The organism is Cellulosimicrobium sp. Marseille-Q4280 (assembly GCF_943181405.1).
Taxonomy (GTDB): domain Bacteria; phylum Actinomycetota; class Actinomycetes; order Actinomycetales; family Cellulomonadaceae; genus Cellulosimicrobium.
Window position 1 is genome coordinate 1 of sequence record NZ_CALPBY010000004.1, and the last position, 54,751, is coordinate 54,751.

A 54,751-nucleotide genomic window follows, 5' to 3' on the forward strand; every position below is an offset into this window, starting at 1 on the left:
ATGACTGAATTGTTCACGAAGCAAAATGACGAGGACAGAGACTAGCTAAAGATATTTTTTTTAAGAAGAAGAAGGCAGAAGAGGAGAAGTACGGTAGTGTGGGGGGGGAGATGTGTTTAATAAAAACCCGCCCCCCAACCCCCCCACCACCCCCCGCCCCGATGAACAGCACGTTCGACGTGTCCACCTGGATGAACTCCTGGTGCGGATGCTTACGACCACCCTGCGGCGGCACCGACGCGCTCGTGCCCTCGATGATCTTCAACAACGCCTGCTGCACACCCTCACCCGACACATCACGCGTGATCGACGGGTTCTCCGCCTTGCGGGCCACCTTGTCGATCTCGTCGATGTAGATGATCCCCTGCTCAGCCTTCTTCACGTCGAAGTCCGCCGCCTGCACCAGCTTCAGCAGGATGTTCTCCACGTCCTCACCGACATACCCCGCCTCGGTGAGCGCCGTCGCGTCCGCGATCGCGAACGGCACGTTCAACATCCGCGCCAACGTCTGCGCCAGATACGTCTTACCCGTCCCCGTCGGACCGATCAACAAGATGTTCGACTTCGCCAGCTCCACGTCGTCGAGGCCGTCGCCCGGACCGGGGGCTGCGTCACCAGCGGCCTCGGCGGCCTCCGCCGCCTCGGCTGCGGCCGCGGCTGCGCGGACGCGCTTGTAGTGGTTGTGGACGGCGACGGCGAGCGCGCGCTTGGCGCCGTCCTGCCCGACGACGTAGGTGCTCAGGTGCGCGAAGATCTCGTGCGGCGTCGGCAGGCGCCCGTCGCCCGTGGCGACGTCGGTGCTCTCGGGCTCGCGGTCCTCGTCGACCATCTCGAGGCACAGCGCGACGCACTCGTCGCAGATGAAGACCCCTGCGGGCCCGGCGATCAGGCGCTTGACCTGCTTCTGCGACTTCCCGCAGAACGAGCAGGTCAGGGTGTCGGCCGAGCGGGGACGGCGCGAGCGGTCGTCGCCCGTGCCGTTGCCGTCAGTGGGTGCCACGAGAACCTCCGGTCGGGGTGGGTGCCGCGTCGGGGCCGATCGTAGCCCTCGCCGCCCTCATGTCGGTGCACGCGTCGAGGAGGTGGAGGCGGCTCGCCGTGCGGAACGCGTCGGGGCGGTCGGTCCGTGCCGCGAGGAACGTCGCGCGGTCGTGGGGCGAGGTGACCACGAGCTCGACGTCCGCGTCGCACAGCACGTCGACGACCGCGACGAACCGCTGCTGCGCCTCCCGGTCGACCGCCGTGAGGAGCGGGACGTCGGTGACCACCCACCGGGGGAACCGGGCGGCCCAGTCGAGGTACTCGAGGGTCGACGTCGACCGGGCCGCCAGGTCCTCGAAGGTCACCCAGAGCTCGGCCGGCGCGCGTGGATCGCGGCGTGCAGCTCGCGGAAGAGGTCGTACACGTGGACGCGCTGGGTCGCGCCGTCGGCGAGCTCGGCGGAGAGCGCCGTGAAGAACGACCCGGCGAGCCACGACTTGCCCCGTCCCGGTGGTCCCCACACGTACAGGCCGCGCCGGTCGGGGCGAGGTGCTGTGCGGTGTCGGGAACCGGGGCCGAGGAGCCCGGCGGCGACCTGGAGGAGCCGCGCCAGGACGTCGCGCTGGCCGGGGTCGAGCGCGAAGCCGTCGTGCGCGGACGCCGCCTCGATCCCGTCGCGGACGCGGTCGAGGCGGCGTGAGCTCACCGGGTCAGCCTAGGCGGGCACGCGAGGCCGGCGTCGCCGTGTGGGTGCGTGGCCCTACGGTCGCTCCCAGCCGCTTTCCCAGGGGCTCGCTCGACGACCGGACGGAGATGCCCGATGACCGTGACCGCGGACGACCTCGACGCCGCGACGGAGAGCGTCGCTCACGCGCTGCGGCCGGCCACCGCCCTGGCCTGGACCGCAGCGGCGGGCACCGGGACGTGGGACGCCTGGCACACGGCCGAGCACCTCGGCGACACCCTCGTCTCCTTCGCCGCGCAGCTCGTCGCTCGCCCGGTCTCGCGCTTCGTGCGCTTCGTGGCGGTGGCCGACCAGGGGGCGAGCGCGGACGACGTCCTCGAGATGGCCCTCACGGGCTCCGGTCTCCTCGGCGCCGCGCTGCGAACCGCGGGACCCGACGTGCGCGCGTTCCACCCGGCCGGCGTCGCGGACCCGGAGGGCTTCGCGGCGATGGGCTGCCTCGAGGTGCTCGTGCACGGCGAGGACGTCGCGCGAGGGCTGGGCGCGGCGGTCGACCCGCCGCGTGACGTGTGCGAGCGGGTCCTCTCGCGGCTCTTCCCCCACGTGGCGGACCTCGTCACGGGAGTCGACCCCTGGGACGGGCTCCGGTGGGCGACGGACCGCCTGGAGCTGCCAGGCCTGCCCTCGCAGGCAGGCTGGCAGCTGCGCCCCGCTCCGTGACCACGCCCCGGGGGCCGTCGGACGGACGCTAGGCGCGGCGCGCGCGGAGGGCCTTCACCCAGCCGTCCAGGACGTCCCACCCGCAGATCACCACGACGCTCGCGACGATCACGGGCGTGAGCCAGGTGAGCGAGTCGCCCCCCGACGCCTCGAGGAACGCCGGGTTGACGAGTCGGTCGTTCGTCGCGAGCCAGACCGTCGGGACGGCGAACACGACGGCGGACACGGTGTTGAGCGTCGCGAGCCCCACGGTCCACCGGCCACGTGCGTACGTGACGATCGCGATGACCGCGTCGACCGCGACGACGCCGAGGAACAGGGCCACCCATCCCGGCCACAGGCCCGGGTCGAGCACCGGGATCGCGGCGCCGTCGGCGGTGTGGAACCACGAGACCGACCGCTGGAGGAACAGCGCGGCGACGACGAGGGCGAGGAGGCCGACGGAGGCGACCGTGTCGGCGAGGCTCACGTCGCGACGCTCGCGCACGTCGGGCAGGCGGTCGACCGTCCACGGACCGGTGAAGTCGTCGGTGCGGCCGTGGCCGGTGCGCTCGAGGATCGCGAAGACGAGGGTCGTCCAGAACGCGATCTGCAGCGCGACGGACGCGGCCGTCCAGATCCCCGACCAGATCGCGGTCCCGACGGGGTCGCCGTCGAGCAGCCCGACCGTGAGGACGATCGCGCCAGGGATCGGCGCGACCCACAGGAGCGTCGTGAGCAGGCGCCACCAGGTGAGGTAGAGACCCGGCCCGATGAGCTGGAGGGGGCGGCCCGCGAGGCCGGCCGCGAGCCGGTCGGGGTCGCCGAGGTCGGTGAGTACCGCGGTCTCGGCGGACTCCGGGTCGGATCCCGACTCGACCTGTGCGTCGACGGCGTCCGCGATGGACGCGCGCAGCTCGTCCTCGATGTCGCCGTGCTGCTCGGCGGGGATGCGGCGCAGGGTCGCCGCGACGTAGCGGTCGGTGAGCGTCATGACCGGCCTTTCCGGGTGTCGATGGTCTGGAGGTTGCGGGCGACGGTCGTCCACTCGTCGAGCAGCGTGAGCGCGAGCCGCTCGCCGTCGGGGGAGGTCCGGTAGAACTTGCGCGGCCGGGCCTCGTCGGTGTTCCACTCGCTGACGAGCAGGCCCTGCTTCTCGAGGCGGCGCAGGAGGGGGTACAGCGTGTTGGCGTCGACGGGCAGGTCGGCCGCGGCGAGCGACTCGAGCAGCCCGTACCCGTAGCCCGGTGTGCGCAGCATCAGCAGGCTCGCGACGACGACGGAGCCGCGCCGCACCTCCTGGCTGTGTCCTGCGGAGATCTCGGGATCGATCATGTGTCACACCATAGTGTGTGACACACAGTATGCGCAATAGACACAACATCGTGTTTGCACCAGACCGCTAGACTGGAACGGTTCCAGAGAAGAGTTTTCTTCGAACCCTGCGCGCCGCCCGGGAGGCCTCGTGACCGACCTGATCGACACCACCGAGATGTACCTGAAGTCGATCTACGAGCTGCAGGAAGAGGGGATCCCGCCGCTGCGCGCCCGGATCGCCGAGCGGCTCGGTCACTCGGGCCCCACGGTGTCGCAGACGGTCGCCCGCATGGAGCGCGACGGCCTCGTCGTCGTGGGCGGCGACCGCCAGCTCGAGCTCACGACGCTCGGTCACCAGACCGCGGTGCGGGTCATGCGCAAGCACCGCCTCGCCGAGCGGCTGCTCACCGACGTCATCAAGCTCGACTGGGAGCAGGTGCACACCGAGGCCTGCCGCTGGGAGCACGTCATGAGCGACCTCGTCGAGAAGCGTCTCATCGGGTTGCTCGACCACCCCGCGCACGACCCCTACGGCAACCCCATCCCGGGTCTGCGCGAGCTGGGCGAGGACCTGCCGGAGGTCGAGTACCTCGACGGCGTCTCGTCGCTGCCCGCGCACCTCTCCGCGCACGGCGTGCGGCCGGGCCAGCAGGCGCGCGTCGTCCTGCAGCGCATCGCCGAGCCGATCCAGGTCGACGTCGAGCTGCTCGCGCGGTTCGCCGAGGCCGGGGTCTTCCCGCGGCGGACGCTCGTCGTCGAGCCCGCGGCCGGTGGCGTGACCGTGTCGGGTGACGGCGCGGACGTCGTGCTCGACCTGCCCGACGACGTCGCACGCCACCTCTTCGTCACGGCGGACTGACCGCCGCGCCCGGCGGGCCGACCGACCGCCGCCGGCCGCGCGTCAGCGGACCCAGGCGCCGAGCTTCTCCGGGTTCAGCACCAGCCAGACGTCCGAGACGACACCGTCGGCGACGCCGAGGTTCGCCACCCCGACGACGACGCCGTCCCGCTCCAGCGCAAGCGCGGTCCCGTCGCCGGTCGCGCGCTCCGTGACGGTCGTCCCGTGGCTCTTCGCGATCGCGCCGAGCAGGAAGCGCGCGACCGGGTCGGCGCCGAGCACCGGGCGACGCGCGGCGCTGACCAGGCCGCCGCCGTCGGACCGCAGCGCCACCGCGGGGTCGAGCACCGTGAGCAGGGCCGCCAGGTCGCCCCCGCGGCACGCGGCGACGAAGGCGCGCACGACCTCGTCGTGCCGGTCCCGCGGCGTGGGTACGGCCCGCCCCTCCTCGCGGATGCGCCGACGCGCCGACGCGGCGAGCTGCCGGCACGCGTCCGGCGAGCGGCCCACGACCTCGGCGATCTGCGCGTAAGGCACCGCGAAGACCTCGTGCAGGACGTAGGCGACGCGCTCCGCGGGTGTCAGCGTGTCGAGCACGACCAGCAGCGCGGTGCTCACGGACTCGTCGAGGCTGACCTGCTCGAGCGGGTCCGGGGAGCCGGGCTCGTGGGCGGGGAGCGGCTCGGGCAGCCACTCGCCCACGTAGCGCTCGCGACGCCGGCGCGCGGAGCCGAGCGCGTCGAGGCAGACCCGGCCGGCGACGCGCGTGAGCCACGCCCGCGGTTCGCGGATCGCGGCGCGCTCGTCGTCGCTCAGCCGGTAGTAGCGGAGGTAGGTCTCCTGGACGGCGTCCTCGGCGTCGGCGGCCGTGCCGAGCATGCGGTACGCCAGGCCGAAGAGGTGCCGGCGCTCGGAGGGGTCCACCCCGACATCCTCTCCTGCCGTGCCGACCTCACGTTCGCGGGCGCTGTCTCGTCAGACGTGCATGACTCTCACCACCCGCCGCGTCCTGCTGCTGGCGACCGCGCTCATCGGTGCCGTCGTCGGAGCGTGGGCGGCCTTCCTGCCCGTCTCCTTCTACGACTCGTTCCCAGGACTCGGTCGCATCTGGATCTCGGTCGACGGCCCCTTCAACGAGCACCTCGTCCGCGACGTCGGCGCCCTCTACCTCGGCCTGGCCGCGGCGAGCGTGGCCGCGACGTTCTCCCGCACGCACGATGCGGGGCGCGTCGTCGGCGTCGCGTGGGCCGTGTTCGGGCTCCCGCACCTCGTCTACCACCTGGGGGAGCTGGGCTCGTTCGGGCCCGTCGACGCGATCGGCAACGTGGTGACGCTCGGCGGGAGCCTCCTGCTGGGCGTGCTGCTCATGCTCCCCGGGCGCCCGGCCCGCACGCGGGAGGTGGCGGCATGACCACGGTCGCGGTCGCCGGCGGGACCGGCACGGTCGGGCGGCCCGTCGTGGCCCGGCTGCAGGCGCTCGGGCACGACGCGCGGGTGCTCAGCCGCGCGGAGGGCGTCGACCTGGTCGCAGGCCCGGGCGTGGACCTGCGCGGCGTCGACGCGGTGATCGACGTCAGCAACGTCACGACGCTCTCCGCGCGCCGCTCCACGGCGTTCTTCGAGACCGCCACCCGGACGCTGCTCGACGCAGGGCGGCGCGACGGGGTGCGGCACCACGTCGCGCTCTCGATCGTCGGCATCGAGGCGGCGCCCGGCGGGTACTACGCGGGCAAGCTCGCGCAGGAGCGCGCCGTGCGCGCGGGCTCGGTGCCGTGGAGCATCCTGCGGGCGACGCAGTTCCACGAGTTCGCCGCGCAGACCGTCCGGCAGACGGCGATCGGGCCGGTCGTGCTCGTACCGCGGATGCGCACGCAGCCGGTCTCGACGCGCGAGCTCGCCGTGGCGCTCGTCGACCTCGCGCTCGGGGATCCCGTGGGTGACGACGGCGAGCTCGCCGGCCCGCGCGAGGAGCGGCTCGCCGACATGGTGCGGGCGTACGTCGGCGCGACGCGACGCGGTGGCCGCGTGCTGGAGGTCCCGTTCCCCGGTCGCTTCGGCCGGGCGATGGCGCGCGGCGAGCTGCTCCCCGACCCCGGCGCGAGGCTCGGAAGGCAGACGTTCACGGAGTGGCTCGAGCACCCGGACACGTGACGCGGAACGGTCGCGGGATCGTCCGACACGGAACGCCCGGACTGACCCCGCCCGGACTGGCCCTGCGCCCGGGTCGGGGTGACCAGGGTGCCGAGAACGTCCTGGGGGCCGCTATCCGATGGATAACGACCCCCAGTGCGTTCTCGGCGTTGTCGGGCGGTCTCACGGCAGGTCCCGCAGCGTCCGCCTGGCGGTGTTGTCAGGCGGGGACGATGAGTCCGGCGGTCTGGGTCTTGGCGCGCTGGAGGCGGGCTTCGGCGTCGGACCAGTTGACGAGGTTCCACCAGGCGGTGACGTAGTCGGCGCGCACGTTCTGGTAGTCGAGGTAGTAGGCGTGCTCCCAGACGTCGAGCAGGACGATGGGGGTCAGGCCGAGGGCGATGTTGCCCTGCTGGTCGTAGAGCTGGACGGTGATGAGCTTCTGGCCGATGGAGTCCCAGGCGAGGATGGCCCAGCCGGAGCCCTGGACGCCCGCGGCGACGGCGGCGAACTGCTTCTTGAAGGCGTCGAAGGAGCCGAAGTTCTCGTCGATCGCGGCGCCGATCTCGCCGGTGGGCTCGCCGCCGCCCTCGGGGGAGAGGTTGGTCCAGAAGGCGGAGTGGTTGACGTGGCCGCCGAGGTTGAACGCGAGGTTCTTCTCGTGGAGGTTGATCGCGGCGAAGTCGCCGGACTCGCGGGCGTCGGCGAGCTTCTCCAGGGCGGTGTTGGCGCCGGTGACGTAGGCCTGGTGGTGCTTGGAGTGGTGCAGCTCCATGATCCGCCCGGAGATGTGCGGCTCCAGCGCACCGTAGTCGTAGGACAGCTCGGGCAGCGTGTAGACAGGCATGGTTCCTCAGGTTCCTTCCGTCGGTGTCCTGCCACGCTAGGACCTCGACCACGGTTGAGGTCAAGCGGGACACGGTGTGATCTCGCAGGTCGGGCGCCGTGCGAGCCTTGCGCGCTCGACGCGCGGACCGGGAGACGTCGCGCGAGCATGGCGGCATGGGGACTGTCACCGACTACCTGGCCGACCTCGCCGAACCGGAGCGCGGCGCCCTCGCGCACGTCGTCGCCGTCGCCCGCGAGGTCGCGCCCGACGCCCAGGAGGGCACGGGGTACGGCATGCCCGCGCTGACCTACCGCGGCAGGCCGCTGCTCAGCGCCGTGCGCGCGGCGAAGCACCTCGCCGTGTACCCGTTCAGCCCGGGCGCCGTCGCCGCCGTCGTCCCCCGGCTCGAGGGCTGGTCGCACGCCAAGGGCACGATCCGGTTCACCGCGGACCATCCACTCCCGGACGACGTCGTCCGCGACCTCGTCGCAGCGCGCGCCGCCGAGATCGACGCGGCGCTCGGTCCGCCGTCGGGCTGATCCTCGTCGGGCGGCCCGGCGCCGGGCGATCATGCCGCGGTCCACGACCACGCTGGCGTGGGTGCACGGGCATGATGGTCGCGTGCCCGACGACGCCCGCCCCGGTCTGCGCGTGACGCCCGCCCTGGTCGTCCCGGACGCAGAGCTGTCCTGGCGCTTCTCGCGCTCGTCCGGCCCGGGCGGTCAGGGGGTCAACACCGCGGACTCGCGCGTCGAGCTGTCGTGGGACGTCGCGGGCTCGGCTGTGCTGTCCGCTGCGCAGCGCGCGCGGATCGAGGAGCGCCTCGGCCGCCGGATGGCCGGGGGAGTGCTGACCGTCGCGGCGTCGGAGCACCGCGCGCAACTGCGGAACCGGGACGCCGCGCGCGTCCGGCTGGCAGCGCTCGTCGCCGACGCGCTCGCGCCGCCCGGACCGCGCCGGCGCGCGACGCGACCGACCCGCGGCTCGGTCGAGCGGCGCATCGACGCGAAGAAGCGCCGTGCGGGGGTCAAGCGGATGCGGCGACCGCCCGCCGACTGAGCCGCGGCTCAGATCCTCCGCGCGAGCTGCGGGTAGTCGACGACGATCCCGTCGTCGTCGACGGTGAGGTCGGCCGTGAAGTCCCGCGTCGCGCTCGTGTACGTCACCGCGCAGCGGCCGGTCGCCGGGTCGAGCGGCGAGCCCGCGGTGTAGAGCTGGTCGCTGCGCAGCACCTGGAGCGACGGGACGTCGACCCACGCCATGACGAAGGGCGTCTCGCGCGGCGGTGCGTCGTCCCCGAGGAGGCCGAGCCGCAGGATCGGCATCGTGTTCGTCACCGGGCACAGCGCGATGTCGCAGTCGACCGCGCCGTCCAGCTCGCCCGGGTCGGCGATGCCCGGCGGGGCGAGGTCGGCGGGCGCCCGGCCGGACGCCTGCACGTCGGCCTGCCACGCGCCGTCGGGCGACCGGCTCAGGGCCAGGTGGCGCGACCACCCGACGCCGCGCGAAGAGATCTCGAGGCGCTCCGTGACCCAGCCGGGACCGGTCGTCAGCGCCCATGCCGTCACGTGGCCCGTGGCGCGCGACGTGCCGAGCGCGTCCAGGCGGTTCTCGTGCAGCCTGACCGTCGCCGCCTCGAGCCGATCCGGGTCGTCGTCCCAGCCGGTCCAGGCGACGTGCCGCGTGGTGGTCGTCATCAGGCCCTCCCCGTTCGTCGTCCGTGCCGCTGCCAGTCTCTGCCGTGGAGGCCGTCGTCGCGAGCACGACGTGGCTCGCGGTCGAGCAGGACATCGCGGCCGGAATGCGGCCGTAGACGACCGTCAGGTCGTGCTCGGCGCCGAGCCGGTGTCGCCGGTGTCAGACGAGGGCGGCGCGCGCGGCCCGGGCGATCGCTGCGGCGAGACGGTCGAGCGAGGACGAGTGCAGGCGCCACTGCTGCCAGTGCTGCGGCACGTCGACGGCGCTCGCGTCGTCGAACCCGACGAGCCGTCCGGCGCGCTCGCCCGGCGCGCTCTGCAGGTCCGGGAGCATGCCCCAGCCCATGCCGTGCTCGATCGCGCGGAGGAACTCGTGCGACGCGGGGACGTAGTGGCGCGGCGGCCCGGGCTCGCCGTGGCCGAGCCGCGAGCGCAGGTACCGCTCCTGCAGGTCGTCCTTGCGGTCGAACGCGAGCACCGGCGCGCCGGCGAGCGCGGCGCGCGTGGGGCCGTCCGGGAACCAGCGCTCGACGAAGGCGGGGCTCGCCGTCGGGCGGTACCGCATGCTGCCGAGCAGCGTCGAGCGGCACCCCGGGACCGCCTCGGCGACGGACGACACCGCGGCGACGGCCGTCCCGTCGCGCAGGAGACCGATCGAGTGCTCCTCGTCCTCGCGCAGCACCTGGAGCCGTGCCCAGGCGGACGCCTCGACGAGCGCCGGGAGGGCCCACGTCGTCAGCGCGTCGCCCGAGACGACGAGCGTGATCTCGGGGAGCGCCGGGGCGTCCGGTCCGGCGGCCCGGTCGACCGCAGGTCCGGCGATCCCCAGCTCTGCGAGGACGTCCGCCTGCTGGAGCGCGAGGTGCCGGGCGTGCCGCACGAGCACCTGACCAGGCGGCGTGAGCTCCGCCGGTCGGCCGCGGCGCACGAGCACCTGCCCGACGGTGGACTCCAGCGCGCGCATGCGCTGGCTCACCGCGGAGGGCGTGACGCCGAGCTCGCGCGCGGCGGCGTCGAACGTGCCCGTCGCGGCGATGGCCTCGAGCGCGCGGAGCTGGTCCGGCTGAAGGTCCACCATGAGCGGATCTTATGATCCTGCAGAATCTTTCGCTGTACTGAAGGCCCGGGAGCGGCCTAGCGTCGGACCGTGACCGTCCTCTCTCTCGCCCCGCCCCTCGCCGCCGGACTGGGTGCCGGGCTCTCGCTCATCGTCGCGATCGGCGCGCAGAACGCGTTCGTGCTGCGGCAGGGTCTGCGTCGCGAGCACGTCCTGCCGGTCGTGGTGGTGTGCGCGGTCTCCGACGTCGTCCTCATCGCCGCCGGCACCGCCGGCCTCGGAGCGCTCGTCACCGGCGCGCCCGCGCTGCTCACGGGCGTGCGCTGGGCGGGCGGCCTCTTCCTCCTGGTGCTCGCGGCGCTCGCCGCTCGGCGTGCTCTGCGGCCGGGTGGGCTCGACCCCGCGGCGGAGGGCGGAGCGACGACGGCGCGGTCCGCGGTCGGCACGTCCCTCGCCCTCACGTGGCTCAACCCGCACGTCTACCTCGACACCGTGCTCCTGCTCGGCACGCTAGCGGCGGGCTACGCCGCGGCGCACGGCGGCGGTGCGGAGGCTGCGGGGCCCGACGCCTTCCGCTGGCTGTTCGGCGCGGGCGCCGCCGTCGCGAGCCTCGTCTGGTTCACGGCGCTCGGGTTCGGGGCGCGGCTGCTCGCCCCGGTCTTCGCCCGGCCTGTGGCGTGGCGCGTGCTCGACGGCGGCATCGCCGTCGTCATGGCGACCATCGGCCTCACGCTCCTCGTGGGCGCCTGACGGCCCGCGAGGCGCGTCGTCCGGCCGCCGCGTCGTCCGGCTGCCCGTGTCGTCCGGCCGCCGGCAGGACCCTCAGGTCAGGTGGTCGAAGTCGCCGCGCACCCACGCGGCGTGGCGCTCGGCCGAGCGCAGCACGACCTCGCGCGCGTCCGCCGGGACGACCTCCTCGAAGTTGTTGTAGAGCCGCTCGAAGGGCCGTCGGGCGACGCGCTCGGCGACCCGCTGCGCGACCGCGCCGGACAGCGGGATGCGGTTGGGGTAGGAGCGCATGAAGCTCACCGACACGCGGTCGGGGTTCGCCATGATCGTGTCGCCGCTCAGGAGGACGCCGCGCCCGTCGGCGCCGTCGGCCCAGTGCACGACGGCGCTCCCGGGGAAGTGGCCGCCCGGCTGCGACAGCACGACGCCAGGCAGCACCTCGCGCTCGCCGGACCACGTCTCGATCACGGGGTCCGGGCGCGCGACCCACCCGGCGTCGGCCTCCGCGACGAGCACCGGCGCGCCCCCGAGCCGCCGGCTCCACTCGACCTGGACGCCGAACATGTGCGGGTGGCTCGCGGCGATCGCGACGACCGGCCCGAGCGCGAGGACCGCGGCCGCCGCGTCGTCGTCCACGAAGCCCAGCGGGTCCCACAGGAGGTTGCCCGCGGAGGTCTGGACGAGCTTGGACTGCTGGCCGATCCCGACCCTCGGCGTGTTCGACAGGCCCAGGAGGCCGGGCTCCAGCTCGGTCACGGTGACCTCCTCGCCCGCCGCCGCGAGCTCCGCGAGCGTCGTCCACGCCTGCCCGGTCGCGGGCACCCACTGACGCTCGTCCGCGCAGATCGCGCAGACGTCAGGACGGTCGGCGTGCTCGACCGCGCACGTGCGGCAGATCCACCAGCCGGCCCCGGCGGTCTCGTCGGACGTGCGAGCGGTCTTGCTCTGGTCAGGCGTCGTCGGCATGGGTCGTTCCTACCCCCGTCCACCCACAGGCTGCTGCCCGGACGCCCGTGTGGTTGGCTCGGCGCGTGACTCTCGGCCACGACCCGAACTTCCTCGTCGTCCCCGTGCCCCTGCCCCGGGCCGCGCGCCCGCTGCGCGAGCTGCCCTCCACGCACTTCACCGTGCAGCTCGACCCCGCGCGACGCCTCGCGGCCGCCACGGTGGTCGACGTCGACGGCGCGCGGCTGCTCGACCTCCCGCGCGACGACGACTGGCACCTCGACCCGCGCGTGCCCGCGTCGGAGCAGGCCGGGCCGGAGCTGTACGTGGACAACGACCTGGATCGCGGCCACCTCGTCCGGCGCCGCGACCCCGTGTGGGGCGACGAGGACGTGGCGCGGCGCGCGAACGCCGAGACGTTCGCCTACCCCAACGCGGCGCCGCAGGCCGCGCAGTTCAACCAGTCCAAGGAGCTGTGGAACGGGCTCGAGGACCACGTGCTCGACCACGCGGAGGCCCTGCGGCAGCGGCTCGTCGTCCTCACCGGGCCCGTCCTCGCCCCGGAGGACCCGGTGTACCGCGGCGTCGGCATCCCGCGGCTGTTCTGGAAGGTCGCGGCGTGGGCGAGCGGTCCGGCGGACGCGCCGGCGCTGGCGGCGGCCGCGTTCGTGCTCGACCAGACGCCGCAGCTCGGCGAGATCGACCTGCGCACCGCGGACGCGAGGGCGCTCGCGGCCGGTGACGTCCCGCCCCTCGGCCCGTTCCGGACGTTCCAGGTGCCGGTGTCCGACGTCGAGGTGCTCACCGGCCTCGACCTCGGCCCGCTGGCCGCCGCCGACGTGCTGGTCGCGGCAGGACCCGCGCCGACCGAGCCCTTGGCTCTCGACCGGGAGCGGTGGACCGAGCTCCACGGCCCGGCCGACGTCGTCGTGGGCTGACCGGGGCCGGGTCGGCACGGGGTCGTCCACAGGTCGGCCGCGTTCGGCGTGGGAACGCTTCCACGACCGGGCGGTAGGCGTTAGCGTGGATCCTGCGGGTACCGCCCGTCACCGCCGACCGGGCCGAGGAGTCCCCATGTTGCCGTCGCCGACGACCCTCGAGGACGTCGCCGCCGCCGCGCGCGTGTCCCGCTCGACGGCGTCCCGCGTCCTGCGCGGGAACGGTCCCGTCTCCGGCCGGGCCCGCCAGGCCGTGCTCGACGCCGTCGAGCGGCTCGGGTACGTCCCGCACCCGGGCGCGCGCTCGCTCGCCAGCGGGCAGGGCGAGCGCGTCGTCGTGGCGGTCGGGTCGCCGTCGTCGGAGCTCCTGGCCGACCCGTACGTGGCGCGCGTCGTCGCGGCCGCGAGCCGCACCGCGGACACCGAGGGCGTCGGCGTCGCGCTGCGCTGGCTGGGCCGCGACCCCCGGGCCGAGCTCGAACGCCTCGCCCGCGACCCGGGCGTCGGCGGCGTGCTGCTCGTCGACTACTCCGCCGACGTCCTCGCGCTCGTCCCGTCGTCGCTCGTGCCGCGCGTCGCGGCGATCGGACCGGCGGACGGCCGCGTGCCGTCCTACGACGTCGACGCGGCCGCCGGCATCGCCGCGCTCGTCGAGCACGTCGTCACGAGCGGCCGTCGCGACGTCCTCATGCTCTCCGGCCCGCGCTGGCTCCCCGGCACCCGCCGCGCGGTCGCCGCGTACGCGGCCACGATGGGCGACGCAGGTCTGCCCCGGCGGGTCGTCGCGGCCGACCTCACGGCGTCCGCCGGCGCGGGAGCCGTGCGCCGGGCGCGGCTGCGCTGGCCCGCGACGGACGCGGTGGTCGCCATGAGCGACCTGCTCGCCTTCGGCGCGGTGCGGGCGCTCGCGGAGGACGGCGTCCGCGTGCCCGACGACGTCGCCGTCACCGGGTTCGACGACCACCCGCTCGCGCGCGAGCTCGGCGTGGCGCTCACGACCGCGACGCACCCCGTCGAGCAGATCGCCGCCGCCGCGACGGCCGACCTCCTCGGGCGGCGGCGCGACGGCCGGACCTTCCCGTCCGTCGTCGTCGTGCGCGCGACGGCGTAGCGCGGGCCTCGCGACCGGTCGCCGCCCTCCGGACGTCGGTGAGACGTGCCGGCCGACCCGCTACCGCGTGGCGGCCGCGTGCTCCGCGAAGGGCTGGAGGACCAGCTTCCAGCCCGTGCCGTAGCGCGTCCGGGCGGCCCCGCCGTCGGCCCGCGCCTCCCAGCCGGAGTGCGTGAGGGCGACGACGGTCGCGTCACCGTCGGGCGTGAACGTCACCTCGACGCGTGTCGCGGCGTCGGCCTGCTCGCCCGGGTGCCACGTGAACGCGAGCGAGTGAGGCGGGTCCCACCGCGTCACGGTGCCCCAGTCGGCGCTCCCGCCGTCGGCGAGGGTCTCGACCAGACGGGTCGCGCGACCGTCGGGGTCGCGCTCGAACGCGACCGACGACGACGCGCCGCCGACCGAGAACCCGGCGAGCGGCCACCACGCGCCGACCTCGTCGACGAAGACCGCGAACGCGCGGTCGGGGCGGGCCGGGACGCTGACGGTCGTGACGAGGTCAGGGAGCGGTGCGGTGCTCATGGCGTCCTCCTCGGGGCGTCGGTGGCGGGTTCGGGACCCTGCGCGGCAGACTCCGTGGCGGGGTTCTCCGTCGGGACGGTCGGTTCGGTCGCGGCGACGTGGCGCGCGTACGCGCCGAGCGCCGTCGTCCACAGGTCGTCGAGCCAGCGCCGCACGTCCTCGGCGCCGGTCGGGTCGAGGCGGTAGACGCGGCGCGTGCCCACCGCGTCGTGGCGGACGAGCCGCGCGTCCTCGAGCACGCGCAGGTGCTGCGAGACGGCGGGGCGGCTCACGGGGAGGCGGTCCGCGATCTGGCCCACGGACGCGGGCCCGGAACGCAGGTGCTCGAGAATCGCCCGACGGCGCGCGTCGCCGAGGGCGTCCAACGTTCGGTAAGTCAGCACTTACCGAACGCTACGCCGACGCCGCTGCGGGGGCAAGGGTGAGGCGCGCCCGGGTGAGGTTCCCCAGAGCCGTGGCGGTGCGCGGGGTGCCGCACTATCGTCGGACTCGCACCTTCCGCCCGCGCCGACCCACGCGCGCCATCGCGGTCCGACGCCGTCGTCGGGTCGCCACTCGACGCACGCCACGCGGTGTGCGCCGACCGCCTCGCGCACGGGCCGGCGTCGGCCCGCCACGGAAGGACCGGAGCCTTGACCGATCAGCAGCACGTCCTGCGACCGACGTACACCCGCGACGGCGTGCGCCATGTCGCCCCACGCCTCACGATGCCCGACGCCGAGATGGAGCCCACGTCCGCCTATCAGCTCGTGCACGACGAGGTGATGCTCGACGGCAACTCGCGCCTCAACCTCGCGACGTTCGTCGCGACGTGGATGGGCGACGAGGCGGACCGCCTGTACGCCGAGGTCTACGACAAGAACATGGTCGACAAGGACGAGTACCCGCGCACGGCCGCGATCGAGGAGAACTGCTGGCGCATCCTCGGGTCGCTGTGGAACGTGCCCGACGTCGCCGACTGCATCGGCACGTCGACGGTCGGGTCCTCGGAGGCGTGCATGCTGGGCGGCCTCGCCCTCAAGCGCCGGTGGCAGCTCGCGCGCCGCGCGGCGGGGAAGTCCACCGAGCGGCCGAACCTCGTGATGAGCTCGGCCGTGCAGGTGTGCTGGGAGAAGTTCTGCAACTACTTCGAGGTCGAGGCGCGGTACGTTCCGATCACCGCGGAGCACCCGTGTCTCGACGGGAGCAACGTCGAGCAGTACGTCGACGAGAACACGATCGGCGTGGTCGCGATCATGGGCGTGACGTACACGGGCATGTACGAGCCCGTGAAGGAGATCGCCGCGACGCTCGACGCGCTCCAGGCGCGCACGGGCCACGACGTGCCGATCCACGTGGACGGCGCGTCGGGCGCGATGATCGCGCCGTTCCTCCAGGCGGAGATCGAGTGGGACTTCCGGCTCGAGCGCGTGCACTCGATCAGCACGTCGGGGCACAAGTACGGCCTCGTCTACCCCGGCGTCGGGTGGGTCGTGTGGCGCACGCTCGACGCGCTGCCCGAGGAGCTGATCTTTCGCGTGAGCTACCTCGGCGGGAACATGCCGACCCTCGCCCTGAACTTCTCGCGCCCCGGCGCGCAGGTGCTGCTGCAGTACTACCAGTTCCTGCGGCTGGGCCGGGAGGGGTACACGGCGATCCAGCAGGAGTGCCAGGACGTCGCGAAGTACCTCGCGCAGGGCATCGCGGACGTCGGGGCGTTCGACCTGTGGAACGACGGGTCGGACATCCCCGTGTTCGCCTGGCAGCTCAAGGCGGGCCACACGGAGAACTGGAACCTCTACCATCTCTCCGACCGGCTGCGGATGAAGGGATGGCTCGTCCCCGCGTACCCGATGCCCGACGACCTCGCGGACGTCACCGTGCAGCGGATCGTCGTGCGCAACGGCGTGAGCCGCGACCTCGCCGACGACCTCCTCGCCGACATCCGGACCGAGACCGCGTGGCTCGACGGCCTGACGTCGCCAATGCCCGCGGAGGGGCAGCGCTCCGGGTTCCACCACTGACGGGCGGCGGTTCCTGGGCACGAGCACGGAGGCAGGTGCGGACGCCGTGGCGAACGCGGGAGCGGGCACAGGGACGGACACCGGAGGGACGGCCGGCGTGACGCCGGCCGGGCCCGGGGTGAGCCGGCGCCTGCGTCGCGAGGCGTGGGGGTTCGCCGTCGGTTCGCTGTGCTTCCTCGTCGGCGCCCTGCCCCCCTACGCCGACGCCGTCGGCGCGGTGGCCGTCGGGGTGACGTTCTTCGTCGGCTCGTTGTTCTTCACCGCGGCCGCGTTCGTCCAGCTCAGCCTCAGTGGCCGCCGGCCGCCGCGCGGCGGCACCCACCCCGCCGACCGGTGGGACTGGTGGGCGGCGGCGGTCCAGCTCGTCGGCACGCTGTGCTTCAACGTGAGCACAGCGGTCGCGCTCGCCGCCGCCGTCGCCGACCCGGCCCTGCTGGGTGCCGGGTGGAAGCCCGACGCGTACGGCTCGGTGGCGTTCCTCGTCTCGTCCTCGTTCGCCGTCGTCGCGACGCGCGACCGCGGTCACCTGTGGGATCGCGACGCCCGGACCTGGCACGGCACGTGGCTCAACCTGGTCGGGTCCGTCGCGTTCGGTGCGTCGGCCGTCGGGGCATACGTCTCGCCCACGACCGGGGAGTACGTCAGCTCGTGGTGGGACGACGCCGGCACGCTCGTCGGCGCGGTCTGCTTCCTCGTCGCGGCGCTGCTGTCGCGCCGGTCGGTGGGTGCGCCGCCGCCGAGGGATGCACGTCCGACCGAGTGACGCACTCCTGCGTACATCTCTCGGACGGGAGTGCGTCACCCGGCAGGAGGTGGGTCAGGGTCAGGCACGGCCGGTGCGCTCCAGGACACCCCGGACGTACGCGGCCTGCCCGGCGTGCTCCAGCGCGTCGACGGCGACGCTCACGAGCCGAGCGCCGAGCGTCACCGGCGGGTCCCACGACTCGTCGACGACGCGGTCGAGGTCGTCGTCCGCGAGGGACGCGAGCACGTCGTGCGACTCGACCTGGACGGCGTGCACGTACCCGAGCAGCAGGTCGCCGGAGGCGCGGACCTGCCCCACCTCCTCGGGCGACTGCCCGTACCCCGACGCGTCGTCGCCGAACGGGAGGTCGAACCGCCGGGCCCAGCCGTCGCGCGTCCACACCTCGTCGCGCCCGACGGCGGCCGCCACCTGGGCGTCCTGCCCGCGAGCGAGGTGCCACGCGAGCCACGCGATCGTGTTGGCCTCGGGGTCGACGCGCGCCGTGAGCGCGTCGTCGTCGAGCCCGTCCACGACGCGGGTCGCCGTCGGTCCGATGCGTCCGTACAGGTCTTCCAGGAGTGCGCGCGCGTGCACAGGGTCCGCCTCTCTCGGTGGGTACGGGTGTCCTCGAAGCCTCCCCGGCGCGGCGCGCCCTCGCGACCCGAGCGCGCTCCGCTCCCTGCCCGTCGACTCTGCCGCGTGGCGGACTGCGCCGCGAGTCCACCGGCCTGCCGAACCCCGGGTTGCGCGGCAGAGAACGCTCCGATCGACGCACAACCCCGGGTTCGGCACGATGCCGTGACGCTCAGCCCGGGGTTCGAGGCGACAGGGTGCGGCGCGGCGAGGGTTCACCTGCGGTCAGTCGATCAGGACGACGACGGTCCCCGCCTTGTGGTCGTGCTCGACGTGCCGGTGCGCGTCGGCGATCTTGTCGAGCGGGTAGGCCGCGTCGACGACGGGCCGCAGCTCCCCGGTCCTGCCGAGCTCGAGCGCGGTGCGCAGCGTGTCGAGCTGCTGCTCGACGGACCGCAGGCCGGTGAACGCGACGACGCCTCGGCGCCCGCGCGTGCGCCGCCCTGTCCACAGGTTTCTCCACAGGATCGGCACCGAGGGGACGGTAGACAGGTACGCGCCGTCGTCGGTCAGCAGAGGGCGGCAGCGGCGGTAGGAGCTCGCGCCGGCGGCGTCGAGGACCACGTCGTACCGATCGCCCGCGGCCGTGACGTCCTGGGTCGTCCGGTCCACCACCTTCTCCGCGCCGAGCTCGCGAGCCAGGTCGAGGCCCCGTGGTCCGCACACGGCCGTGACGCGGGCCCCGGCGTGCACCGCGATCTGGACCGCGGCCGTCCCGACGCACCCAGAGGCCCCGATCACGAGCACCGCCTGCCCGGCGCGGACCCGCGCGTGCACCGTGAGGAAGGGCAGGGCGGTCAGCGGCCCGGCGGCCAGGACGGCGGCGTCGACCTCGGTCAGGCCGTCGGGGAGCGGCTCCACCACGCCGTCCTCGCGCAGGAGGACCAGCTCGGCGTGCGCCCCCGCGCCCATCTTCGTGAGGCCGACGACGCGGTCCCCGACCGCGAACCGGCTCACCGCGGACCCGACCGCCACGACGTCCCCGGCGACCTCGCCGCCGAGCACCGGGTAGCGCGGACGGCGCAGGCCGAACGCGAGCCGGGCGAACCACGGCGTGCCCGAGCGTGCGGCGACGAGCGCCGCCGCGACCGTGCTCGCACGGTTCCGCACCAGGATCTCGCGCGGTCCGGGCGCCGGAGCGGGGAGCTGCTCGACGTGCAGGACCTCGGGCGCTCCGTAGGTGGCTGAGACTGCTGCGCGCATCGTGCTGTCCTCTCGTGGGGACGGCGGCGTCAGGCGTCGTCGTCCAGGGTGTCCTCGGGGAAGCCGAAGACCTCGTCCAGCGGTGCCCGCAGCGCGCGGGCGATGAGGAACGCCGTCTCGAGCGACGGCGAGTAGCGGCCCTGCTCGATCGCGATGACGGTCTGACGCGTGACGCCGACGCGTTCCGCCAGCTCGGCCTGCGTCATCTCGCCGCGCGCGAACCGCAGCGCCCGGATGCTGTTCGTGACCCGCGTCGGCCTGCCCCCCACGTCAGGCTCCCCGGCGGTAGGCGACGATCGTCGTCACGGACGACAGGACCGCCGAGAGCACGAAGCCGAGGTAGACGGCGTTCGCGATCCAGAAGTAGTCGGCCTCGACGAGCGCCAGGGCGAGGGCCGCGAGCGACCCGCCGACCACGCCCCACCACCCCACCACGACGCCCTGCCGCGCGAGCTCGCGGTCGCGCTCGTCGCTGCGGTAGCTCTCGCTCGGGCGCACGATCTCGACCGCGATGCGCACGACGATGCCCGCGACGATCGACGCGGCGATCGTCCAGAGGAGCGGGGCGACGTACACGACGTCGGCGAGCGGGCCGCCGTCGGCCCGGGACAGGATCACGCCGACGTACGCCGCGTAGACCACGACACTCACGACGAGGTAGACCCACGTGCCCTTCTCCTCGTACGACATCTCGCGCTCCCTCGATCTGGGATGTCAAAGATTTCTGACATGGCTAACGTAAAGCGGTGCGGACATCGTGTCAAGAGTCTTTGACATGGGATCGCCCGGCGGGACCGCTGCGGCCGCGGGGTCGGTCAGCGCACGAGACCTGATTCATAGGCGGCGACGACGAGCTGCACGCGGTCCCGGCACCCTGTCTTGCGCAGCGCCTCGGACACGTGCGACTTCACGGTCTGCTCGGTGATGAACAGCTCGGCCCCGATCTCCGCGTTCGACAGCCCGCGTGCGACGCACAGCAGCACCTCGTGCTCGCGGGGCGTGAGGTCGTCGAGGCCGGAGCGCGGGCGTGGCTCCACGACGCGAGCCGCGAAGTCTCCGACGAGGCGTCGCGTGACGTTCGGGCCGAGCAGCATCGAGCCGTCCGCGACCAGGCGCACGCCTTCCACGAGCCGCGGCGCCGGGACGTCCTTGAGCAGGAACCCGCTCGCGCCGGCCCGCAGGGCGTCGTAGACGTACTCGTCGAGGTCGAACGTCGTGAGCACGAGCACGCGCGTGCCGGGGTGGTCCGCGACGATCCGCCGCGTCGCCGCGATGCCGTCGAGCACCGGCATGCGTACGTCGACGACCGCGACGTCGGGGGACCGCTCGGCCACGACGTCGAGCAGCTCCCGCCCGTCGCCCGCGGACCCCACGACCTCGAGCCCGTCCGCGGCATCGAGGATCGCGGCGAACCCGTGCCGCACCACCGGCTGGTCGTCCGCGACGACCAGCCGTGTCACCGGGCTCACGCGTCGCCGTCCGCGACGTGGTGGGTGGCGGCGTGGACAGGGACGGCGCGCCCGGTGACTCTCCCGGCCCTCCCCGACCCCGCTCCTCCGCGCAGTACGGAGAAGGGGAGCCGGGCCTCGACGACGAACGTGACGCCGTCGCCCGCGGTCCCCGAGCACAGGGTGCCGCCGAGCGCCTCGACGCGTTCGCGCATCCCGGTGAGGCCGCGGCCCGGCTCGCCGGGTCCCGTACCGTTCGCGAGCGGGTTCGCGACGCGCAGCACGACCGACCCGTCCACCCCCGTCTCGTCGGCCCCCGCCCCGACGACGTCGAGATCGACGCGGGCAGGCGACGCCGGTGCGTGCCGCCGTGCGTTCGTCAGCGCCTCCTGCGCCGCGCGGTACACCGCGTAGCCGACCGTGGCGGGCACGCGCGCCAACAGGTCCGGTGCGCCGACGAACGTGACGTCCTGCCCCGCCGCACGCGCCGCGTCCACGAGCCCGACGACGTCGCTCGCCGCCGGCTGCGGCGCCAGGTCGGGCGCGGCGTCCTCGCTGCGCTGCAGCACGGCGAGCACCTGCCGCAGCTCGCCGAGCGCGGCGCGAGCGTCCCCGGCGATGTCGGTGAGCACCCCGCGGGCCGCGTCGTCGAGCCCCGGGTGCACGTACGGCGCGGACTCCGCGCGCACCGCGACGAGGGACACGTGGTGCGCGACGACGTCGTGCAGGTCGTGCGCGACCCGCGCCCTCTCTGCCGTGACGGCCTGGGAGTCGGCGGCACGTCGGCCCGCGGCGGCGGCCTCGCGGGACGCGTCGCGGGATCGCCCGACAGCGCCGACGGCGGCCGCGACCGTGACGGCGGCGACGGTCCAGAAGGCGTAGAGCGCCGTGACGAGCACGTGGTCGCCGATCGCCGGGTCGACCGGGACGTCGTGGTCGGCGTAGCGCGGGATGTCCGACGACACCGCCCACACCGGACCGGTCGGCAGCATCGCGGGGATCCCGGTCCAGACGTAGACGGCGGCCAGCCCGATCGCGGTCAGCGTCGGCAGGACTGCTCGGCGCCACCCGTCGAACGCCCCGACGACGGCGACCGCGAGGACGCCGAGCCACCATCCCCACACCAGGGCGCCGGTCGCGGCAGCGGTGGCGAAGGGCAGCACGGTGAGAACGAGCCCCCACAGCGGCGACCGGCGCGAGAGGCACACCCCGACGACGACGAGCGCGTCGAGAGCCCACGCGACGGCCATGGGCAGCGCCGTCGACTCACCGTTCCAGAGGCCGACCGTACCGGTCCACATGCCGTGGCTGCCGTCGGCCTCAGCGCTGATCACGGCGCCGTCGGGGGTCGTGAGGAGGAAGAGCCCGACGACGACGGCGAGGAACCCCGGCAGCGCCCACGGCTGGAGGCGGGTCCACACGTCGGGGCGGGCGGCGCCGTCGCGCACCGCATGACCTGCCGAACCCCGGGTTGTCGCTCCATCAGGCGCTCGATCGGGGAACAACCCGGGGTTCGGCAGGTCGCGGCGGTGCGTCGTGTCCATGCGGCCGATCCTTCCGTGCGCTCCGCACCCCGGAACACCACCCTGCGGGGGAGTCGGGCGCCCGGACCGTCCGGGCGCCGTCGGGCAAGCGGCTCGGTAGGTTGGACGCGGCGTGTCCGGCGGACCCGACCGCCGCACACCCTGCCCGGAGGTACGGATGGACTTTCCCTTCCAGCTCACCGAGGACCAGATCCTCGGGCTCATCGCGCTCGGGGCGTCCGTCGTCGTCGCGATCGTCGCGGTGAACGTGCTCGCGCCGAAGGCCGGGGTCGCTGCGCCGCTCGTCCTGGTGCTCGTCGGGATCGGCATCAGCTTCGTCCCCGTGGTCCCCGCGATCGAGGTCGAGCCGGAGTGGATCCTCGCGGGCGTGCTCCCGCCGTTGCTCTACTCGTCGGCGGTGAGCCTGCCGACGATGGACTTCCGTCGCGACTTCACGGCCATCGGCGGGCTCTCGGTCGCTCTCGTCGTCGTGAGCTCGGTCGCGCTCGGATTCCTCTTCACCGCGCTGGTCCCGGGCATCCCGCTGTCCGTCGGGATCGCGCTCGGCGCGATCGTCAGCCCGACCGACGCCGTCGCGACGTCGATCGTCAAGCGCCTCGGCGCGTCACCGCGCGTCGTGACCGTCCTCGAGGGCGAGAGCCTGCTCAACGACGCGTCCGCCCTCGTGCTGCTGCGCTCGGCGATCGCCGCGACGGCCGCGAGCGTGTCGCTGTGGTCCGTCGCGGGGGACTTCGTGCTCGCGGTGGTGGTCGCCGTCGCGGTGGGCTTCGTCGTCGGGCTCGTCGGGCTGTTCGTCCGGGCGCGGCTCGGCCGCCCGTCGCTGAGCGTCGCGGTGTCCTTCGTCGTCCCGTTCGTCGCGTACCTGCCGTCGGAGCTCCTGGGAGCGTCGGGGCTCGTCGCCGTCGTGACGGCCGGCCTCGTCACGGGCAACGGCGCGGCGAAGTACCTGCGGCCGCAGGACCGGATCTCCGAGGAGTCGAACTGGCGCACCATCGAGCTGCTGCTCGAGGGCGGCGTCTTCCTGCTCATGGGGCTCGAGCTGTTCGCGCTCGTCGAGGACGTCGTCGACACGCACGGCAACCTCTGGCAGGCCGTCGGGATCGCCGCGCTGACGATCGTCGCGGTCCTCCTCGTGCGCGCCGTGTACGTGCTGCCGCTCGTGCACGGCGCCGGGCGCCGGGCGAGACGCGGGGAGAAGGTGCGCGGCGTCATCGCGGGGATGCAGGAGACGCTCGACGCGAAGTTCGCCCCGGACGGGACGCCGCTCCACCCCGGCGCGCCGGGCGCCACCGAGTCGGCGACCGGCGTGACCGCGCAGCTCGAGGCGATCCGGGGCCCGCACCTGAACCCCCCGCACGTCCCGCACGTCCCGCACGTCCCGCACGTCCCGCACGGGTTGCGCGGGTCGGACGCCGCGGAGGGGTCGGACGGGCCGGACGCCGCGGGCAGGTCGGACGCCGCGCACGGGTCGCGGGCCCCCGCCCGGCGGGGCCGCTCGGGCGGTCCGGCCGCCGGGACACCGGAGCGCGTCGGCCGGGTCCGCGACACGCTGCGACGTCGCGTCGCGGACATCGACTACCTGCGCGCGCAGCCGCTCGGCCCGCGCGAGGGCGTGCTCCTCGTCTGGGCGGGGATGCGCGGCGTCGTGACCGTGGCGGCGGCGCAGACGCTCCCGCTCGACACGCCGCACCGGTCGTTCCTCGTCCTCGTCGCGTTCGGGGTCGCCGTCGGGAGCCTCCTGCTCCAGGGCAGCACGCTCCCGTGGGTCGTGAAGAGGCTCGGTCTCACCGGGGGCGTCTCGCCCGCGGACAACGACCGCGGGGCCGTCCGGGCCGAGCTCGACGTCGCCGCGGCGCGGGTCGTCGACGCCCCCGACCTCCGGCGTCCCGACGGCCGCTCGTACGACCCGGGGGTCGTGGCCCGCGTGCGCCGCGACGTCGTCCGCGAGCTCGAGACGCGGGACGTGGACGCCGCGACCTCCGCCGACGTGTTCACGCAGTACAAGGAGCTGCGCCTCCGGGCGATCGCAGCGCAGCGCACCGCGCTGCTCGCCGCCCGGTCGTCGGGCGTCTACAGCTCGCAGGCTCTGCGGCACGCGCTCGATCTGCTCGACGCCGAGCAGATCGACCTCGAGCTGCGTCGCGGCCCGGTCGTCGACGACGACGACGACTGACCTGACCGCCTGCCGCTCGCGAGGTCACGTGACAGGGGTGACGTCCGCCGCCGCCAGCGGCCGGTCGAGGCCCGTGACGCCGAGCTCGAGCCTCGAGATGCCCTCGACCGGGACGGCCGACGACGCGCCCAGCCCGTCCGAGCGGCCCGCGTCGGTCGCCGACCACGTCGCCACGACCTCCCGCCTGCCGGCGTCGTCGACGAGGACGAGCTCGTACGTCGCGCCGCTCTCGGCCGCGCCCGTCGGGTAGGAGCACGACCAGTCGAGCCGCGTGCCCCACGCCGCCGGCGTCAGCACGAGCTCCGCGCGCACGTCCGTGCCGTCGACGGGGAGCAGCTCGACCGTCGTCGTCTGCGGCGGGCTCGACGGCGCGCTCGAAGGCTGTGTCGACGTCGGTGCCGCGCCGGACGGTGCCTCGCGCGCCGGGCCGGTCAGCGCGACGCCCGCCGCCCCGCCCGCGACGACCAGGGCGACGCCTGCCGCGACGAGCAGCCCGCGGCGTCGGGCACGGCGGTGACGCGCCCCCGAGGCGAGCTCCGTGATCGGCACAGCACCCCCGTGGTCTCGCTCGGTGCGACCATGCGGCGCATGACGCGCCCCCGGCGTCGCGACGGCGTCGTCGACCGGACCCTCGACCGAGCCGTCGACCGAGCCGTCGACGAGCGCCGCGGCGTGCTCGGGCGTGAGCATCCCGAGGAGCCCGGGCATCCCGGCGAGCTCGGTGACGGACCCGCGGCACGCCTCGCACGTCGCGAGGTGAGCCTCGAACGCGCGGCGGTCGCGCGGACCGAGAGCGCCGAGCACGTAGGCGGCGTCCCACTCGCGGAACGGGTCCGTGCCGAACGTGCCGAACGTGCCGGAGGTGCCGGGTGTGCCGGTCATGGCGTGACTCCCTTCTCCTGCAGCGTCAGCCGCAGCGCGCGCAGCGCGTAGTGCATGCGGGACTTCACCGTCCCGGGTGGCACCCCCTGCTCGTCCGCCATCTCGGCGACCGACCGACCGCGGTAGTAGGCCCCCACGACGACGGCCCGGTGCTCCGGCGAGAGCGCCACGAGCGCGTCGGCGACGAGCCACGCGTCGAGCACGGCCTGCGTCGCGTCCGCCTCGCCGTGGTCGGGCAGGTGCGCGCTCGCCAGCTCGCGCCGGTGGTGCGCCCGCCGCAGGTCGTCGACGACGAGGTTGCGCGCGACCGTGAACAGCCACGCCCGGACCGAGCCCTCCGGCCGTTCGAGCACCTCCGGGTGGCTCCACGCGCGCAGGAGCGTCTCCTGTACGACGTCCTGGGCACGGGCGTCGTCGTCGGTCATGCGTGCGACGTACCGGTGCAGCGCAGTGCCGTGGGTGTCGTGCACGGCGCGCAGCAGCTCGTCCGCGACCGGACCCGTGGGCCCGGTCGCGGTGCCGGTCGCGTCGTCGGTGACCACCGCGGCTCAGGACGCCTGGGTCAGGGCCAGGCTGAACTCGATGCTCCCGGTCTCCTCGACCTCGACGAACCCGAGGCTCGGCGCCTCGACGCCGAAGTCCGCGAACGTGATCGGCACCTCGCCGACGACCTGGACGTCGTCGCCCTCCGCGCCGATCTGCGCGTCGACCGTGACGGGCCGCGTGACGCCCCGGACCGTGAGGTCTCCCGCGAGCTCGACCGCGCCGGCCGCGTCGGGCACCTCGACGGGCTCCGTGAGCGCGAAGGTTGCGGTCGGGTGCTCCGCGACCTGGATCGCCGTGTCGCGGAAGTACGCGTCGCGGTTGGCGACGTCCGTCGCGACCGTCGTCATGTCGACGACGACCTCGGCGTCCGTGAGCGAACCGTCCGCGAGCGTCACGGAACCCGTGACGTCCTCCGTGCGGCCCGTGACCGTCACGTCCTCGCCGCGCAGGATCTCGTCGAGCCGGTACCCGGCGAACGACCCGGTGCCCACGTCCCACGTCCCGTCGAGCCCGGCGGCGTCGAGCGTGGACCCCGTGCCGGCATCGAGCGTGGGAGCGTCCGCAGCGCGGTCCTCCGACCAGTCGGCGTACAGGCCCGGACCGAACGCGACCGCGGCTCCTCCCAGCACGACCACCGCCGCGCCGACCCCCAGCAGGACCGTCGTCCTCGTGCGCACGTGAATCTCCCCTCCGTCGTGGCGCGTCGCGTCGGAGCGCGACGTCCTGTCACCCGGTAGACGGAACGGGGGGCCGTCCGGTTCGATCCGGGCGCGAGGAGATCCTCAGCCGAGCGGCCCGGTGAGGCAGAAGGGGTGGCCCTCCGGGTCGGCGTAGACCCGGAACGGGTCGTCCGGGTGGCCCTCCTCGGCAGGCGTCCCCGTGAGGGGCGTGGCGCCGCACGCGAGGGCGTGCTCGTGCGCGGCGTCCAGGTCGGGGACGTCGAGGTCGACGTGGACGCGTGCGCCGCCGGGCCACGGCCGGACCTCGGCGTCGGAGCGCTGGAACGCGAGCCGCGTCCCGTCCGTCCCGGGGACCGCGAGGGTCAGCCAGTCCTCGCCGTCGGGGTCGGGCGTCTCCTGGCCGGGCGTGTACTCCCAACCCGTGAGGCGGCGGTAGAAGTCGGCGAGGGCACGCGGGTCCCGTGCGTCGACCGTCACGTTGCGCAGAGGCATCGGCACCGGAGGGGTGGGCGTCATGTCGCTCATCGTGACTCAGCCCAGCTGCTCGCGCAGCCATGCGACGTCGGCGGGGACGTCGGCGTGCGTCTCGCACACGACGGACGTGCCCGCCGCCCGCACGACGCCGAGCAGGAGCTCGGGGTCGATCGTCCCGGTCGTGAGGCTCGCGTGGCGGTCGGCGCCCGATCCCGCCGTGTCGCGGCTGTTGTTGAGGTGCACGAGATCGACGCGACCCGTGATCGCGCGGACGTCGTCGACCGCGGACGCGAGGTCGATCCCGCCGGCCCACGCGTGGCACGTGTCGAGGCAGAAACCGACCTTCTCCGCGCCGTCGGCCTGCTGGACCGCGGCCCACAGGCCCTCGATGCGCTCGAGCCGGCGCGCCATCGAGAAGTCGCCGCCGGCGGTGTTCTCGATGTACACGGTGACGTCGGTCTGCAGCGCGTCGATCGCCTTGCGCCAGTTGTCGAACCCCTTCGCGGGGTCCTCCGCCGCGGTGACGTGGCCGCCGTGCACCACGACGCCCGTCGCACCGACCGCCGCCGCGCCCGTGACGATCTGCTGCAGCAGCTTGCGGCTCGGGATGCGGATCCGGTTGTTGGGGCTCGCGACGTTGATGACGTACGGCGCGTGGACCACGAGCTCGAGGTCGGCGGCCGCGGCGTCGGCCTTGAGGGCCTCCGCACCACCGGGATATGTGAACTCCGGTCCCTTCCACGACTGGGGGTCGCCGAGGAAGATCTGCGCGACGTCCGCGCCGATCCCGGCGGCCTGCGCGACGACGTCCGACTGGTCGAGGTGGGCTCCGATCCGCATGGGGACAACCTACGCGGCGGCGCCCACGTGGGCAGTGCTCAGCCGCGCGCCCCGCGGCGGATCATGTCACGACGGAGGTCGAGCAGCGCGGCGCGGGCCCGGCGACGGCGGTCGGCCGGGTCGACGGTCAGCTCGTCGCCGGGATTCGCCTGCCGGCGCGGCTCTCCCTGGACGTTGAGGCCGAGGTCGGGGAGCACCGTGCCCGACGCGCGGGTGCGGTGCACGGTGCGGGTCGTCACGGGGGCGTCGGTGGCGCCGGGTGAGGAGAAGAGCGGGCTGTGGTCGGGCACGAGGCCTCCCGGGGCCGTCGGGACGGGGAAGCCGCCACCGGGCGGCGCTGGTGCGCCGCCCGGCCGTGGCTGGTGCGCCGGACTCGAGGTCCGGCGCACCTCCATCGTGCGACCGCGACATTTCACCCGGTCGTCCGCCGCGTTTCGTGCGTGTTGCGATGCATCGTCCGCGACGAGAGACGGTCAGGACGGCCCGCGTCCGCCGCACGAGGCGACGGTCGCGCCGTCGATCCGGAGCGACGCGTCCCAGCGCCACGCCGGCTCGAGCGCGGCGACGGTCGACGCCGCCACGCGCACGGTCTCGAGGTCGCCCCCGTCCGGCGACCCGGACACCAGCACGTCGGTGACCGTGCCGTCGGCCTCGGGAGTCACCCGCACCGACGATGACCGTTCGAGGACCAGGACGCCGTCCCAGGTCGACAGCGTGAGCACGAGCTCGGCGTCGACGGGGACGCCCGTGGGCGCGCCGGGCGCCGGGGTGACGACGTACGTCGCCTCCAGCCCGTCGGCGTCGGCCGGTGCGAATGCCGGAGTGCCGGTCGGCGCTGCCGTCCGCGTCACGCCCCAGCGGGTCTCGGTCACGGGGACGGTCCACGACACGATCCCGACGTGCTCGAACCGGAGGGGCGCCGTCGAGGCACCCGGTTCCACCAGGGGCGTGCACTCGGACTGCCAGACGTCACCTCCCACGATGGTCGCCGGGGTGAGCGCGAACGCTGACGCCGTGACGCACACGAGCGTCGCGCTCGCCGTGACGACGGTCGAGGCGCGCCGACCGCGCCGGCCGGGTGCGCCGTCGGGCCCGCGAGTTCCCCAGCGCGCCCGGAGCGCCGCGACCCAGGGATGGGGCGACGGTGCGTCGGCCGACAGCACCACGACCGTGTGCAGCAGCGAGTCGGCGAACGTCTTGCGCTGCGCGTTCCACAGCGGCCGGAGGAAGCCGATGAGCAGGATGGCGTCGAGGACGTGCGCGACCCAGCGCAGCACCGTGGCGAGCAGCCCCGCCGGGCGGCCGGTCTCGTCGCGGACCACGACGATCCCGACCGTGCGCTTGCCCGGTGTCCATCCGGCGTACGCCTGGAGAAGGGCGAACGCGATGGCCGTGGCGACGAGCCAACCGCTGTCGGTGACAGTGACACCCGGGTCGTCGCTCGACGGGACGCTGATCCCCGGCAGTATCGACGGGACCCCCACCGGACCGACCGCCAGGAACGTCACCGCGGACACGACCGCCGCGTCCAGCAGGTAGGCGAAGACCCGTCGCCCCCAGCTCGCGTACGGCGGCTGCGCGGGGTCCGGCCCCAGGCCCGGCAGCGTCGTCTCGATCTGCCCGGTCCCGGCGTCGTGCGCCGGCCCCCTGCCGGTGGGAACGTCGATGGTCACGCGCCGATCCTGGCAGACGGGCAGGCGCGCGTCACCCGTCCTGGGACGGTGAGCGGGGCGCTGCGACCGCAGGACCGCGCGCCGGCGACGGTCACGCAGGCCGCGGTGCGTACATGATCATCCCGACGCCCACCAGGCACACGAGCGCGCCCGCGACGTCCCAGCGGTCGGGGCGGAACCCGTCGACGACCATGCCCCAGACGAGCGACCCGGCGACGAACACGCCGCCGTACGCCGCGAGGATCCGGCCGAAGCTCGCGTCCGGCTGGAGCGTCGCGACGACGCCGTAGAGTCCCAGCGCCACTACGCCGGCCCCGATCCACAGCCAGCCCCGGTGCTCCCGCACGCCCTGCCACACGAGCCATGCGCCACCGATCTCGAGCAGCGCGGCGAGGACGAACAGCGGGATCGAGCGCGCGAGGTCCATGGGGGTCAGCGTAGGGACCGGCGCGGGGGTCAGCGCAGCGGGTCGAACGGGCGGATCTCGTCGGGCACACGGCCGGTGACGACCTGCTCGGCGAGCGCTCTGCCCGTCGCCGGACCGAGCACGATCCCCCACATGCCGTGCCCGCCTGCGACGAAGACGCCGGGTGCACGCGTCGCCCCCACGAGCGGCAGGCCGTCGGGCGTCACGGGCCGCGACCCCACCCACTCGTCGTGGCGCTCGTCCAGGTCGACGCCCTGGAACAGGTGCCGGACGGACGCGAGGATCGCCTCGACGCGCCGTGGCTGGAACGGCTCGTCGGGTCCGCGGAACTCCATGGTCCCGGCGACGCGGAGCCGCCCCTGGTACGGCGTGCACGCGACGCGGCGCGCGGGCAGGTAGAGCGGCTGCTCCACGGCCTCGTCGGTCTTCACGGTGAACGAGTACCCACGCCCCGCCTGCACGCGCGTGCGCACGCCGAGCGGGGCCGCGAGCCGGGGCAGCCACGCTCCCGTCGCGAGGACGACGGCGTCCGCGTCGACCACGGACTCGCCGTCGGGCCCGACGACGCGCAGCGACACCCCGGACCGGTCGCCGCCGCCGGTGGCCCGGCGCGGGCGGACGGCGCGCACGTCGGCGCCCGTGACGACGCGACCGCCGCGCGCCCGGACGGAGTCGGCGAGCGCGTGGACGAACGGTCCCGGCTCGAGGAAGCGCTGGCCCTCCAGGGCGAGCACGGTCGTCACGCGGTCGGTGAGCTGCGGCGCTCGCTCGCCCGCCTCGACACGACGGACCGGGACGTGCTGTCCTGCGGCGGCGACGTGCTCGAGCTCGCGCAGGAACGGGCGCGCCTCCCGCTCGTGCTCGAACGCGATGGTGAACGGCCCCGGCGTCGTGCGAGCACCGACGGCACCGACGGCACCGACGGCATGGTCGGCGCGGCCGGCCGCACCGCCCGCGGCGAGCTCGTCGAACGCGTCGAGCGCGACGCGGTCGATCGGCGTGAGCGCCGCCATCGCCCGGTCCCAGCGACGCTGCGTCGCGTGGGACATGAATCGGGCGAGGAAGGCCCACAGGCGCGGGTCGAACCGCAGCGGCACGTGCAGCGGGGCGGCGGGGTCGAGGAGGGCGCGCGGACCGTACGTCCACAGCGACGGGTCGGCGAGCGGCATCGCCATGCCGGGCGTGAGCCAGCCCGCGTTGCCCCACGACGACCCCGCGGCGACGCCCTCGCGGTCGAGGACGGTCACCTCGACGCCCCGCTCCTGGAGGTGCCAGGCCGTCGCGAGGCCGACCATCCCGGCGCCGACGACGACGGCGGTCCGCGAGGCGGGCGTGTGGCTGGTGCGCGACGGGGTGGTGTCGCACGGACTCAGCGTGGTCGATCGTTCGGTGCCGGACAAGATCTGCCGAAGGGTGTTCGGTAGAGTCGGCCTGCGAGGCGCCGACGTTCTGGAGGGTGCGATGAGGGGCACGGTAGGACCGAAGGATCTTCGACCCGTCCGCGGACCGGCCGAGCTGGACGAGACCGACCTCCGCATCCTCGACGTCCTCACGACGGACGCTCGCGTGACGAACGCCGCGATCGCCGCGCAGGTCGGCATCGCGCCGTCGACGTGCCACGCGCGCGTGCGCTCGCTCGTGGAGCGCGGCGTCGTCCGCGGGTTCCGCGCCGACGTCGACCCGGCAGCGCTCGGGCGCGGGCTCCAGGCCCTCATCGCGATCCGCCTCCAGGCCGGTGCGCGCAAGGGTCTCGAGGCGTTCCGGGACTACCTGCTCACGCTGCCGGACGTCGAGGGCGTCTTCTTCGTCACGGGCGACCGCGACTTCCTCCTGCACGTCGCGGTCGCCGACTCCGACGCCCTGCGGGACCTCGTGTCGAGGACGCTGAGCGTCCGGCCGGAGGTCGCCGGCACGAGCACGACGGTGATCTTCGAGCACGCCCGTCCCTGAGCGGCGTCGCGAGGTGTGGGTGCCCCGCACTACCTTCCCCGCCATGGACCACGACACGTTCTGGGCGCTCGTCGACGAGGCCCGCAGCCGTGCCGGCGCAGGCGCGGACGACCGCGGCGCCGACGACGACCCGCTCCCCGACGCCCTGACCGGCCTGCTCGTCGAGAGGCTCGGCGCGGACGGGATCCTCGCGTTCGCCGCCGCCGCCGACGACGTGACGGACGCCGCTTACGGGTGGACGGTGTGGGGCGCCGCGTACCTCGTCGAGGGCGGGTGCAGCGACGACGGCTTCATGGACTTCCGAGACGGGTTGATCCTCGCGGGTCGCGGGACGTTCGAGCGGGTGGTCGCCGACCCGGACTCCCTTGCCGACCACCCGACGGTCGCCGCGATGGCGGGCGGCGGGCCGGCATGGTTCGGGTTCGAGTCGCTCGACGGGCTGGTCGGCGACGCGTGGTCCCGGGCGACGGGGGAGGACGACGAGGCGTACTACGCCGCGCGCGACGCCTCGTCCCACGAGGGCTCCAGCTCGGAACCGTGGGGCGAGAGCTGGGACTTCGACGACGACGGCGAGAACGCCCGTCGGTTGCCCCGGCTCACCGCGCTCTTCCAGGCCTGAGCGTCGAGCGTCACGAGCCGAACGGGAACCTCCCCGCCGGGTCGTACGCAGCGCGCACCGACCGCAGCCGCGCGGCCGTCTCCGGTGACCACGCGCGGGACAGGGTCTCGTCCGTCCACGGCCCGGGGAGGAAGTTGACGTTCGTCTCGGTCGCCGCCCACGGCGCCGACCACTGCGCGAGAGCGGCGGCGCTCGCCACCATGTCCGGCACGCGCGGAGGGTTCACACCGACGAGGCCCAGCAGGTACCCGGCGGTCCGGCCGCCGGCGGCCGACCCGCCCTCGACGTCGCGCGTCGCCGCGCCGCCGAGATGGCGCACCTCCGCGGCGAGGAACGGCGACGAGCTCGACGGCCCGTACTCGGCGAGGAAGCGCGCCACGAACGCGTCGTCGAGCGTCCGCAGCGCCGCGCCGGAGACCCACGACGGCCCGGCGTCCTCCGGGTCGGCATGGATCGACGCGACGGCGGTCGTCGGGATCGTCGTGATCGTGTCGGCCAGCGCGGGTGCGAGTGCGCGCAACGGCGCGGCGAGCCGCTCGCCCTCCGCGGCGTCGCCCGGGAAGGCGAAGCGGAGCGTGAGGACGTTCTTCCCGCGCAGCGGCTCCGGGATGAACGGCAGGTCCGGCAGGGCGAGCAGGACCACGGACGTCGAGACGTCGTCGGGGGCCGTCGCCGTCCAGGCCGCCCAGCCGCGGAACACGTCCTCGACGTGCTCGACGTCGAACGTCAGCGAGCCCGCGTAGAGGGACGCGAGCGGCGCGAGCTCGAGGTCGAGCCGGGTGACGACCCCGAGACCGCCCTTGCCACCACGCAGCGCCCAGAAGAGATCGGGCTCGGAGCCGGCGTCCGTGTCGACGACCGATCCGTCGGCGAGGACGACCCGGAAACCGCGCACCCAGTCCGTCGTGAGGCCGTGGCTGCGCACGAGCGGCCCGAACCCACCGCCGAGCGTGTAGCCGACGACGCCCACGTGCGTCGACGAGCCGGTGACCGGCGCGAGGCCGTGCTCGCCCGCCGCGTCGACCACGGCCTGCCAGCGCGTGCCGGCGCCGATCCGGGCGACGCGGGTCGCCGGGTCCACCTCGACGCCGGCCAGGCCCTCGGTCGCGACGACGACGCCGTCGGTCACGGGCCACGCGGCACCGTGCCCGGTCGCGTGCAGTCGGACCGGCAGGTCGTGGGCGGACGCGAACCGGACCGCCTCGACGACGTCGGCCTCCGTGTCCGCGACGACCACGACGGCCGGGTCGTGCACGACGAGCGTGCTGTGCGCGGCGACGGCCTCCGCCGCGGACGGGCCGCCGTCGGCCTCGCCCCGGACGAGGACCACGCCGGTGACGCGCGTGCGGAGGTCCGCGACGGCGTCGGGCGACGGGGTGGTCGTGGTGGCGGTCTCGGTGGGCGTGCTCTCGGGCATGGTGTTCCCCTCGGCTCCTGGCGGATCTCGTGGCGCCGGGTCGGCGTCACCCCCCTCTGACGTGCGGGAGGCGCAGGATGTGACACGCGGCCGCACGAGGTAGAGGGAGGGGGGACGAGGGCGTTCGTGCCACGTCCGAGGGATGAAGTGTCCCGAGGTCAGCGTGCGGCGACCGGGTGCGTGGTGTCCCGGCTCGGTATGTCCTGCCGGACCCCGGCGAGGCGGGCGAGACGCCGCCCGAGCTGCGGGCGGTGACCTGTGACCGCCACGGCGAAGAGGAAGGTGACGACCAGGCTCATGACGACGAGCTCGCCCCCGTCCTCGATCGTCGTGAGCACGAGGTCGAGCGTCACGATGCCCAGGAGCGCGCTGTGCACGGCGTCGATCACGACGCCGAACAGGACGAGCACACCGAAGAGCACCATGAGCATCGCCGAGACCGCGCGCCACTCCGACGACGCCCGGGCGTGCGCCACGCCCACGACGACGACGGCGACGACGCCGACCGCGGCCATCCACACCATCTCGCCGACATGGGTGCTCATCGCTCCGAGCTCCGGCAACCTGCTCCCGATGACCACGCCGTAGTGCTCGTGCAGCTGGAGCCAGTCGTCGGCGAGGAAGTACCCGCACACGAGGGCCCACGCGCCGAGCACCGCCGTGCGGGCTCGAACGGCCAGCAGCAGCGCGAGGGCGCCCGCCCACAGGGTGTGCACGTACTGGAAGAACTCGCCGTAACCGCGGTCGATGCCGAGGTCGAACGTGTACCCGGACGGCTCTCCCACCGTCTTGAGGGAGACATGGAGCGCGATGAGCGTCAGGTCGGCCAGCAGCAGCAGGCCGAGCAGACCCGCTGCCGAACGGTCCCGAAGACCGAGTGCGCTCGTGACGGGACGGTCATTCTCACGGTGGGCCATCGGGTCGTCCTCACGTCGCGTACGTCGGTCGCGGGCCGGCCTGGTTCCCCAGGGCGTCGAGCACGCGCTGCACGGACGACCCCAGGCCCCAGCGCTCGGTGAGGGTCTCGAGCGCCCCGGGGTCGGCGGGCGTGGCGGGGAGCGCGTCGTCGACGTCGCCCACGGGGGCGTCGCGCGCGACCTGGACCACCAGGGGGGCGACGGCGAGGTAGTCGGCCGCCTCGGTGAGCCGACGGCGCTGGGTCGCGGTGAGCCCGCCGTCGCCCGCGTCGCGCGCGGCGAGCACCCCGGCGAGGTCGCCGAACCGGTCGAGCAGCGCGACGGCGGTCTTCTCGCCGATGCCCGGGACGCCCGGGAGCCCGTCGCTCGGGTCGCCGCGCAGCACGGCCATGTCCGCGTACGCCGCCCCCGACGGCAGCCCGTAGCGCTCGGCGAGCCGCGCCTGGTCGACGACGTCGAGGTTCCGCACGCCCTTCGTCGGGTAGAGGATGCGCACGCCCGCGGCGTCGTCGACGAGCTGGAACAGGTCCCGGTCGCCCGTGACCACCTCGACGCGGGCGCGGTCGGTGCGGCCGACGGGCGCCGTCGGGGTCCCGCCCGACGCGGCGGCGCGCGCGACCTCGCGTGCGGTGAGCGTGCCGATGACGTCGTCCGCCTCGTAGCCGGGGGAGCCGACGCGCGCGATCCCCAGCGCGGCGAGCACCTCGACGATCACGGGGACCTGGGCGAGCAGCTTCTCGGGGACCTCCTCGACGCCCGTCGTGCCCGGCTCCTCGCGCGCGACCCGGTGCGCCTTGTACGACGGGATCGCCTCGACGCGGAACGCCGGCCGCCAGTCGTCGTCCCAGCACGCGACGAGCCGCGAGGGGCGCCGGTCGGCGACGAGCGTCGCGATCATGTCGAGCAGGCCCCGGACCGCGTTGACGGGCGTGCCGTCGGGCGCCTTGATCGAGTCGGGCACGCCGAAGAACGCCCGGAAGTACAGGCTCGCGGTGTCCAGGAGGAGGAGGTCCGTGCCTGGCGGTGTCGGCTCCGCGGTGCTCTCCGTGCTCTCGGTCATGCGGCCATCCTGCCGCACTCCACCGACGCCGCGCCGATGAGCGAGCGGCGTCCCGGCGGTCGACCCTGGGAGAGCCGGCACCCGAGCCGGCCCGTGCACCAGGAGGCACCATGCTCGACAAGGCGTTCAGCGGGTTCTCGGTCGACGACGTCGGCGCGGCCCAGGGCTTCTACGGCGACGTGCTCGGGCTGCCCGTCCGGGGTGACGACATGCTCTGGCTCGACGTGCCCGGCACGACGGGGGTCCTCGTGTACCCGAAGGGCGAGGCGCACGAGCCGGCGTCGTACACAGTCCTCAACTTCCCCGTGCGCGACGTGCCCGCCACGGTCGCGGCGCTGCGCGAGCGCGGTGTCGCGTTCGAGCGGTACGAGGGCACGCCCGTCGAGACGGACGACGACTTCGTCTTCCGCGGCGGCGGCCCGCTCATCGCGTGGTTCCGCGACCCGGCGGGCAACGTGCTGTCGGTGATCCAGGACGACGACGCGTAGGCGCGGGTCACCTGCAGGGATGCAGGACCGGTCGAGAGACACGTAGCCTGGGGCCCGACAGGTCGCCGCAGGGGGCGGTGACCTCGAGCAGGGGGGCCTCTCATGTCAGTTCCTTCGTCGCGCCTTCGGCGCGCATCAGCACTCGCGGTCGTCCCGGTCGCCGTCCTCGCGGCCGGTGCACTGGTGTGGCAGAGCTCGACCGCAGCGTTCACCGCGACCACACGCAACGCGGGCAACTCGTGGAGCACCGGACAGGTGGTGCTGACCGACGACGACGCCGGTCGCGCGGGTTTCACCGAAGCGAACCTCGTCCCGGGCGAGACCGGGCAGCGGTGCATCGTGGTGACGTCCGGGTCGAACGTGGCCGGCGAGGTCCGCGCCTACATGGAGAACCTGTCGACGTCGGCGCAGGGCCTGGAGAACTACATCGAGTTCCAGGTCGAGCGGGGCACCGGCGGGTCGTTCGAGAGCTGCGACGGATTCGAGCCGGTCCCCGGCGCGCTGCCGCCCGCCTCGCTCGTCGACCTGGTGGCGAACAACTACGACTACGCGACCGGCGGGGCCGCCTGGGAGACGACGGGGACACCCGGCGAGTCGATGACCTACCGCGGCACGTGGACCTTCGACACCACGGGACTGACCCAGCAGCAGGTCGACGCGCTGCAGGGCGCGCAGGTCTCGGTCGACCTCGTGTGGGAGCTGCAGAGCGACGAGGCGCCCACGACCTGAGCCTGACCCGCGTCCGGACCGGTGCACCGCAGTCTCCGCTCCGCCGTCCCGGCGGCCTTCTCCCGGGACGGCTGGGCGGCGCTGTGCCTGGGCGTCCTGGCCGAGGTGTTCCTCGTCCTGACGCTCGCGCTCACGACGGTCTCACTCGTGCCTCTCGCCTTCGGCTGGCATGGGTCCGTCGTCCAGACCGGGTCGATGCGACCGCACATCGACCCGGGAGATCTCGTCCTCCTGACCGATCTCCCGACCGACTCGCCCGTCCCGGTGGGTGGCGTGGTGCAGTTCCGCACGCCCGCAGCCGCCGAGCCGAGCGGGGAGAGCGGGTCCCGGCTCCACCGCATCGTCGCGTCCGGGGAGGAGGAGGGCCGGTGGGTCACCGCGGGTGACGCGAACCCGACGGTCGACAGCAACCAGATCACGCGGAACCAGATCACCGGGCAGGCGCGACTGCTCGTGCCCTGGGTCGGCCTGCCCAGCCTGTGGATCGCGCACGGCAGGCTCGGGCTCGTGGCGCTGTGGGGCATCGTGACGCTCGCGGCGTTCCTCGTCGTCGCCTGGTGGTGGCCCGAGCGCGTCCCACGACCCGGCGCCCGCCCGAACACGACGTCGTCCCCGTCGACGCCGGGTGGGCCCAGCCGCCGCTCGGCGTTGGCCGCGCTCGTGGTGCTGGGGCTCGGTGCCGTGGTGACCGCACGGGGGGAGCCGGTGACGGCCGCGTTCACGGCGCGCACCGTCAGCACGGGCAACACGTTCCGCGTGGCGACCGCCGCTCCGCTCCGGCTCGGGCGCGCCGCCACCTACACCGTCCTCGCCGCCACGCGCGTCGCGAACCAGGCGTTCCTCGGCATCGGCAGCTCCATCACCGGCGACGTGGCGGTCTCGCCCGGCTCCACGGTCTCGGGCTTCTGGCCCTGGGACGTCTCCGGAACCATCGAGCGGAACACGGTGGCAGCCCGCAACGCGCGCGACGACGCGCTCGCCCTCGCCGCCGCGATCGACGCCCGCGCCACGACGGTCAACCTGCCGGCGACCGTGACCGGGACGTTCTACCCCGGCGTCGGGCGACGCTCCGGTGCCGTCCAGATCACGCAGACGCTCACGCTCGACGCGCGAGGCGACACGAGCGCCGTCTTCGTCCTCTCCGCGACGGCGATCACGCTCGCCGCCAGCGCACGCGTCGTCCTGCGGAACGGCGCGTCCGCGGATCGCGTCTTCTTCCGCGGCACCTCGGGCATCACCATCTCCGACACCGCGACCGCTCGGGGCACGTTCCTCGCCGACGGCGACATATCGCTCGGACGCGACGCGGCCCTCACGGGCAGGGCCCAGTCGCTGCACGGCGCGGTGGTCCTGACGCGCGCGACGGTGGCGCACCCGTGACCCTCCGCGCCCGGCCGGCGGTCAGGTCCGACCGAGCCCTTCCTCGCGCGCGACGACGATCGCCGCCGAGCGGTCGCGCGCCCCGAGCTTGGTGAGGACGTTCGTCACGTGGTTGCGGACGGTCTTGGGGCTCAGCACGAGCCGCCGCGAGATCGCGGTGTTGTCGAGCCCGGCCGCGACGAGGTCGAGCACCTCGCGCTCGCGGTCGGTGAGCTGCGGGAACGGCACGCGCACGGACGACCGTCCGCCGACGACGTACGCCATCGCGCGGTCGGCGACCGCCGGGCCGAGGATCATCGCGCCGTCGGCGACGGCACGGACCGCGCGCTCGATCTCGACAGGGCTCGCGGACTTCACGAGGTACCCGCGTGCGCCCGCGCGGACGGCCGCGACGACGACGTCCGCGTCCTCGTGCATCGTCACGACGAGCACCCGGACCTCCGGGCGAGCGCGCACGAGCTCGCGCGTCACCTCGACGCCGGACCCGTCGCCGAGGTCGACGTCCATGAGCACGACGTCGGCCGTCACCTCAGGCCGACCGGATGCGCCGGGCACACCTGCCGCCTGACCGTCGTACCGCGCGTCGTCGGGCGGCGCGGCGAGCCCCAGCACGGTGCGCGCCTCGGCGGCGCCGGCCGCGTGCCCGACCACACGCACGCCGTCGAGCGAGTCGAGCAGCGCGACGAGCCCGAGCCGGAACACGGGGTGGTCGTCGACCACGACGACGTCGATGCTCACGGCACGACCTCCCCGGCGACGATCCCCGCAGCGGCGGTGCTGCCGGCGACGGTGCGACCGGCGGGGGCGTGTCCCACGACGGCGCGGCCCGGCTCCAGCGGCAGGACGGCGCGGACGCGCGTCCCCGGCCGGGCGCCGTCGGGCGTCGCGGTGGTCACGGCCACGCTCCCGCCGAGCTCCTCCGCACGCTCCCGCACGGACCGTGAACCCACGCCGGGCCGGGCGCCGGGCGCGATCCCGACGCCCTGGTCCTCGACCGTGACGACGAGGTCGTCGTCGCGCACCACGACCTCGAGGCGGCACTCGTCGACGCCCGCGTACCGCGCCGCGTTGACGACGGACTCGCTCGCGATCGCGTACGCGGCGGCCGCGACGCGGGAGTCGAGACCGGCGCACGGGTCGCACCGCACGTCGACGACGAACCCGGCCACGGCCTGGCGTCCGGCGAGCTCGCCGAGCGCGGCCTCGAGCCCGAGGTCGTCGAGCGACGGCGGCAGGAGGCTGCGCGAGAGGGCGCGCACGTCCTCGACGCGCTGCCCGGCCTCGGCGCCGAGCGCGTCGAGGATCGCTGCCGCGGCCGCCGGGTCGGTCTCCAGCACGTTGCGCGCGCCCTGCAGGCCGAGGCGCAGCCCGGTGAGCCAGGGCCCGACGCCGTCGTGCAGCTCGCGCCGGATGACGCGCCGCTCGGCGAGCCGGGCGCGCGTCGTCGCGTCGCGCGCGGCCTCGAGCTCGCGCGCGCCCTGCGCGAGCGCGAGCCCGGCACCGAGAACGGGCAGGAGCTGGTCGAGCGCGTCGTCCGTCCGCGCGTCGAGCCGCTCGCCGGCGCGGGGCACGACGTGCACCCGGCCGATCACCCGGCCACCGTGCTCGATCGACCGGACGGCAGCGCGCCGGCCGGCGTCGGCAGGGTCGCCGGGACCGGAACCGGAACCGGATCCGGATCCGGAGCCGGAGCGGGCGACGGTCGTGACGGGCCACTCGATCGTCACCGACTCGAGCCGCAGCGCCTCGCGCACGCCGCTCGCGAGGCCCGCGACCAGCTCGTCGGCGGTCGACGCTGCCGTCAGGCGGCGTCCCACGCTCAGCGCCGCGCGGCCCGGGTCGCGGCCGTCGCCGTACACGAGCACGCGCACCCGACGTCGCAGCCACGCGTGCAGGGGCTGGACCACGAGCGCGACGCCCACCGCGGCGACGACCTGCGCCGCCGGGCCGTCGACCACGGTCGCGGCCACGACGACCACCGCGCCGTAGACGACCGCGAGCCCGACGGCGAGCATCGCGGCGATCGTCGCGCGCGACAGCACGAGGTCGATGCCCCAGAGCCGGTTCCGCAGCACGCACACGAGGATCGCGGCGGGGAACATCGCCTGGCACGCGAGGTGCGTGAGGGGCAGCGCGAGGATCACGTCCGGGTTCGCCCACCTGCCCAGCAACGGGAGGAACGAGAGCGCCATGAGGGCCGTCCCGAGCGCGAGGAGCCCGAGCCCGCGCCGGTCCTCCACCGGTCCGCGGCGCCACCGCCACGCCGTCGCGCCCGCGGTGACGAGCCCGACGACCACGACGACGGCGATCGCGGGTCGCGGGTCGTCGGTGGGGGCGAGGAGGAAGTACCCGATCGACGCGGCGCCGGCGGCCACGCCGCACCAGCTGCCGATCCCGAGGCGCCCCGAGCGCACGAACCACGGCACGAGGACGAACAGGCCGATCGTCCCCGGGACCCAGGCCCAGCCGTAGGCGTCGGCGAGCGGGGTGAGCGGGGGGAGCGCCGGATGGGTCGACGCGTAGCTGCGCCAGCCGCCGCCCAGCGCGGCGACGCCCCCGCCGACGGCGGCGACGGCGGTGAGCCACCCGACGACGTGCGGCCGGCGCGCGAGGATCACCGCGGCGACCGTGCCGTAGACGATCGCGACCGTCGCGTCGACGACGACGAACAGCAGGTCGCCGAGGAGCAGCGGGACTCCCGACGTGAGCTGCAGCAGGAGCGCGGACGTGCCGAGGAGCCAGGCGAGAGCTCCCACGGCTCCGCCGAGGAACCAGCGCGTGCGGGGCATCCCGGCGCGGCCGGGCCCAGGACCGGCCACGAGCCCACGGTAGGGCCGCGGCATGGGCGGCGACCAGACCTCGGCGGGGAGATCACCCGGCGTCGGGCGTCGCCGAGATCGGCCCTCCGGCCCGAGATCGGCACGAGGAGCCGCCGATCTCGGGCCGAGCTGCCGCACTCGACGCGTCCTGCCGATCTCGCTCGGGGTGCTCAGCGCCGGTCCCCGAGCGCGAAGCCGAGCGCGGTGACGACGAGCCACACCGGCCCGACGAAGCCGGCCATGTACTGCAGCGGCGAGATGCCCGTGAGGAGCGTGAGCCCACCGAGCACGACACCGACCACGCCGATCCACCGCGGGGCCGCGCCGTGCCGCAGCGCCGCGACGCCGAGCGCGACGCCGGTCACGCCCGCGCCGACCCACAGCCACGGGATGGTGGCGACCCAGTCGCTGTAGAACGCGCCGGACTCCGGGACGATGAGGTCGGGCTCGGCGAACCCGAACATGAACTGCGTGTCCAGGCCGGAGCCGAGCAGGCCCGCGACGGACACGAGCACGAGCCCCCACCCGGCGACCGTCGGCAGGAGCGAGCCCGCAGGGGCCTGGGCGTCGAGGCGCCGGCGCAGGCCTGCGGCGAACACCAGCACGAGCAGCGCGCACACGATCGTCGCGGTGTGGAAGACGAGCATCGTCCCCGTGCGGCCGGCGAGGTCCGCGACGATCGCGTCGGCGTCCCCGGCGGTCTCCTCCCAGTTCTGGCCGAGCCGCATGGAAGACTCCATCGACACGAGGCCGAGGATCCCGGCGGCCAGCCCGGTCCACGCCCACGCGCGGGGCGTCGTGCGCGGTCGGCGTGGCGTGGTCGCCCCGAGGGGCGACGGTGCGGTGAGCGATCCGTCCTGCATGGAAGTTCCTCCCTGGTCCGGCGCGACCCTCGTCGCGCCACGGTGCTGACCGGGGAAGACTCGTGCGGGGAGCGTCCCGGGTCCCAGGGACCGGCGTCCCGACCTTCCGGGCGATCCGGTCGGACGACCTGGCCGGGCGATCCGACCGGGACGGGCGATCCGACCGGGACGGGCGTCAGGAGTGCGTGGCGGCCCAGCGCTCGGCGTCGGCGACGGCCCTCTCGAGGCCCCCGAGGACCTCCGGGCTCGCGTCGACGACCGCGTCCTCGCCGAGTGCTGCGACCGTCCCCGTCCGCTCGAGCAGGGCGCGCATCGCGGGGGAGACGCCCACGAGGACGAGCCGGTTGCCCTGCTCGCGCAGCCGGGAAGCCGTGCGGTGCAGCAGGTCCATCACGGCCGACGACGGGATGTCGGGCAGGGTCCGGACGGCGAGGACGAGCACGGCACCGCGCGCGTCGTCGCCCCGCGGCAGGGTGCTCTCGATCCGCGGCAGCGCCGCGAAGAACGACGTCCCGGCGAAGTCCAGCACGGTGACCTCGCCGGAGCGCAGGGTCGTGGGGATCTCGGTCGACGTCGACCAGCGGCCGTCGGCGCCGCGCCGCAGGAGGAGGAGGCGCGACTGGCGTGCCGCCTGCACGCAGTACAGGAGCAAGGACAGCACCGCTCCCAGCACGATGGCCTGCTGCAACGGGAGCTGCGTGGTCGCGAGGAACGTGAGGATCATCGCGGCGGAGGAGAGCGGTGACGTGCGGAGCACGAGGACGATCTCGCGGCGCTTCCCCCAGACGAGCTCGCCGCCGACCACGAGGATCAGCCCACCGATCACCGGCATGGGGATGAGCTCGGCGACACCTCCGAGGAGCACCACGACGAGGGCGAGGAACACGCCGCTGACGACGCCCGCCCACCGTGTCTGCGCGCCCGCCTCCGCCGCGACGCCCGTGCGCGACATCGACCCACCGCTGGGCAGGGCCTGGAAGAGCCCGCCCGCGACGTTGGCCCAGCCCTGGGAGCGGAAGTCGGCGTTCGCGTCGGAGCGTGAGCCGTCGGGGTTCGGCATCGACGGGGCGATGCTCGCCGCCTGGGCGAGGCCGACGAGCGCGACGGCGAACGCACCGCCCACGAGCGACGGGGCCACGGACAGGTCCGGCAGCGAGAGACCGGGCAGGGCCGCGGGGATCGCCGCGATGTCCGCCACCTGCTCGACCTCGACCCCGGCGACCACGACGACGACGCTCACGACGACCATCGCCACCAGCAGCGCCACCGGCACGAGCCGGCGCACGGATCGCGCGAGCGCCCAGACGACGACCGTCGCGACGGCGACGAGCGTCGAGGGGACGTCCCAGGCGCCGACGTGCACGACCCAGTCGCCGAGCTGCACGAGGCGGTTGTGGCCCTGCGGGTCGTAGCCCGTCGCGTCCTCGAGCACGCCGGTGATGATCTGCAGGGCGATCCCCGTGGAGAAGCCGACCATCACCGCGTTCGAGACGAAGCTCATGACGGCGCCGAGCCGCAGGACGCCGAGGAGCAGCATCGCGAGCCCGACCATGATCGTCAGCGTCGCGACGTTCGCCGGGTCGGTCGGGTCGAGCCCGACGCCGGCGAGCACGCTCTGCGACGTGAGGGCGATCGCGCTCGTGAGCGTCGTGATCATGAGCACCGTGCGCGCGGTGAGCGAGCCGACGATCGCGGGCACCACGCCCGCGTAGAGCCCGGCGACCGGGTTGAAGCCCGCGATCGAGGCGTACGCCATGCCCTCGGGGATCGAGAAGAGGCCGGTGACCATGCCGGACACGACGTCCGAGCGCTTCGGGCGCCCGACCCGGCGTCCCAGCCGGCGCAGCGGAGTGCCGTCGGGTTCGGAGGCGGGCGTGGGGTCGCCGGCGGGCTCGGGGCGGGGTCGGTCACGCGGTCCTCCGTCGACGGGCGGTGCTACGGGCGGGGCGCGAGCGCGGGGAACTCGCCGGCTCCCTCGGCGGGCGGGTCGACGCGGAGCGGGGGCATCGAGCGCGCGGCGAGCCAGAGCGGCACGATCGCGAGGCACAGGACCGGGAGGAGGCGGGCGTCGCCGACGACGACGGCGGCCATGAAGAGGGCGAGCCAGCCGTCGCGGCTCACGACGATGACCGAGCCGAGGACCGCGGACGAGACGGCGACGGCGGCCGGCACGGCCGGGACCAAGGACGTCGCGGCGAGGCCGATCGCGACCCCGATGAAGACCGTGGGGAAGATGCGCCCGCCGCGGAAACCCGCCCCGGCGGCGACGACGAGCGCGGCGAGCTTGACGAGCGCCATGAGCAGGATGGCGGTCCAGGCGAGGTCGTCCGCCTCCGCCGAGAGCTCCTTCATCTCCTCCAGGCCCTTGAACAGCGTGAGCGGTCCGCCGACGACCCCGAGCAGCCCGAGGACGAGGCCGCCGGCACCGAGGGCCAGCACCGGGCTCCGCAGCCGGTGGAACGTGCGGTGGACCACGGGGAACGCGAGCACCGCGAGCAGCGTGAGTCCGGCGGCGACGATCCCGACCACGATCGCCCCGACCAGGTCCCCCGGCTGGACCCCTGGATACGCGGGGAGGTCGATCTCGAAGGTCGGGGTCTCGAAGACGACCATGGTCATGGCGCCCGCGCCCGCGGCGACGATCGGGGCGAACAGCCGGTCGAACAGCGGTCCGGACCGGTCCCCGCGCTCGGCGAACGTCTCGGTGAGCACCAGCGCGGCGGCGAGCGGCGTCGCGAACATCGCCCCGATGGTGCCCGCCATGGCGAGCCCGACGGCGCCGTTCACCGGGACCCCGAGCCGGGGCCGGCACAGCAACCAGACGGCGATCGCGACGTTGATCGCGATGATCGGGTTCTCCGGCCCGAGGCTCACGCCGCCGGCGAGGCCGAGGACGAGCGCGACGGCGAGGCCCGGCAGGGTCCGCATCGGCAGGGGGGCGGCGACGAGGTCCGCCGTGGCCGGGTCCACCCCCGCGTGACCGGGCGCCCACCGGACGGTCGCCCCCACGAGCAGCCCCGTGACCGTGAGGACCAGGACCGTCCACCACGTCTCCGTCGTCGTGACGCCCCAGGCGTCGGGCAGCCGGTCCCACACGAGGTGCTGGATCCATGTCGCGAGCGAGGACAGCGCGACGAGGGTGACCGCGCTCAGGGCGCCGACCACGAGGGACGGGACGACGAGCGACAGGAGGTGCCGCGTGGACAGCGGGCGCGCGGGCGGCCCGCCCGGCGGATCCGCCGGTACGTCCTCCGACCTGTCGGTCGGCCCACCCGTCGGCGCGTCCGTCGGCACACGGGAAGGGAACCACGGGCCCGGACGAGGTGCATCCGGAACCGCGCGCAGCGGCGTCGCTCCGGTGGCGGTGCCCCGACCCCCGCCATAGCGTCGACTCGCCGCGCACCGGCACGTCCGGGCCCCGCGGCGGACGCACGGCGACAGCCGGACGACATCGACGGAAGAAGGCACGACGTGGCAACCCTGACCGTGTGGAAGTTCGACACCCCCGACGGCGCGGAGCGGCTGGAGGAGGCTCTCCTCGCGCTGCAGAAGCAGGAGCTCATCCAGGTGCAGGACGCGGCGACCGTCTCCTGGGAGGAGGGGAAGAAGAAGCCGAAGACGCGGCAGGGCAACAGCACGACGGCGGCCGGTGCGCTGGGCGGCACGTTCTGGGGCATGCTCTTCGGGCTGATCTTCTTCATCCCCCTGATCGGAGCGGCGATCGGTGCCGCGTCCGGCGCGATCGCCGGGGCGCTGACCGACGTCGGGATCGACGACGACTTCATCGACTCGGTCCGCAGCAACGTGACGCCCGGGACCTCGGCCCTGTTCGTCCTCACGTCCGGCGCGGTGCTGGACCGTGTCCACGACGCGCTGCAGGCGCAGGGCATCCACGGCGAGCTGATCCAGACCAACCTGTCCGCCGACGAAGAGGCGAAGCTCCGGGCCGCCTTCGACGAGAACGCCTGAGCCGGCCGGGACCGGGGAGCTCGCCGTGGGAGCCGCGATCGGCCAGTCGTTGCCGGTGGCCGTCGGCGTGATGATCAGCCCGCTGCCGATCGTGGCAGTGGTGCTCATGCTCACCAGCGGGAAGGCGAGGGCGAACGCCGTCGCGTTCCTCCTGGGCTGGTTCGTCGCCGTCGGGGGCGTGGCGCTCGTCGTCGCGCTCCTGGCGGGGTCGGCCGCGCCGGACTCCGGCGGTCCCGCCGAGTGGGTCGCGTGGGTCAAGATCGTCCTCGGCCTGCTGCTGCTGTTCGTCGCGGTGCGACAGTGGCGGGGGCGTCCGCGCGGCGACGTCGAGCCGCCCGCCCCGAGGTGGATGGCCGCGATCGACTCGTTCACGCCCGTCAAGGCGCTCGGGCTCGCCGTGCTGCTCGGTGCGGTCAACCCCAAGAACCTGCTGCTCGCGGTGTCGGGCGGCGCGGCGATCGGGTCCGCCGCGGGCGGCGACGTCGCGGTGAGCATCACCGCGGCGGTCGTGTTCGCGCTCGTGGCGAGCCTCGGCGTCGCGACCCCCGTGGTCATCTACGTGTCGATGGGCACGCGGGCGGCGGCGCTCCTCGACGGGCTCAAGTCGTGGCTGATCCACAACAACGCCGTGGTCATGGCCGTCCTGCTGCTCGTCATCGGCGCGAAGATGATCGGCGACGGCATCTCCGCTCTCTGACGGCCGCCGGCGGACGGCGGACGGCTACTCGATGCCGTCCGCCCGGCGCTCGTCGACCGTCCGGGCGGCCTCCTCGGCCGCGCGGCGGTTCGCTCGGCGACGTTGGGCGACCCCGCCGTCGCCGTCGCGGTGCCGCCTGCGCGGTGCGGCGTCGTCGCCGCCCTCCTCGCCGGGGTCGTGCAGGAGGTGCGAGTCGATGAGCTCGTGCCGCTGGAGGTACGTGTTCGCGACCGCCTGGATCGTGGCGGCGATGGGGAGCGCCAGGAACGCGCCGAGCGCCCCGAACACGGCGCCGAACGCGAGCACGACGACGAAGCTCACCGCGGGGTTCATCTCGAGGGCGCGCGCGGACACCTTGGGTGAGAAGTACAGGTTCTCGAGCTGCTGGTAGCCGATGATGAATGCCAGCACGGCGAGAGCCTGCGGCATCCCCTGGGACGTGAGCGCGACGGCGACGGGGAGGGCGCCGCCGATGTAGGTGCCGATCGTCGGGACGAACTGCGACACGACGCCCGTGAACACCGCGAGGGGCAGCGCGTACGGCGTGCCCACGATCAGCAGGAACACGAGGGTGAACACGCTCGACAGCGCCGCGAGCACGATGCGCGAGTTGATGAAGTCGGAGACCTTGACCTGCGTGATCTCCCACAGCCGCAGCACCTCCTCCTGACGGTTCGGGGTGAGCCACCGGCAGACGCCGGCCCGGAACCGCGGCCCGGCGGCCAGCAGGTAGTAGGTGACGAGGAGGATCGTCAGCGACGCGAAGATGCCGCCGATGATCGTCGTCCCCACGAGCAGCGCCCCGGAGGCGACGTCCTGCCCGAACTGGTCGAAGGCCTCGCGCAACAGCTCGTCCGACTCGGGGACGATGACGTCGAACCGCTCCTCGAGGAACGTCCGGGCGTCCTCGTAGAGGGCCGGGATGGTCTGCACGAGCTGCACGAGCTGCTGGACGAACAGGTTCCCGAACAGCGCGAGCACGACGAGCACGACGACGATCGAGCCGATGAGCGACACGCCTGCGGCGACACCGCGACGCCACCCGTGCCGGACCAGCCACACGACGATGGGCTCGAGCGCGAGGGCGATGAAGAACGCGATGAGGATGTTCACCCCGAGGCCCTGGAGCTGCCCCAGCGCGTACCACGCGAAGACCGCCACGAAGACCGCGACCACGCCCATGACCAGTGCGCGAGGGATCCAGCGCGGTGGCCTGCGGGAGTCGTGCTGGACGGGTCGGGTGCCGTCGTCGGTCGGCTCCGACCAGGTGTCGTCCGGTGACGGGCTCGCCGACGGCGATGCGGGGATCGTCATGCCACGAACGTAGTGCCGGGCCCGCGGACGAGCATGCAGGACGCACCGGATGCCGAACCGCCCCATCGGTGCCACGATCGTCCCGCGCACGTCGGCGGCCGCAGGTCAGGGTCGCCGAGAGGTCCGAGAACCCTCGAGAGGTGACGGAATGGCACGGTCGTCGCAGGTGTCCGCATGGGTCGGCTGGATCTGGTTCGCGGGCATCGTGCTCGTCACGCTGGGTCTGTTCAACGCCATCAGCGGCCTCGTCGCGGTGTTCTCCCCGAACAGTCTCGTGGGGGTCACCGACCAGGGCGTCGTCGTGCTGGACGTCTCCACGTGGGGATGGATCCATCTCGTGATCGGGCTGCTCCTCGTCCTCACGGGCTTCGCGCTCCTCGCGGGCAAGGGCTGGGCGAGGTTCGTGGCGATCGTCCTCGTCGTCCTCAACGCCGTCGCGCAGTTCACGACCCTCCAGGTCACGCCCTGGTGGTCGATCGTGACGATCCTGCTCGACGTGTTCGTGCTGTGGGCCCTCGTCGTCCACGGCGACGAGGCCGAGCGCGCCGCGCGCTGAACGGGCGCCACCGCCCCCTCGGCGTCCCGGACCCCGCGACCCGCCCGAACCCCGCACCCGAGCCCCGCACACCCTCAGACACCGGGAGAACCCCTCATGGCCAGCTCCAGCTTCGGTCCCGTCGAGATCGTCGCGATCGCGTTCCCGTCCGACCGCATCCCGTCCGGCGTCCAGACCGCCGTCGCCGAGGTCCTCGCGGAAGGCACCGTCACGCTGCTCGACCTCGCCGTCGTGCGCCGGTCCGAGAACGGCGACGTCGAGTTCCTCGAGCTCACGGACCTCGGCGACGAGATCGAGATCACCGACGTCCAGCTCTCGAGCGCCGGGCTCGCCGGCGAGGAGGACCTCGACGAGGTGGCGGCCGGGCTCGCTCCCGGCACCTCGGCGCTCGTCCTCGTCGTGGAGCACACGTGGGCCCGGGGGGTCGTCGGCGCGGCCGCCGACGCCGGCGGTGTCGTCCTGTTCAGCGAGCGGATCCCCGCGGAGGTCGTCAACGAGGTCGCGGACCTCGCGCTCGCCGAGGACTGACGCGTCGCCCGGACGGACGACCTGACCGTCGCCCGGACGGACGACCTGACCCAGCACCAGCCAGCACGTCACACCCGGAGGAGAACCACCATGCCCATCCGTCGTATGGGTCGTCCCGGCCTCATCGGGACCGCCGCCCGCACCGCCGTCATCGCCGGCACCGCCCAGGCCACCGCGGGCGCCGTCTCGCGCCGTCAGGCGAACCGCCAGCAGCAGTCCTGGGAGGCGCAGCAGGCCGCGGCGCAGCAGGAGCAGGCCCGGATCGAGGCGGCCGCTCAGCAGGCCGCCGCCCAGTACGCGCAGCCGGCCGCCGCCCCGGCCGCACCTGCCGCCCCGGTGTCCGGTGGGGACGACCTCCTGGCGCAGATCGAGCGGCTCGGCCAGCTGCACGCGTCCGGCGTGCTCAGCGACGCCGAGTTCGCCGCCGCCAAGGCCAAGCTCCTCGGCTGAGACCCGCACCCGAGACCCGCACCTGAGACCCGCACGCCCAAGGCCGTACCGAGCACGAGAGGACCGGAGGACACCATGGCGACCTTCACCGTCTGGAGCTTCGACACACCCGCGGGGGCCGACACGGCGTCGGGCATCCTGCACTCCGCCGCGTCGGAGGGGCACATCCGCCTCGTCGACTCCGCCGTCGTGACGTGGCCCGAGGGCGCGGACAAGCCGACGACACGCCACGGCCACCAGGACACGTGGCGCGGCTCCGGCTGGGGCGCGTTCTGGGGGCTGCTCCTCGGGACGATCTTCTTCATCCCGCTGATCGGCGCTGCCGCCGGAGCGGCGATCGGGGCGGCGTCGAAGGCCATGGCCGCCGTCGGGATCGACAAGGACCAGATGGAGCGGATCCGCGAGGGTGTGACCCCGGGAACCTCCGCGCTGTTCGTCGTCACGGAGGACGGGGACCTCGACGCCGTCGGCGAGCGGTTCCACGGGGTGCACGGGAAGCTCATCGCCACGAACCTCACCGAGGGAGAGCGTCAGACGCTCCTCGAGACGTTCGACTGACGGCCCCCGGGCCGGTCACGAGTCGAGGCGCGGAGGCAGACCGAAGAGCGGGAACCACGCGGCCGTGTCGAGGAACGCGTTGATCTCCACGACGCGGCCGCCCCGGGTCTCGATCACCTGCAGCGCCCACGGCTCGTACCCACCACCCTCGGCGCGACGGTACTGGCCGAAGCCGAACGTGCCGTTCACCGCGACCGGGATCAGGCGCGAGCCCTCGCACTCCCACCCCGGGCCCACCATCCAGCGGACGATGTCGTCCGTGCCGCGCATCCACAGGGGGTACGGCGGCATGGAGAGCGTGGCGTCGGCGTGCAGGATCGCGACGAGCGCGTCCATGTCGTACCGCTCGAACGCGTCGAGGTAGCGCTCGAGCAGCAGCTTCTCCTCGTCCCCGAGGGCCTGCTCGTCCCCGGGGACGTTCCCGGCGACGTCGGCCGGGCCGGCCGGGCCGACGCCGCCCGTCCGGTCGGAGTCGTCGTCGACCCCCGCGCTGCTCCAGTGCGCCCGGGCCGCCATCGTGGCGCGGGCCCGCTGCAGCGCGCTGTTGACCGACGCGACCGACGTGTCGAGCAGCTCGGCCACCTCGCTGGCCTGCCAGCGCAGGACCTCGCGCAGGAGCAGCACGGCGCGCTGCTTCGGGGGCAGGTACTGCAGCGCGGCGACGAACGCGAGGCGGATGCTCTCGCGGCCTACGGCCACCTGGGCGGGGTCCCCGTCGTGGGGGAGCACGCGGTCGTCGGGCACGGGCTCGACCCACGTCTCCTCGGGCAGGACCTGGCCCAGGTTCTCGACCTCGGCCGGCTGCGGACCGCCGAGGCCCATCGGGCGCTCGCGGCGCTTGCGGGCACCGAGGGCGTCGAAGCAGACGTTCGTCGCGATCCGGTAGAGCCACGAGCGCAGGCTCGAGCGGCCCTCGAAGCGGTCGTAGGAGCGCCAGGCGCGCAGCAGCGTCTCCTGCACCGCGTCGTCGGCCTCGAAGGCCGAGCCGAGCATCCGGTAGCAGTAGCCCGTGAGCTCGCGGCGGTAGCCGTCGAGGACGACGTCCAGCTCCTCGTGGGCGGGCAGCGGGTTCGCGGGACGTGGCGCGAGGGATCCCTCCACCGTGTCGACGGGGGTGACGAGGTCGGTCATGGCGAGCTGCCTCTCCGAGTGCGGGTGGGGGCGTCCGGGCCGGATGTGGTCCACGCCACACGCTACCCGGCGCTCCTGACATAGCACAGGGTGGGTCAGTCGGTCGTCGCGAGCTCGAACCAGACGGTCTTGCCCTCGGCGTCGGCGTCGACCCCCCAGCGCAGCGCGCACCGCTCGAGGAACTGCACGCCGCGACCACCCGTCTCGTGCGGCTCGGGCGACCTCAGACGGGGCCGCTCGGTCGACCCGTCCCGCACGCCGATCCGCACGACCCGGTGCCCCACCTCGACGGTCGCCGCGACCGGAGGGCGTGCATGCTGGACGGCGTTCGTGAGGAGCTCGCTCGTCAGGAGCATCGCGACACGACGGACCGACGGCGCGACGTCGCAGCTCTCCAGCACGTCGTCGACCCAGCGCCGGGACCGGCCGATCGCGGTCGACGTGTGCGGGACGTCGCGACGCACCGTCGCCGGTCGGCCCGGGCGCGGCAGGTGCGGCATCGTGTGCCGGACGCGCAGGGCCAGCACTGCGACGTCGTCCCGCTGGGAGCCGGCGACGAGCCGGCGCACGAGCGCGTCCGGGAGCGCCGATGTCGAGACGCCGGCCTGGTCGGCCAGGGCCTCGCGCAGGCTCGCGAGCCGGTCCCCGTACGACGTGCCGCGCCGCTCGACGAGACCGTCGGTGTACAGCAGGAGCGTGTCGCCGGGCAGCAGGCGCGTGCGGTGGTCGTGGCGGGCCGCGCCCGGCAGGACACCGAGCATCAGGTCGGGCGCGGCGTCGAGCGTCTCGACCTCCCCGTCGGCGCGCAGGACGAGAGGAGCGGGGTGGCCCGCGTTGGACCACACGACGTCGAACCCGCGAGGGGTGCGGTCCAGCCGCGCGACGACGGCGGTGCCGCTCGCGTGCAGCGACAGGCCGCGGTTCGCCCGGTCGAGCAGGCGGAGCAGGGTGGCAGGCGGCTCGTCCTGGCACCAGGCGAAGGTGCGCAGCATCGACCGGAGCTGCCCCATCTGGGCCGCGGCGCGCATGTCGTGGCCCGTGACGTCGCCGATCATCAGGACGCACGCGTCGTCGTCGATGACCACCGTGTCGTACCAGTCCCCGCCGACCTGGTCCGTGCGCGTCGCGGACGCGTACGTCGCGGCGAGCTCGACGCTCCGCATCTCGGGCAGCGCCGTGAGCATCGCGGCCTGCAGCGTCGTCGCGACGCGGTGGCGCTCCTCGAGCAGGCGGACCCGGTCGAGCGCGTGGCCCACGTACGTGGCGACGGTCGTCTGGGTCTTCACCGCGTCGTCGTCGAACTCCTGCGCCGAGTCCCAGGCGAGGGCCACCACGCCGAGCAGCGTCGTGGCGGAGAAGACCGGGAGGAAGCAGCGCGCCTCGACGCCGTCGGCCGCGATCATCGCCGCAGCCTCCGGGAACGTCGCGGAGTACGTGGCGTGGTCCCGGAAGAAGAGGGGCTCGCGCGTGCGGGCGGCGACGCTCGCACCGCGCGCCTCGTCGAGGCGCATCCGCCGGAAGGTGCGCGGCACGCCGGGCTCCAGGTGGTCGAGCGTCGTGTAGGTGAGCCGGACGCCGGCCGGGTCGAGCGTCGCGAGGCCCGCGTACCGCGCCCCGATCCCGGCGCCGACTGCCGCGAGCCGTTCCGCGACGTCGCCCACGGACTGCGCGGAGGCGAACGTCTCCGACAGGTCGAGCAGGAGCCGCGACCGCCGGTTCGCCGTGAGGGCGACCCGCTGCATCCGGCGCGCGCGCTCGCGCGCCACCCGCAGCCGCAGCTCCGACGTGCACGCGGCCGCCAGGTCCGCGAGCGTCGCGAGGTCGGCGTCGGTCCAGGGCCGCGGCCGTCCGTCGATCGCGCAGAGCGAGCCCACGGCGCGTCCCCGTGGGTCGAAGATGGGGAACCCCGCGTAGGCGACGACGCCCAGGTCGTGGATCGCGCCGTTGTCGGCGAGGTGGGGCACGACCCGCGCGTCCGCGACGACGAGCGGCAGCGTGTCGTCGACGACGTACTGGCAGAACGAGTGGGTCAGCGGGGTGCGTCGTCGGCTCTGGTACGGCTCCGGGAGACCGAGGGCGCCGGGGAAGACCTGCTCGTCCTCGAGGACCAGGGACACGAGCGCCATGGGGACTCCGAGCTGGCGCTGCACCAGGCGCGCGAACCGGTCGAACGACTCGTCCGCCGTCGGTCCGGCGAGCCCCGCCTCGACGAGCTCGCGGATCGCCTGCGCCTCGGTCATGACTCAGTATGGCCAGGTCACGGGCCCTGCGGCAGGGCGAACGGCGCGAACCGGACGGGAACGGCTGGGTGAAATCGGGCAAGAGCAGCGAACCGCCGCGCCGGACGGAACCTCCTGGGGCTGGGCTGCATGGTCTCTCCCCGCGCCGGCTCAGGTCCCGCCGCGGGCCTGGAGGTCGGCGAGCGCGTGCTCGGCGCCGTCGGCGTCGAGGTAGGTCCCGCCCCGCACGAGGGGCACGAGCCGGGAGCCGGAGTCCACCACGAACCGGCGCACGAGCGGCTGCCCGGTCGGGACGTTCAGGTCCGCCACCTCCTCGGGCGCGAGATCGTCCACGAGCACCGAGAGCGCGCGCAGCGAGTTCCCGTGCCCGACGACGAGGAGCGAGCGGCCGAGCGCCAGCGCGGCCTCGGTCGCGGCCCAGAAGGGTCGCAGCCGCTCCACCACGTCGGCGAGCGACTCGGTGTCCGCGCGCAGGCCGGCGCGCGCGGCATCGGGCAGGCGGAGCAGGACGTCGTCGACGGCGGCGCGGGCCGGGTGGTCGGGCGCCAGCGCGGGCGGTCGGTGCGCGAACGAGCGGCGGTAGCGCCAGTAGGCCTCCTCGCCGTGGTCCCGCCGGACGATCTCGCGCGGGGTGTCCGTGAACGCGCCGTAGTGCCGCTCGACGAGCCGCCACTCGACGTCGAGCGGCGGCGGGCCGGGCAGCGCCGCGGCGACGATCGCGGCAGTCCCGGACGCGCGCACGAGCGGCGACGTCACGACCCGCCGGGGCGCGAGCTCCGGGTGCTGCTCCGCGGCGCGCGCGAGCAGGGCGGCGGCGTGCCGCGCCTCCGCGACGCCCCGGTCCGAGAGCGGGACGTCGAGCAGACCGGTGAACCGGTCGACCGCGTTGTAGGTGCTCTGACCGTGCCGGAGCAGGACCAGCACGCCGGGCGACGGGTGAGGCCGGGTGCCGTGGGTGGGACGAGGGCTGACCGACGACGCGGGACCGGCAGGCGCTGGAGGCACGCGGTCAGCGTAACGACGGCGGGCACCGCGCGTGAGCCGGGCCGGTCGGCCTGGTCAGACCTCGAGCAGTCCCCGCTGGTGCGCGAGCGACACCGCCTCCGCACGTCCCGACGCGCCGAGCTTCGCGAGGACGTTGGAGATGTGCACGCTCACGGTCTTGGCGGAGATGTAGAGGCGTTCGCCGATCTGCCGGTTCGTCAGCCCCTGGGCGACGAGGATCAGCACCTCCTCCTCGCGGTCCGTGAGGACGGTCGCGGTCGAGCGTCGCAGTCCCGGCAGGTCCAGGCGGGCGCGGCGGGCGAGCGAGCGGAC

Annotated in this window: 62 protein-coding genes and 1 pseudogene (1 of these 63 cut by a window edge); 23 read left to right on the plus strand and 40 right to left on the minus strand. The window is 74.4% G+C overall.

The genetic code is table 11. The annotated features are described in order from the left end of the window. Positions 1-136: 136 nt before the first annotated feature. The 3 genes and pseudogenes from clpX to zapE (NFS20_RS11325) form a co-directional block, all read right to left on the minus strand. Positions 137-1,000: pseudogene (clpX, locus tag NFS20_RS11315) on the minus strand (ATP-dependent Clp protease ATP-binding subunit ClpX); the annotation flags it as partial. Next, positions 987-1,346 (minus strand): AFG1/ZapE family ATPase, encoded by a 360-nt coding sequence (zapE, locus tag NFS20_RS11320; protein WP_251151896.1) that lies wholly within the window; start codon positions 1,344-1,346, stop codon positions 987-989. The pseudogene clpX and the gene zapE (NFS20_RS11320), both read right to left, overlap by 14 nt. Next, a complete protein-coding gene (gene zapE / locus NFS20_RS11325; protein WP_251151897.1) occupies positions 1,343-1,687 on the minus strand; it encodes an AFG1/ZapE family ATPase in 345 nt (114 codons plus the stop codon). Before zapE (NFS20_RS11325) ends, zapE (NFS20_RS11320) begins: the two co-directional genes overlap by 4 nt. A gap of 114 nt (positions 1,688-1,801) precedes the next feature. On the opposite strand from zapE (NFS20_RS11325), the gene NFS20_RS11330 reads away from it, so the two are divergent. Continuing rightward, positions 1,802-2,386, plus strand: a complete 585-nt coding sequence (locus tag NFS20_RS11330; RefSeq protein ID WP_251151898.1) for a maleylpyruvate isomerase mycothiol-dependent enzyme family protein — start codon at positions 1,802-1,804, stop codon at positions 2,384-2,386. 28 nt (positions 2,387-2,414) lie between these two features. Here NFS20_RS11330 and NFS20_RS11335 read toward each other — a convergent pair whose 3' ends face one another. Continuing rightward, on the minus strand, positions 2,415-3,359 hold the full coding sequence (locus NFS20_RS11335; protein ID WP_251151899.1) for a permease prefix domain 1-containing protein: 945 nt from the start codon (positions 3,357-3,359) through the stop codon (positions 2,415-2,417). Then, complete coding sequence (locus NFS20_RS11340) at positions 3,356-3,700, minus strand: PadR family transcriptional regulator (RefSeq protein ID WP_251151900.1); 345 nt, start codon at positions 3,698-3,700, stop codon at positions 3,356-3,358. Before NFS20_RS11340 ends, NFS20_RS11335 begins: the two co-directional genes overlap by 4 nt. A gap of 130 nt (positions 3,701-3,830) precedes the next feature. Between NFS20_RS11340 and NFS20_RS11345 the strand changes: the two genes are divergently transcribed. Further along, positions 3,831-4,541, plus strand: coding sequence for an iron-dependent transcriptional repressor DtxR (locus tag NFS20_RS11345; protein WP_251151901.1), 711 nt, complete (start codon positions 3,831-3,833; stop codon positions 4,539-4,541). Between the two features lie 42 nt (positions 4,542-4,583). On the opposite strand, the gene sigJ is transcribed toward NFS20_RS11345, so the two are convergent. Beyond that, entirely contained in the window at positions 4,584-5,444 is an 861-nt protein-coding gene (sigJ, locus tag NFS20_RS11350; protein ID WP_285821125.1) for an RNA polymerase sigma factor SigJ, read from the minus strand. Positions 5,445-5,505: 61 nt separating this feature from the next. Here sigJ and NFS20_RS11355 point away from each other — a divergent pair, with 61 nt between their 5' ends. Continuing rightward, positions 5,506-5,931 (plus strand): hypothetical protein, encoded by a 426-nt coding sequence (locus NFS20_RS11355; RefSeq protein WP_251151902.1) that lies wholly within the window; start codon positions 5,506-5,508, stop codon positions 5,929-5,931. After that, a complete protein-coding gene (locus tag NFS20_RS11360) occupies positions 5,928-6,671 on the plus strand; it encodes an SDR family oxidoreductase (RefSeq protein WP_251151903.1) in 744 nt (247 codons plus the stop codon). Before NFS20_RS11355 ends, NFS20_RS11360 begins: the two co-directional genes overlap by 4 nt. Before the next feature lie 199 nt (positions 6,672-6,870). Here the strand turns inward: NFS20_RS11360 and NFS20_RS11365 are convergent, their stop codons facing one another. Beyond that, entirely contained in the window at positions 6,871-7,497 is a 627-nt protein-coding gene (locus tag NFS20_RS11365; RefSeq protein WP_251151475.1) for a superoxide dismutase, read from the minus strand. Between the two features lie 155 nt (positions 7,498-7,652). On the opposite strand from NFS20_RS11365, the gene NFS20_RS11370 reads away from it, so the two are divergent. Next, the gene (locus tag NFS20_RS11370; protein ID WP_251151904.1) at positions 7,653-8,018 is read left to right on the plus strand and encodes an iron chaperone; all 366 of its coding nucleotides are present in this window, start codon (positions 7,653-7,655) and stop codon (positions 8,016-8,018) included. An 82-nt stretch (positions 8,019-8,100) separates the two neighbouring features. After that, the gene (gene arfB / locus NFS20_RS11375) at positions 8,101-8,538 is read left to right on the plus strand and encodes an alternative ribosome rescue aminoacyl-tRNA hydrolase ArfB (RefSeq protein ID WP_251151905.1); all 438 of its coding nucleotides are present in this window, start codon (positions 8,101-8,103) and stop codon (positions 8,536-8,538) included. An 8-nt stretch (positions 8,539-8,546) separates the two neighbouring features. Here the strand turns inward: arfB and NFS20_RS11380 are convergent, their stop codons facing one another. After that, positions 8,547-9,176: a putative glycolipid-binding domain-containing protein gene (locus NFS20_RS11380; protein WP_251151906.1), complete on the minus strand. Its 630-nt coding sequence runs from the start codon at positions 9,174-9,176 to the stop codon at positions 8,547-8,549. A gap of 160 nt (positions 9,177-9,336) precedes the next feature. Continuing rightward, a complete protein-coding gene (locus NFS20_RS11385) occupies positions 9,337-10,254 on the minus strand; it encodes a LysR family transcriptional regulator ArgP (protein WP_251151907.1) in 918 nt (305 codons plus the stop codon). 69 nt (positions 10,255-10,323) lie between these two features. Between NFS20_RS11385 and NFS20_RS11390 the strand changes: the two genes are divergently transcribed. Continuing rightward, positions 10,324-10,983 carry a LysE/ArgO family amino acid transporter gene (locus NFS20_RS11390; protein ID WP_251151908.1) on the plus strand — a complete coding sequence of 220 codons (660 nt, stop codon included), beginning with the start codon at positions 10,324-10,326 and terminating at the stop codon, positions 10,981-10,983. 72 nt (positions 10,984-11,055) lie between these two features. On the opposite strand, the gene NFS20_RS11395 is transcribed toward NFS20_RS11390, so the two are convergent. Beyond that, positions 11,056-11,928, minus strand: coding sequence for an MBL fold metallo-hydrolase (locus NFS20_RS11395; RefSeq protein ID WP_251151909.1), 873 nt, complete (start codon positions 11,926-11,928; stop codon positions 11,056-11,058). Positions 11,929-11,993: 65 nt separating this feature from the next. Here NFS20_RS11395 and NFS20_RS11400 point away from each other — a divergent pair, with 65 nt between their 5' ends. Both NFS20_RS11400 and NFS20_RS11405 read left to right on the plus strand, forming a co-directional pair. After that, on the plus strand, positions 11,994-12,845 hold the full coding sequence (locus tag NFS20_RS11400) for a DNA/RNA non-specific endonuclease (protein ID WP_251151910.1): 852 nt from the start codon (positions 11,994-11,996) through the stop codon (positions 12,843-12,845). 136 nt (positions 12,846-12,981) lie between these two features. Then, positions 12,982-13,956, plus strand: a complete 975-nt coding sequence (locus tag NFS20_RS11405; protein ID WP_251151911.1) for a LacI family DNA-binding transcriptional regulator — start codon at positions 12,982-12,984, stop codon at positions 13,954-13,956. A gap of 60 nt (positions 13,957-14,016) precedes the next feature. Here the strand turns inward: NFS20_RS11405 and NFS20_RS11410 are convergent, their stop codons facing one another. Together NFS20_RS11410 and NFS20_RS11415 are read right to left on the minus strand one after the other, a co-directional pair. Beyond that, the gene (locus NFS20_RS11410) at positions 14,017-14,478 is read right to left on the minus strand and encodes an SRPBCC domain-containing protein (RefSeq protein WP_251151912.1); all 462 of its coding nucleotides are present in this window, start codon (positions 14,476-14,478) and stop codon (positions 14,017-14,019) included. Continuing rightward, positions 14,475-14,861: an ArsR/SmtB family transcription factor gene (locus tag NFS20_RS11415; protein ID WP_251151913.1), complete on the minus strand. Its 387-nt coding sequence runs from the start codon at positions 14,859-14,861 to the stop codon at positions 14,475-14,477. Before NFS20_RS11415 ends, NFS20_RS11410 begins: the two co-directional genes overlap by 4 nt. Before the next feature lie 249 nt (positions 14,862-15,110). Between NFS20_RS11415 and gad the strand changes: the two genes are divergently transcribed. Beyond that, positions 15,111-16,481 carry a glutamate decarboxylase gene (gene gad, locus NFS20_RS11420; RefSeq protein WP_251151914.1) on the plus strand — a complete coding sequence of 457 codons (1,371 nt, stop codon included), beginning with the start codon at positions 15,111-15,113 and terminating at the stop codon, positions 16,479-16,481. Positions 16,482-16,527: 46 nt separating this feature from the next. Then, positions 16,528-17,244, plus strand: a complete 717-nt coding sequence (locus tag NFS20_RS11425) for a YrhK family protein (protein ID WP_251151915.1) — start codon at positions 16,528-16,530, stop codon at positions 17,242-17,244. Positions 17,245-17,304: 60 nt separating this feature from the next. Here the strand turns inward: NFS20_RS11425 and NFS20_RS11430 are convergent, their stop codons facing one another. From NFS20_RS11430 to NFS20_RS11455, 6 genes are all read right to left on the minus strand, one after another. Further along, positions 17,305-17,820, minus strand: coding sequence for a mycothiol transferase (locus NFS20_RS11430; RefSeq protein ID WP_251151916.1), 516 nt, complete (start codon positions 17,818-17,820; stop codon positions 17,305-17,307). Between the two features lie 264 nt (positions 17,821-18,084). Then, a complete protein-coding gene (locus NFS20_RS11435) occupies positions 18,085-19,062 on the minus strand; it encodes an NAD(P)-dependent alcohol dehydrogenase (RefSeq protein WP_251151917.1) in 978 nt (325 codons plus the stop codon). 29 nt (positions 19,063-19,091) lie between these two features. Next, the gene (locus tag NFS20_RS11440) at positions 19,092-19,331 is read right to left on the minus strand and encodes a helix-turn-helix transcriptional regulator (RefSeq protein ID WP_251151918.1); all 240 of its coding nucleotides are present in this window, start codon (positions 19,329-19,331) and stop codon (positions 19,092-19,094) included. A 1-nt stretch (position 19,332) separates the two neighbouring features. Then, positions 19,333-19,752, minus strand: a complete 420-nt coding sequence (locus tag NFS20_RS11445; protein ID WP_251151919.1) for a hypothetical protein — start codon at positions 19,750-19,752, stop codon at positions 19,333-19,335. A 125-nt stretch (positions 19,753-19,877) separates the two neighbouring features. Continuing rightward, positions 19,878-20,522 (minus strand): response regulator transcription factor, encoded by a 645-nt coding sequence (locus NFS20_RS11450; RefSeq protein WP_251152269.1) that lies wholly within the window; start codon positions 20,520-20,522, stop codon positions 19,878-19,880. Positions 20,523-20,527: 5 nt separating this feature from the next. Continuing rightward, the gene (locus NFS20_RS11455; protein ID WP_251151920.1) at positions 20,528-21,958 is read right to left on the minus strand and encodes a histidine kinase; all 1,431 of its coding nucleotides are present in this window, start codon (positions 21,956-21,958) and stop codon (positions 20,528-20,530) included. A gap of 253 nt (positions 21,959-22,211) precedes the next feature. Between NFS20_RS11455 and NFS20_RS11460 the strand changes: the two genes are divergently transcribed. Then, positions 22,212-24,227: a cation:proton antiporter gene (locus tag NFS20_RS11460; RefSeq protein WP_251151921.1), complete on the plus strand. Its 2,016-nt coding sequence runs from the start codon at positions 22,212-22,214 to the stop codon at positions 24,225-24,227. A 24-nt stretch (positions 24,228-24,251) separates the two neighbouring features. Here NFS20_RS11460 and NFS20_RS11465 read toward each other — a convergent pair whose 3' ends face one another. The 9 genes from NFS20_RS11465 to NFS20_RS11505 all read right to left on the minus strand — a co-directional run bounded on the left by NFS20_RS11465 (position 24,252) and on the right by NFS20_RS11505 (position 31,149). After that, entirely contained in the window at positions 24,252-25,109 is an 858-nt protein-coding gene (locus NFS20_RS11465) for a zf-HC2 domain-containing protein (protein WP_251151922.1), read from the minus strand. Further along, positions 25,106-25,651, minus strand: a complete 546-nt coding sequence (locus NFS20_RS11470; protein ID WP_251151923.1) for a sigma-70 family RNA polymerase sigma factor — start codon at positions 25,649-25,651, stop codon at positions 25,106-25,108. Before NFS20_RS11470 ends, NFS20_RS11465 begins: the two co-directional genes overlap by 4 nt. Before the next feature lie 6 nt (positions 25,652-25,657). Beyond that, positions 25,658-26,332, minus strand: coding sequence for a YceI family protein (locus tag NFS20_RS11475; protein WP_251151924.1), 675 nt, complete (start codon positions 26,330-26,332; stop codon positions 25,658-25,660). Positions 26,333-26,437: 105 nt separating this feature from the next. Then, entirely contained in the window at positions 26,438-26,851 is a 414-nt protein-coding gene (locus tag NFS20_RS11480) for a VOC family protein (protein ID WP_251151925.1), read from the minus strand. A gap of 15 nt (positions 26,852-26,866) precedes the next feature. Further along, positions 26,867-27,649 (minus strand): deoxyribonuclease IV, encoded by a 783-nt coding sequence (locus NFS20_RS11485; protein WP_251151926.1) that lies wholly within the window; start codon positions 27,647-27,649, stop codon positions 26,867-26,869. A gap of 38 nt (positions 27,650-27,687) precedes the next feature. Continuing rightward, on the minus strand, positions 27,688-27,939 hold the full coding sequence (locus NFS20_RS11490; protein ID WP_251151927.1) for a hypothetical protein: 252 nt from the start codon (positions 27,937-27,939) through the stop codon (positions 27,688-27,690). A 183-nt stretch (positions 27,940-28,122) separates the two neighbouring features. Beyond that, on the minus strand, positions 28,123-29,322 hold the full coding sequence (locus tag NFS20_RS11495) for an RDD family protein (RefSeq protein WP_251151928.1): 1,200 nt from the start codon (positions 29,320-29,322) through the stop codon (positions 28,123-28,125). 91 nt (positions 29,323-29,413) lie between these two features. Then, positions 29,414-29,749 (minus strand): YnfA family protein, encoded by a 336-nt coding sequence (locus tag NFS20_RS11500; protein ID WP_251151929.1) that lies wholly within the window; start codon positions 29,747-29,749, stop codon positions 29,414-29,416. A gap of 29 nt (positions 29,750-29,778) precedes the next feature. Beyond that, positions 29,779-31,149: an NAD(P)/FAD-dependent oxidoreductase gene (locus tag NFS20_RS11505; RefSeq protein ID WP_285821126.1), complete on the minus strand. Its 1,371-nt coding sequence runs from the start codon at positions 31,147-31,149 to the stop codon at positions 29,779-29,781. 61 nt (positions 31,150-31,210) lie between these two features. On the opposite strand from NFS20_RS11505, the gene NFS20_RS11510 reads away from it, so the two are divergent. Next, entirely contained in the window at positions 31,211-31,699 is a 489-nt protein-coding gene (locus NFS20_RS11510; protein WP_251151930.1) for an Lrp/AsnC family transcriptional regulator, read from the plus strand. A gap of 43 nt (positions 31,700-31,742) precedes the next feature. Beyond that, on the plus strand, positions 31,743-32,318 hold the full coding sequence (locus tag NFS20_RS11515; protein WP_251151931.1) for a DUF4240 domain-containing protein: 576 nt from the start codon (positions 31,743-31,745) through the stop codon (positions 32,316-32,318). A gap of 10 nt (positions 32,319-32,328) precedes the next feature. Here the strand turns inward: NFS20_RS11515 and NFS20_RS11520 are convergent, their stop codons facing one another. The 3 genes from NFS20_RS11520 to NFS20_RS11530 form a co-directional block, all read right to left on the minus strand. Further along, complete coding sequence (locus NFS20_RS11520; RefSeq protein WP_251151932.1) at positions 32,329-33,735, minus strand: FAD-binding oxidoreductase; 1,407 nt, start codon at positions 33,733-33,735, stop codon at positions 32,329-32,331. 158 nt (positions 33,736-33,893) lie between these two features. Continuing rightward, on the minus strand, positions 33,894-34,652 hold the full coding sequence (locus NFS20_RS11525) for a DUF8692 domain-containing protein (protein WP_251151933.1): 759 nt from the start codon (positions 34,650-34,652) through the stop codon (positions 33,894-33,896). Positions 34,653-34,662: 10 nt separating this feature from the next. Further along, positions 34,663-35,712 carry a 5'-3' exonuclease gene (locus tag NFS20_RS11530; RefSeq protein ID WP_251151934.1) on the minus strand — a complete coding sequence of 350 codons (1,050 nt, stop codon included), beginning with the start codon at positions 35,710-35,712 and terminating at the stop codon, positions 34,663-34,665. Between the two features lie 110 nt (positions 35,713-35,822). On the opposite strand from NFS20_RS11530, the gene NFS20_RS11535 reads away from it, so the two are divergent. The 3 genes from NFS20_RS11535 to NFS20_RS11545 all read left to right on the plus strand — a co-directional run bounded on the left by NFS20_RS11535 (position 35,823) and on the right by NFS20_RS11545 (position 38,309). Next, a complete protein-coding gene (locus NFS20_RS11535; RefSeq protein WP_251151935.1) occupies positions 35,823-36,200 on the plus strand; it encodes a VOC family protein in 378 nt (125 codons plus the stop codon). Positions 36,201-36,302: 102 nt separating this feature from the next. Continuing rightward, a complete protein-coding gene (locus tag NFS20_RS11540; RefSeq protein WP_251151936.1) occupies positions 36,303-36,929 on the plus strand; it encodes a hypothetical protein in 627 nt (208 codons plus the stop codon). A 21-nt stretch (positions 36,930-36,950) separates the two neighbouring features. After that, a complete protein-coding gene (locus NFS20_RS11545; protein WP_251151937.1) occupies positions 36,951-38,309 on the plus strand; it encodes an ice-binding family protein in 1,359 nt (452 codons plus the stop codon). Between the two features lie 21 nt (positions 38,310-38,330). On the opposite strand, the gene NFS20_RS11550 is transcribed toward NFS20_RS11545, so the two are convergent. From NFS20_RS11550 to NFS20_RS11570, 5 genes are all read right to left on the minus strand, one after another. Next, complete coding sequence (locus NFS20_RS11550) at positions 38,331-39,047, minus strand: response regulator transcription factor (RefSeq protein WP_251151938.1); 717 nt, start codon at positions 39,045-39,047, stop codon at positions 38,331-38,333. Beyond that, the gene (locus tag NFS20_RS11555; protein ID WP_251151939.1) at positions 39,044-41,128 is read right to left on the minus strand and encodes a sensor histidine kinase; all 2,085 of its coding nucleotides are present in this window, start codon (positions 41,126-41,128) and stop codon (positions 39,044-39,046) included. The genes NFS20_RS11550 and NFS20_RS11555 overlap by 4 nt, the downstream gene beginning before the upstream one ends. Positions 41,129-41,298: 170 nt before the next feature. After that, positions 41,299-41,991, minus strand: coding sequence for a hypothetical protein (locus NFS20_RS11560; protein WP_251151940.1), 693 nt, complete (start codon positions 41,989-41,991; stop codon positions 41,299-41,301). Positions 41,992-42,166: 175 nt separating this feature from the next. Next, the gene (locus NFS20_RS11565; RefSeq protein ID WP_285821127.1) at positions 42,167-44,038 is read right to left on the minus strand and encodes a SulP family inorganic anion transporter; all 1,872 of its coding nucleotides are present in this window, start codon (positions 44,036-44,038) and stop codon (positions 42,167-42,169) included. Next, positions 43,927-45,285, minus strand: a complete 1,359-nt coding sequence (locus tag NFS20_RS11570; protein ID WP_251151942.1) for an ion channel protein — start codon at positions 45,283-45,285, stop codon at positions 43,927-43,929. Before NFS20_RS11570 ends, NFS20_RS11565 begins: the two co-directional genes overlap by 112 nt. 177 nt (positions 45,286-45,462) lie before the next feature. On the opposite strand from NFS20_RS11570, the gene NFS20_RS11575 reads away from it, so the two are divergent. Both NFS20_RS11575 and NFS20_RS11580 read left to right on the plus strand, forming a co-directional pair. Then, complete coding sequence (locus NFS20_RS11575) at positions 45,463-45,960, plus strand: DUF1269 domain-containing protein (protein ID WP_251151943.1); 498 nt, start codon at positions 45,463-45,465, stop codon at positions 45,958-45,960. A 25-nt stretch (positions 45,961-45,985) separates the two neighbouring features. After that, positions 45,986-46,657 carry a GAP family protein gene (locus NFS20_RS11580; protein ID WP_251151944.1) on the plus strand — a complete coding sequence of 224 codons (672 nt, stop codon included), beginning with the start codon at positions 45,986-45,988 and terminating at the stop codon, positions 46,655-46,657. 24 nt (positions 46,658-46,681) lie between these two features. Here NFS20_RS11580 and NFS20_RS11585 read toward each other — a convergent pair whose 3' ends face one another. Next, a complete protein-coding gene (locus tag NFS20_RS11585; protein WP_251151945.1) occupies positions 46,682-47,971 on the minus strand; it encodes an AI-2E family transporter in 1,290 nt (429 codons plus the stop codon). 148 nt (positions 47,972-48,119) lie between these two features. On the opposite strand from NFS20_RS11585, the gene NFS20_RS11590 reads away from it, so the two are divergent. From NFS20_RS11590 to NFS20_RS11605, 4 genes are all read left to right on the plus strand, one after another. Then, the gene (locus NFS20_RS11590) at positions 48,120-48,527 is read left to right on the plus strand and encodes a DUF7144 family membrane protein (protein WP_251151946.1); all 408 of its coding nucleotides are present in this window, start codon (positions 48,120-48,122) and stop codon (positions 48,525-48,527) included. A gap of 96 nt (positions 48,528-48,623) precedes the next feature. Then, on the plus strand, positions 48,624-49,055 hold the full coding sequence (locus NFS20_RS11595) for a DUF6325 family protein (protein ID WP_251151947.1): 432 nt from the start codon (positions 48,624-48,626) through the stop codon (positions 49,053-49,055). Positions 49,056-49,145: 90 nt separating this feature from the next. Beyond that, positions 49,146-49,505, plus strand: coding sequence for an SHOCT domain-containing protein (locus NFS20_RS11600; protein WP_251151948.1), 360 nt, complete (start codon positions 49,146-49,148; stop codon positions 49,503-49,505). Positions 49,506-49,580: 75 nt separating this feature from the next. After that, positions 49,581-50,063 carry a DUF1269 domain-containing protein gene (locus NFS20_RS11605; RefSeq protein WP_251151949.1) on the plus strand — a complete coding sequence of 161 codons (483 nt, stop codon included), beginning with the start codon at positions 49,581-49,583 and terminating at the stop codon, positions 50,061-50,063. A gap of 15 nt (positions 50,064-50,078) precedes the next feature. Here NFS20_RS11605 and NFS20_RS11610 read toward each other — a convergent pair whose 3' ends face one another. The 4 genes from NFS20_RS11610 to NFS20_RS22160 all read right to left on the minus strand — a co-directional run. Continuing rightward, positions 50,079-51,194, minus strand: coding sequence for a sigma-70 family RNA polymerase sigma factor (locus tag NFS20_RS11610; protein WP_251151950.1), 1,116 nt, complete (start codon positions 51,192-51,194; stop codon positions 50,079-50,081). 95 nt (positions 51,195-51,289) lie between these two features. Beyond that, complete coding sequence (locus NFS20_RS11615) at positions 51,290-53,434, minus strand: SpoIIE family protein phosphatase (protein ID WP_251151951.1); 2,145 nt, start codon at positions 53,432-53,434, stop codon at positions 51,290-51,292. 150 nt (positions 53,435-53,584) lie between these two features. Further along, positions 53,585-54,439: a 2,3-bisphosphoglycerate-dependent phosphoglycerate mutase gene (locus NFS20_RS11620; protein ID WP_251151952.1), complete on the minus strand. Its 855-nt coding sequence runs from the start codon at positions 54,437-54,439 to the stop codon at positions 53,585-53,587. 54 nt (positions 54,440-54,493) lie between these two features. Next, positions 54,494-54,751, minus strand: partial view of a helix-turn-helix transcriptional regulator gene (locus NFS20_RS22160; RefSeq protein ID WP_285821128.1) — the end only. The gene runs 2,679 nt beyond the window's last position; the window shows 258 of its 2,937 coding nt (coding positions 2,680-2,937); its start codon lies off the right edge, out of view — the gene reads right to left on this strand; its stop codon occupies positions 54,494-54,496.

Coding starts and splice junctions, on each gene's coding strand:
- NFS20_RS11330 (WP_251151898.1), top strand. CDS start 1,802: ATGACCGTGACCGCGGACGACCTCGACGCCGCGACGGAGAGCGTCGCT.
- NFS20_RS11335 (WP_251151899.1), bottom strand. CDS start 3,359: ATGACGCTCACCGACCGCTACGTCGCGGCGACCCTGCGCCGCATCCCC.
- NFS20_RS11340 (WP_251151900.1), bottom strand. CDS start 3,700: ATGATCGATCCCGAGATCTCCGCAGGACACAGCCAGGAGGTGCGGCGC.
- NFS20_RS11355 (WP_251151902.1), top strand. CDS start 5,506: ATGACTCTCACCACCCGCCGCGTCCTGCTGCTGGCGACCGCGCTCATC.
- NFS20_RS11360 (WP_251151903.1), top strand. CDS start 5,928: ATGACCACGGTCGCGGTCGCCGGCGGGACCGGCACGGTCGGGCGGCCC.
- NFS20_RS11365 (WP_251151475.1), bottom strand. CDS start 7,497: ATGCCTGTCTACACGCTGCCCGAGCTGTCCTACGACTACGGTGCGCTG.
- NFS20_RS11370 (WP_251151904.1), top strand. CDS start 7,653: ATGGGGACTGTCACCGACTACCTGGCCGACCTCGCCGAACCGGAGCGC.
- NFS20_RS11380 (WP_251151906.1), bottom strand. CDS start 9,176: ATGACGACCACCACGCGGCACGTCGCCTGGACCGGCTGGGACGACGAC.
- NFS20_RS11385 (WP_251151907.1), bottom strand. CDS start 10,254: ATGGTGGACCTTCAGCCGGACCAGCTCCGCGCGCTCGAGGCCATCGCC.
- NFS20_RS11395 (WP_251151909.1), bottom strand. CDS start 11,928: ATGCCGACGACGCCTGACCAGAGCAAGACCGCTCGCACGTCCGACGAG.
- NFS20_RS11405 (WP_251151911.1), top strand. CDS start 12,982: ATGTTGCCGTCGCCGACGACCCTCGAGGACGTCGCCGCCGCCGCGCGC.
- NFS20_RS11410 (WP_251151912.1), bottom strand. CDS start 14,478: ATGAGCACCGCACCGCTCCCTGACCTCGTCACGACCGTCAGCGTCCCG.
- NFS20_RS11435 (WP_251151917.1), bottom strand. CDS start 19,062: ATGCGCGCAGCAGTCTCAGCCACCTACGGAGCGCCCGAGGTCCTGCAC.
- NFS20_RS11445 (WP_251151919.1), bottom strand. CDS start 19,752: ATGTCGTACGAGGAGAAGGGCACGTGGGTCTACCTCGTCGTGAGTGTC.
- NFS20_RS11460 (WP_251151921.1), top strand. CDS start 22,212: ATGGACTTTCCCTTCCAGCTCACCGAGGACCAGATCCTCGGGCTCATC.
- NFS20_RS11465 (WP_251151922.1), bottom strand. CDS start 25,109: ATGACCGGCACACCCGGCACCTCCGGCACGTTCGGCACGTTCGGCACG.
- NFS20_RS11480 (WP_251151925.1), bottom strand. CDS start 26,851: ATGACGCCCACCCCTCCGGTGCCGATGCCTCTGCGCAACGTGACGGTC.
- NFS20_RS11485 (WP_251151926.1), bottom strand. CDS start 27,649: ATGCGGATCGGAGCCCACCTCGACCAGTCGGACGTCGTCGCGCAGGCC.
- NFS20_RS11500 (WP_251151929.1), bottom strand. CDS start 29,749: ATGGACCTCGCGCGCTCGATCCCGCTGTTCGTCCTCGCCGCGCTGCTC.
- NFS20_RS11510 (WP_251151930.1), top strand. CDS start 31,211: ATGAGGGGCACGGTAGGACCGAAGGATCTTCGACCCGTCCGCGGACCG.
- NFS20_RS11515 (WP_251151931.1), top strand. CDS start 31,743: ATGGACCACGACACGTTCTGGGCGCTCGTCGACGAGGCCCGCAGCCGT.
- NFS20_RS11520 (WP_251151932.1), bottom strand. CDS start 33,735: ATGCCCGAGAGCACGCCCACCGAGACCGCCACCACGACCACCCCGTCG.
- NFS20_RS11525 (WP_251151933.1), bottom strand. CDS start 34,652: ATGGCCCACCGTGAGAATGACCGTCCCGTCACGAGCGCACTCGGTCTT.
- NFS20_RS11530 (WP_251151934.1), bottom strand. CDS start 35,712: ATGACCGAGAGCACGGAGAGCACCGCGGAGCCGACACCGCCAGGCACG.
- NFS20_RS11535 (WP_251151935.1), top strand. CDS start 35,823: ATGCTCGACAAGGCGTTCAGCGGGTTCTCGGTCGACGACGTCGGCGCG.
- NFS20_RS11540 (WP_251151936.1), top strand. CDS start 36,303: ATGTCAGTTCCTTCGTCGCGCCTTCGGCGCGCATCAGCACTCGCGGTC.
- NFS20_RS11560 (WP_251151940.1), bottom strand. CDS start 41,991: ATGCAGGACGGATCGCTCACCGCACCGTCGCCCCTCGGGGCGACCACG.
- NFS20_RS11585 (WP_251151945.1), bottom strand. CDS start 47,971: ATGACGATCCCCGCATCGCCGTCGGCGAGCCCGTCACCGGACGACACC.
- NFS20_RS11590 (WP_251151946.1), top strand. CDS start 48,120: ATGGCACGGTCGTCGCAGGTGTCCGCATGGGTCGGCTGGATCTGGTTC.
- NFS20_RS11595 (WP_251151947.1), top strand. CDS start 48,624: ATGGCCAGCTCCAGCTTCGGTCCCGTCGAGATCGTCGCGATCGCGTTC.
- NFS20_RS11600 (WP_251151948.1), top strand. CDS start 49,146: ATGCCCATCCGTCGTATGGGTCGTCCCGGCCTCATCGGGACCGCCGCC.
- NFS20_RS11605 (WP_251151949.1), top strand. CDS start 49,581: ATGGCGACCTTCACCGTCTGGAGCTTCGACACACCCGCGGGGGCCGAC.
- NFS20_RS11610 (WP_251151950.1), bottom strand. CDS start 51,194: ATGACCGACCTCGTCACCCCCGTCGACACGGTGGAGGGATCCCTCGCG.
- NFS20_RS11615 (WP_251151951.1), bottom strand. CDS start 53,434: ATGACCGAGGCGCAGGCGATCCGCGAGCTCGTCGAGGCGGGGCTCGCC.